Raw genomic sequence first — 53990 nt, forward strand, 5'->3', positions numbered from 1 at the left:
TAATAAACCAGAGCATCGGATGACTTTCGAAGGGATACTGTTTCGAATGAGAACTGGCGTGCCATGGAGAGATTTACCTTCTGAATTCGGTGAGTGGAGTACCGTTTATAGACGCTTCAACCTTTGGTCTAGAAAAGGCATTTTAAAACTACTTTTCAATCAGTTATCTAGCATGGCTGATTTTGAATGGGTCTTTCTAGACGGTTCAATTGTCCGTGCTCATCAGCATAGTACTGGTGCGGCAACACCAGATAGCGAGTGCATTGGAAAGAGTCGTGGCGGTAATTCAACTAAGATCCATCTAGCTGTAGACAGTGGTGGATTACCTATCTGCTTTGACCTTTCTGAGGGGCAACGACACGATATTGTCCATGCCGAAAGCCTTGTAGAGCAGTTAGATGAAGTGAATACCATTGTTTGTGACAAAGGCTATGATAGTGACCCCTTTCGACATTTTGTCCAATTAAAAGGTGGAACAACCGTCATAGCTAAACGCAACTATGGGCAAGATATAGACAAGGAAAGTATGGATTGGTGTCTATATAAGTATCGTCATTTAGTTGAAAATGCGTTTGCTAAAATCAAGCATTATCGAGCAATATCAACTAGATATGACAAGTTGAAAAGAAACTATGCCAGCATGGTATCGCTGGCATTTATGTTAATGTGGCTACCAATGCATTGCTGAGCATAAAACGTACAGCAAAGATCAACACGCACTAGAGATAAAGGTAACGTGTAATTGATTACCGGCTTGTAGTTGACCAGTTTTTAGCAATTCAATCGCTAAGTTTTCAATATTTTCCACTGTATTGGTTGAAGACTCTTCTAACAAAATATGGTTGCGATTCAATAAATTCGACAAACTACCACATTGATTTGAACATTCATCGACTTGGTTCACCAAATAGCGATACATCGCCGACGCTTCTGACACCGTTTGTCCTTTGGTTACTCCACCACAGAAGGCAAGCACGCCATTATCTATTTCATTACACCGTAACGCCATCACCAATCTATCGATACGACTTTGCCCCTCTAAAGTAAGTTGGTCCGCGGCAAGGCGCTTACCCAACACCACATAAATTTTCTTTGTATTGCTGCTACTCGTATCTTTTGGGTTCATTTTCTACCTAAAAAGTTAAATAACTAAAATGACCAAAACCATCGTATACCCTTCTTATTCAAAGCTGAAAGTTACCAATCATTTTAAGGATACATTGAAAACAGACTAATCAATAATTTTACTCATGTGTGACAACACTCAAGGGGGAACATTTACCTTGATTATACATTAGAAAAACATGATTTATACATTAGAAAAACTCGTGCATAAAGTGACATTTCTGAGATAAACGCGCCAAATTATAAACGCCTGTCAGTGATAAAATAATCAGGAATAAATTCTTAATATCACTATATATCGAGATAATTATGTGGAATAAACTCAACAAATCAATGATGTTTTGCCAAATGATGTTTGGCTTGTCATTTTATGGTGTAATGGTAATCCTCACGCGTTTTTTCCTAGAAGATCTAGGTTATAACGAAGCGGATACCATGATGGTTGTCGGTGCGTTTTCATCGATTGGCCCTCTGTTTGCTATTGCTGGTGGATTTATCGCAGATAAATTCCTTGGTGCATATCGCTCATTAACTATTGCCTATGGTGCATTTGCAACGGGTTATGTGCTATTGGTTCTAGGTGCTTCTGCGACCAATGTCCCAATGGCTTTAGCTGGTATTGCACTTGCGAGTTACGCTCGTGGTTTGATGTCTCCTTCGTACCCCAGCTTGTATAAACGCACTTTTAAATCGCAAGAAGACTTCGAAAACTGTTTCCCAATCAACTACTCAGTCAATAATGTGGGGGCACTACTTGGTCAATACCTATTTCCAATGTTTGTTTTGGCTATCGGTTTTAACGGTAGCTTTATGCTTTCTGCTGTTTTGGCCGCGTGCGCATTTGCAACACTAATTATTTTCAATAAACCATTAGTTGGTGTAGCCGCTGAAATTGACCAAAATAAGGTTAGCAAAAAGAACTGGTTGGCTTTCTTAGTGCTTTCTTGCGCGATGGTGGGACTGGTATTTTTCATGTTCTCTAATATGGATATCGGTCAAAACATCGTCTATGCGATCGGTGCAGCCGCTATTTTATATTTCATAACATTAATGCTAAAAGCACAAAAATCAGACGCGCTGAAGATGGGAGCCATCCTTATCATGACCTTGCTCACTACCTGTTTCTTTGTTTACTACGGTCAAATGATGACTTCAATGACCATGGTAACAATCAACACAATGCGTGGTGACTTGTTTGGCTTAATCCCAATAGCGCCGGAAGCATCAATGGCGATGAACCCACTATGGTGTATCGTGGCGGGCCCAGTGATTGCGATGACATTCTCATCACTTGAAAAACGTGGCGTTAACTTTTCTACCGCAACGAAAATCGGCTTCGCATTTATTTTTACTGCCATTGCCTTTGGTATTCTAACCATGGCTGTCATGAGTGTCGGCGCAGATGTCGTTATCCGTCCTGAAGTGTTCTTAGTGATCCACTTCTTCCAAGCGTTTGCGGAAGTGATTGTCGGTAGCCTGGTGGTTGCGTTTATCCTTTCGGTCGCGCCTAAACATATCGAAAACTTCTCTGTTAGCTTATTTTCAGTTGCGATTGCCTTAAGTGGCATTGTCGGGGCCGTCTTCTCGACCTCAATAGCATTAGAAAAAGGCCAAGTCATTACCCAGCAAATTGTACAAACCGTTTATGGCGACTACTTTAAATTGCTGACCATGCTTGCCATTTTGATGGTTGTCATAGCACTTGTTGCTTCGTTTATTATTAGAAAAATGCTTGAAGCGGCTCAGTCAAACCAGCCTAATGACCTAATGGAAGCGAAAAGCTAGACTCATTAACACGTAAAAAAATATCCTCCGGCATCGCCGGAGGTTTTTTAGTTGCGCCCTAGTAGGTGCATCGCGATCTGACATTTGCATATGACTATTACTTACGCCCCATAAACGGTCTATCTTAATATGGGAGCGATAAGGGCTAACAACTTCACGGTAACTTAAATAGTCAAATTCAAAAGGGACACGTCCTGATTTTAGGAACATTCTAAACATTCCACTTTTTCAAAAACAGGCTGAACCAAAAGCTTAGCTGCTAACAAATTGTTTAAGGCTATATTCGGCAACATCATTGAGGTCTGATAAAGCAGGACCTGTCCAGATTACTTCAGCCGTTGTGACATCTTATCTTTAGCTTCAGAATGGGAAACAACTTTACCATCGGCTATAGCACGTTCGCCTCTTGCAATACCTTCAATAATTGAAAGACGATTTTGCATAAACTCGTAGTCATCAACATCAGCCAAGTAAGCTGATGGTTTACCATGTTCAGTAAATCAATATAGGTTCTTTACTATCATGTAGATCTGCTAAGATCTTCGTAGCCTGACCTTTTAGATATGTGACTAATTCAACTTTTATGAGTTCCGCTCCAAAGGAATACTAAAGTGATACTATTTATTTTATCACTTAGAGTATAACAAGCTTCGTGCTGGCTAACGCCACGAGCGGTGAGCAATACCAATCACCTAGCCCTGTATACACTTAAATCAAACCGAAAATACCGAGCGTTGGCAATCCCTCTTTAACCGTTTGTTATGCTTATTTTTCGAGCCTCACAACTTCACCACTCAATGCAACTCCAGCCACCACGGCTCCAGCACCACATTGAAAAGTATCGTTGCTTGAAGTGAGGTTATTTTTGTAATTTGATTTGATATTGACCACCGCATTTCCACCCTCTTTTATCGCTCTGTTTTTAAGAGCAATCATGGCGGAAAGAAAAACCCAATTGCACGCTTCTTCATCTGTTTTATTGAAAGCGTTCGTTTTTTTATTGGTTTTAAATTCACCTAATTCTTTGAGAACTTTTCCGTAACTCTGCTCGCCAAAGTAAAATGAAACTTCAGAGCCTAATTTAGATTTAGCTACTTCAGAGCTCATTGCCTTTGTAATCGAATAATTACCCACATCATCTCTAGCAAAAGTGTTTGATGAGAAGAAAACCAGTGATGAAAGAGCTAAAATTGTTAATTTTTTCATTGTGATAAACTCCAAAATAATTTGATTGTGAATAGAGCATAACGCTGTATTAAAGGGTGAACAATGCCTTTGCTTCGCTTCTTTGTTGCTCATCATCAATATTGCTGAAATCAACAAAGTAACCGTTGGTGTTGACTGAGTACGTTATCACGAATTTCAACCAAGGTTGGTGGCTCGACATCGTTCTTCAACCAGTAGCTAGCATTTAAATAATTGATTTGGCTGTCATCCTGAAGCTCACTGAATATTTCAATAACCAAACCTTGAGGCTGATTGATCTCAGCCATTGCAGTGTTCCATACCAAACCTGACATCATGGCGATAACGCTTACTGCTTTATTTTTGTTTATTGGCATACATACCCTTCCTACTTGAAGTTGCAGCGGTGTTGGCTACGTTCCCTCACCCCAATCACATAGTTTATCTATGTTCATGTGGATACACTTACTTGCCGCCTACCTGCAACTTCAAGTGGTTTGGGTATAAACCTCTAAGCACTTTTAATTATTATCTGATGAAAACCAAAAGAGTTACTTAAGTATTCCATCGTTTATGATTTGTCTAAAATGCAGAAAATCCCTACACACCTATTGACACACAGATCAATAGTGCTTTTGATAAAAATTTAAAATCTTGAGTTAATTTATATGGCCTGGCATCACAAATAAAACGAATGTTTTTATACTATTTGACTGGATTTGTATTTATTGATACTTCTATTACATTGATGCCAAATAACATTAGAATATTTTAATGAAGTCAAGGCTTAATATTCAAACGCTAAATTAGTTCCCTATCAACAACACTTAAAATATATTTTATCTCTGAGCTATTAACATAATCATATTATTAACATTTCTTAGTGAATCTTTGATCTTCATTACAAATGTTTATTATCTAAGATAGTTATTCATTGACTAATTGCTATGTGAGAAGAGTATAGGTCAGACCAGTTATTAATCTTCTAACCTCGTTTATATTTTTTCGATATACGAACAAACATAAGAATCTGATGATGAAACTATTAACTTTATTAGTAACTTCTTTATTACCACTTTCGATAGCTAACGCTAATGACAGTGCCATTACACCAGAATCTCTTTCTGCTGATGAAATAATGAGCACACAAAGTAAGCAAACCTACACTTATGTACGCTGCTGGTATCGACTTGCTGCAAGTAATGATGCCCCAGCAACCGATTGGGAATGGGCACTGGATGACAACGGTGATTATTATACGATTGATGGCTATTGGTGGTCTTCGGTTAGATTTAAAAATATGTTCTACACCGACACACCCCAGCAAGAAATTAAACAGCGTTGTGAGAACACATTAGATGTCTCTCATGATACTGCCGATATAATTTATTTTGCGGCAGATAACCGCTTATCTTATAACCATTCCATTTGGACTAATGATCAGCAAAATTCATCACCATCAATTAATAGAGTCGTCGCTCTCGGTGACAGCTTATCTGATACAGGTAATATATTTAACGCTGCACAATGGACGTTTCCTAATCCTAATTCATGGTTTTTAGGGCATTTCTCTAACGGTTTGGTGTGGACTGAGTATTTGGCAAAAGATAAAAATTTACCGTTATATAATTGGGCTGTAGGTGGTGCTGCGGGGCGCAATCAATACATTGCTTTAACTGGGGTGTATAACCAAGTCACTTCGTATCTCACTTATATGAAGATGGCAAAAAATTATCATCCTGAAAACACGCTATTTACCTTAGAGTTCGGTTTAAATGACTTTATGAATTACAACCGCGAAGTCCCTGAAGTAAAGGCCGATTTTAGTAGCGCGATGATAAGACTTGTCGATTCAGGGGCGAAAAATATCATTTTATTTACATTACCCGATGCAACCAGAGCACCTCAATTCAAATACTCTACTGCGGAAGAAATGGCTAAAGTCAGCTCGAAAATTAAATCTTTCAACATGTTCATCAAAGAACAAGCACTTTATTATCAAATGCAAGGGATCAATATTGCGCTATTTGATGCGTACACCCTGTTTGAAAACCTAGCATCAAATCCTCAACATTATGGCTTTGAAAACTCATCCGATGCTTGTTTAGATATTAATCGTAGTTCTGCAAAAGATTATCTCTATAGCCATAGCCTGACCAATGACTGTGCGTATCATGGTTCGGATAAATATGTGTTCTGGGGAGTCACTCACCCAACCACAGCTACGCATAAGTTCATTGCTGATCAAATAATCAAGACATCACTTGAGCAATTTCATTTTTGACAATAATCACTGACTGAAAATACATCCACAGCCGCTCGCAGTATCAGCCTATACAATCCATATAGGCATAGCGCTAGCGGCTTTTACTTGTCGAATTGCCAAATGAGTGTGGATATCTTTGACGTTTTCCAGACGTTGTAATTTACGAGTAAAACTCTCGTAGCCTATTAAATCTCGACTTACCACTTCCAGAAGGTAATCATATGCACCCGACACCACATGACAACTAATCACTTCCTCCATATCAAGCACAGCAGATTCAAAATCCTCAATCGAGCTAGCTTGGTGGTTGCTAAGGCTGACTTCAACAAACACCGTCATACCGACCCCAATAGCCTGGCGATTTAAGCTCGCTTGATAACCATCAATCACCCCACTTTCTTCTAAACGTTTCAACCTCCTAGCACAAGGAGAAGGCGACAAACCTACCTTATCTGCCAATTCGGCCGTTGTTAGGCGGCCGTCTTGTTGTAACAAGTCCAACATTCGACGATCTATCTTATCCACTTTGTAATCCTTGATAAATTCCACCCCAAAACCTCTAATTTTTAACTGATTTTGGCAAAAATAATGATAATCAAGCGCTAATTTGCCAGATAAAAGCGTGCAGATCGATAGATAATTGTTAAACATCCTAACTGAATGTTAATACCATTATGATCTCTGGCTATCTGGCAATAATTACAACCCTTTTACTATGGTCTGGTTTTTTTTTCTCTCTGAAAGGCGGCGCAATCAGTAACCTGACGCCAGCAGATATAGCCCTTACACGTTTTCTTTTGCCTGCCATTGTTCTATTTCCATTGCTATGGAAAGCAAGAAAAAATGTGCAAGCTGTCTCTAATCGTTATTTACTGGGTATGTTTTTAGGTTGTGGCTTACCGTATTTGTTAGTGGCAAGTCACGCGATGCACTACGTGCCTGTTGCTGATGGAAGTGCACTCGTGCCGGGCGTGCTGCCTTTATTTGTCTCTGGCATTGCGGTTATGCTGTTTAAGCAACCATTAAGCACTCACAGAATCATTGGACTGGTTCTGATCATGATAGGTGTGGCCCTTTTTCTGTATTCAGGTATGACTGATTTTGCATCAAACCGTCTTACAGGCCATATGTTGTTTCTAATGGGCAGTTTGATGTGGGCTATTTTTACCATTTGCGCGCGAGTGGCAAATTTGCATGCTTTAGTCAGTGCTGGGTTTATTTCATTATTATCAGTAATTGCACTAGTACTGTTAGTATCAATTGGGGTGCTAGACAGCTATTTAGCCGTCACAGCTTTGATTGATTGGCCATGGAAGACAGTGATTGGGCATATGCTTTTGCAAGGTGTCGGAGCGGGTTTAATTGCAGCATTCACCTACTTATATGCAGTATCCACATTAGGTGCAGAACGCTCGGCCGCTATTGGGTCGGCAACGCCGGCCATAGCAGCACTGTTAGCAATTCCTATTTTCGGAGAAATACCTACCACTTTCACTTGGGGAGCTCTCAGCTTTATCTGCATTGGTAGCTTAGTGGCCAGTAATGTGCTGATGAAACACGATACGTCACTCAGCTATCAACCGCCAACGTATCAAAAACCAAGGGCACAACCCTATCAGCGATAACAGATTTCAGCCCAGCGAGCTAAGCCCGCAGTTACTGAGCCAAAATAGTTGCCGCTTACCACTGGCACATGTGGCAGTTGCTGTTCAACCGCTTGGCGCAATATAGGGGAACGCGCCGAGCCGCCCGTCATGAAAATGACATCGGGTTTTACCCCGCCTTGTTCGACAGCTTCTTTCACTAGATCGACCATTTTTGATTTTGGTGATTCAATCGCTTCGATCATCTGTTCACGTTTAATATCAACTGCAACCTGTTCAGACAAAAGGTTGAGCATCACCTGGCATTGAGGAAGGTCCGATAGCGCGATCTTCGCTTCTTCAGCTCGGCGCACAATGTGATAGCCCAACGTTTCGAAATAAACGTTAAGTAGTCTTGCCAATTTGTCTGGTTGCTGCGCCTCTTTATGCAATAACTTAAGTGCCGCTAGGTTTTGTTGAGAATAAAAATCACGTTGCGCTTCAACATTGTTGATCGCAATCGGGTTCCAAAACTGAGTCAACGGCATATCAATTCCTGATACGGCTTTGCTGCCCAAACCAAACGGTGTCATCAACTGTTTGAACGCAAGGTAGATATCCAGATCGTTCCCGCCCACCCGTTGCCCGCTGTGAGCCAACAAACTGGCGCTGCGGTCATCGCGACCTCGCCAACTTGGCCCCATTTCGATCAATGAGCAGTCTGTAGTACCACCACCAATATCCACCACTAACACGGTTTTGTCTTGTTTAAGAGTCGCTTCATACTCCAAACCCGCGGCAACCGGTTCAAACTGAAAACTGACTTGCTTAAAACCAGCACGTTTGGCGGCTCTTGCCAAAATAGCTTCAGCCTGACGGTTGGCATCTTCACCACCTCGGCCATGAAAGTTAATCGGGCGACCAATAACCGTGTCTTGAATGCTCTGCTTTAAGTTCAGTTCTGCTTGTTGTTTGATGTTAACCATCATGGCGCAGACTAAATCTTCAAAAAAGCTGATTTGAATATCGTGTAAACCCGATGCGCCTAAAAACGATTTCGGAGATTTCACATAGTAGATGTCTCTTGGATCTTGTAAATAGAGATCCAGTGCTGCTTGTCCAAACGCGATATCTTGTACAGCAAGGTCGATGCTCTCTTCACGGTTGAAGTTGATCGCTCTTCTTAATACCTGTTCGCCAATTTTGTCGCTCGGTTTGATATTATGGTGGCGAAATAAATGCTCAGAGACAGATTCACGCGTCGGAGCGCAAATAGTCGAAGGAATGTAGTAGCTCTCTCCCTCTATCGGCAGCAATGTGGGCTGCCCATCTTGCATCATCGCCACAGAACAGTTTGCCGTACCGTAATCAAAACCAATAAACATTATTGCTTCCTAGCATCGAAAAAAGGTCGGCAATCCTACCTTATACGTATTGTGAATACTAGGTCGTGTTAACCTTTCACAGGTAAACAATCCATACAAGATGATATACAATCCAAGCTTCTCAAAATAACTAGGCTTAAGTTGATGAAAACTCCTTGTATTGCAGCGTGTAAAAATGAAGGTGGAATATGCTCTGGTTGCCACCGCACCATGCAAGAAATTGTACAGTGGCGTAACTTTTCTGTGCAACAGCGCGATGAGATCATGACAAAACTGAAACGTGACCAAGGAACCCACCGCTGCCCAAGTTGTAAACAAAGCGCTCATTGTGACATCAGTGAAGGTAAAACTACCTGCTGGTGTTTTGAGCTAGAAGATAGAGATACCTCATCGCTTGATAATCATGCAAAATGCTTATGTCGACACTGCCTTACATCACTGCCAATTGTGTGATTTTTGGATTAGTTTAACTAATGATTCCTATAGATTTTTATCTTGCTTAAGATCACACTTTTCGATTGATAAACAGCCAAAACCCTACTAATATCTCGCACCGAAAGAGCTACTCTTTCTCATATTATCATTAGTTTCAGTATCCATTTAACTCTCATTCCGTTGTTGCATTTTTGTGCAGGAGATTCATCATGTCCGCATCGTTTCCATTAGTGAAGCTGACGTTTTTAATTGCGATTTTGACCGCTGTTGGTCAAATGACACAAACTATGTATGTCCCATCCATTGGTCATATGGCGGGTGAGTTTTTGGTTACGCCGGCATCATTGCAAGCCGTTATGGCGTGTTACTTAATTCCGTATGGTTTATCGCAATTTGTCTACGGACCATTGTCAGACCGACTTGGCCGCAAACCTATTATTATTGCTGGTTTGTTGATTTACATCGTAGGTTCAATATTGGCTTTGTTTGCCAATCAATATGAATGGTTTTTAGCGGGTAGTTTTGTGCAAGGACTTGGCATTGGATGTGGTGGCGCAATGTCTCGTACCCTAACGCGCGACTGCTTTTCTGGGGCAGAACTGCATAAAGCAAATAGTTTGATCAGCATGTGTGTGATCTTTTCACCACTTATTGCTCCTGTATTGGGCGGCTATTTAACTGAAAGCTTTGGTTGGCGTTCTAGTTATCTTTTTCTGTCACTGTTTGCCATTGCGGTCATCATTACCATGATGACCAGTATGGTGGAAACCTTACCGAAAAACCTGAGAAAACATGAGCGCGTCTCTAGCAGCTATCGTTATGTACTAAATGACAGACGTTTTCAAGGTTACTTAATTTGCCTTGTAGCAACCTTTTCTGGCGTTGCAGTGTTTGAAGCAGCGGCAGGTGTGCTGTTGGGCGGTGTATTACAATTACCAGCGACAACCGTAAGTTTGTTGTTTGTACTACCAATTCCTGGTTATTTAATTGGTGCCGGATTGTCGAGTGTTATTGCACAGCGCGTTAATGAAAAAAGTGCGCTGTACGTTGGGCTAGTTGCGATAGCCATCGGCTCGCTCGTGGTGTTTATTCCAGGCTTGTTTGAGAAAACAACGGCACTCACTTTAATTGGTGGGGCTACGGTCTATTTCCTAGGGGCGGGTATTTTATTCCCTGCAGCGACAACAGGGGCATTAACTCCACTGCCTTATCACGCAGGAACAGGTGGCGCAGTCTTAGGTGGCATGCAAAACCTAGGCGCAGGTTTAGCAACACTGTTGGCATCAGCCATTCCAGCTCATAGCCAAATGCCATTAGGTGGTTTAATGCTATTGATGTCGGTGTTTGCGACTCTAGGACTGATTCGAGTCTACAGCAAACAAGACCCATCCAATGAAATGCCATTGGCAATTTAAAGTGGTCAGGGAGGCGTATAGCCTCCCTCTTCTATTCCTACTTGATACTTAAGGCTTGATTAGAAAACTGGATACCATCCCAACCATATTCAATGAAGTTGCGAATGTTTTGGTGATCATCATTCTCTGGGTTTTGTAGAACGTCTTTGCGGTAATAGTCACCAAAACAAGCCAATGTTTGCGCCTTATCTAACTGCTGTAATTGCGCAAAAGCAAAAATTTTGCATGAGCCATTATTTTGATTCTCCGCATTGAGAATTTCACCATTTTTAAACTCCGTTGGTGTAAAGTGATAATTATCATCAATGGTTTCAATCACTTGGCTAAAGACTATGCTGTCAGGCTGCCGTGTTAACAAGGTGAGTAGTTCGTTCAATTCCATGTCGACTCTCTTTTTAACTGGTAAAAGCGTCAGTCTAAGTAAAAACAAGTGCAATGAAAAGAATCACTCTATCGCAGTCCAGCCTTTAGGTATCGATAACCCCCAACGTGCCATTTCGGCCGCATGATAAATTGCTTTTCCTTGTAGCCCTATTTGTACTGGTATTTGGCTTGCATCTTCATTGTGCTCCAAAATGCGGACCACTATATCAGCGGCCATCTGCCCTTGATCACTTCCTGCAAGTACAACGCCACCAGCTGCTTTGCCTTTACCAATCGAAAAATCCCAAAAACCGAATAGCGGTACTTGGGTATTTTGGTTGGTCCATGTCATGATTTTTTCAGCATCAACATGATTCCCAGCGTCATCCATTAGTGTTTGAAATAAACCGACAACAATCGCACCAAAGCCTCTTTTATTCGCTGTATTAATCTGTTCATACCATTCTCTATCAGTAGTGATCGAGGAAATCTCCGTTGTGATGCCTAAATTATTCTCAATCATACTGACTTGAGTTTTCATATATTCCAAAGCGATTTTCGCGGTATTACCAGAGTCAAACAGCACGAGTACTTTTCGCTTATCCTCTTCCAGCATACGGCCTATTTCGCCCATGGTTTTCACAAACAGAGGTCGTTCTAATATCCCCGTGACTTTGGCTTGTCCTTGGTATTGCATAATGAGTTTTCTCGGGTTGTCATTGATCCCCAGAAATACAATTGAAATCGGCTCGTTATACAGTTTCGGCAACATATAAACTAAAGCGTTATCATCACCCAGCACCACTACATCAGGTTTAGCCTGTTGATAGGCCGCGAATGCTTTTTCAGCCATTACCGAATATTGACTAGCAGGAATTCGCTTGGTGTTCATCTCAAAGTTTTCGAGTTCATAGCAAGGTGTTAACGTATGCTTAAGGGCCTTCAGATAACTTTGATCCCATTCGTTGTGTTGGTGATAACTTTCAATGACTAAAATTTTTTCTGCCAAAACCGAAGGACTGATCAGCAACCATAACAACATCCAACGCATGAGTTATCTCCAATAATTTGATTTATTTTGTTAAGTGTAGCCAATACCCCCTCATTCATACTTTAGATTCAGCATCTATACTGAAATACATCACGCCAAAACATGAGTAGAGAAATGAATAGAAGTCGTCAATTTGAAGAGAGTGACAGCAGCCCGATCTCTAGCCATATTGGCCGGCGAATCATTATTTTTCTAGTTATTCTTAGTGGGCTAGTAACGTTAATGACCACCCTAACACAAACCTATTTCGACTATAATCGTGAGTTTAATGACGTCGCTCAGCGTCATCACGAAATAGAATTTGTTCATGCCGATCTACTGGCCACTGCTTTGTGGAATTATGATCTCGTCACCCTTCAACAACGTCTGGATGGTCTGGTTAATTTACCCAAAATTGATTATTTGCTCATCTCTTCTGGGAATTATCACTTCAGTGCTGGTAATAAAGTAACTGAACGTGTCTTAAAAAACAGCTATCCGATGCTCTACCTAAACCCTGATACTGGCATTAAAGAGCAAGTAGGCACTATCTACATTGAGTCCAATGCTCAAGAAATCTATACCTATCTTATTCGGCAGTTTTTAGTTGTACTTGTTGTGAACGCGATGAAGACAGTTTTTGTATGTTATGTGATTCTAATTATTTTCCACGAAAGCGTGAATCGAAGGTTATTTGCCATTGCTAACTACTTACGTAAATACAACCCTCGACACCCACCTAAACCTCTTCAGCTAGTACATAAAAAGTGGATTATGGGACACCACGATGAATTGGTATGGTTAGCCGATGAGACCAATAAAATCACAACCAATCTGACAACGCTGTACAACAATATCAAGTTTGAACAAGAGCGACTTGCGGATTTCACCGAAGTTTCATCAGATTGGTTATGGGAGACAAATGCATCCAATCAGCTTATTTATGCTTCAGAACCAATGCGCCATGCATTAAACATTGCGGCAAATGAGAAGCCATTCCTCTCTGAACTAACGCAATTTAAAAATTTGAATCACTTTTTACATCTTCTTGAAAAAAAAGGAAATTTTTCCAAATGCGAAGAAAATATCGTTATTTCCGGTGTCACGCAATATCTCATGTTTCAGGCGATTGCACGCTATCGTAATGAGCAATTCATCGGTTTTAGAGGTACAGCAATTAACATCACTGAATTAAAACTAGCGCAAACCGAACTTGAAGATCTCAACCAAAACTTAGAGCGGCAAGTTGCGCGAAGAACGCTTGATCTTCAACAGCGAACTTCAGACCTAAAACAGAGCATGCAACAGCTACAGGAAACACAAAGTCAGTTGATTGAATCAGAAAAACTGGCTGCATTAGGTGGGCTAGTGGCCGGGGTCGCTCATGAAGTCAATACACCACTAGGTATTGCAGTAACCGCAACGTCGGTGATTAACGATATCAAAAACGAACTGAATAAAGCCTTTGCCGACCAAACACTGACCAGCAGTCAGTTTTCATCGTTAATGCTGCGCATAAATGACACGACTCAAATGTTGGAAAGCAACCTAAACCGGGCAGCAAAACTGGTACGAGACTTCAAACAAACAGCGGTTGATCAAGTATCTGAGAGTCGGAGTCAGTTCTCTATTCATCAAGTTCTGCATGCCTTAATTGCAAGTCTTCATCCAGAAACACGCAAGGTGCCCGTTGTGCCTAGTATAGAAGGCGATGAAACAATCACTATGAATAGTTTACCGGGTGTATTGACTCAAATTGTTTCCAATTTAGTGATGAATAGCATTAACCATGCTTTTGCACAACAGCCAAATCCGGAAATAACAATTCGTTTCTATCAGCAACAAGATAATATTATTTTAGAGTATCAAGATAACGGCTGCGGTGTGGAGCCTGCTTTGCACCACAAAATTTTTGAGCCCTTTTATACTACTAAGCGAGGCAAAGGTGGCTCGGGGCTAGGTTTGAATCTCGTCTTTAATTTGATGAAGCAAAAGCTGAGTGGCCAGTTGCTATTTGAATCCGATGTCGATGAAGGCGTACATTACACTTTCACCCTACCTAAGACACTAGAATGGGATATAAAGCCTTAAGCATGCATCACCGCCATTGGCGGTGATGCAATATTGATAAACAAAGTTTAACTCGAAACAAATGATTAATCGGGTAGTTGATTACGAATGGTGATAAAGTCACCCCAATGCTCTATCATTAAATCAACTAAGTCTGGGTCAAAATGTTTTCCTTTTTGGGCAACAATTTCTTGCATAATGGCATCATCTGTCCACGGTTCTTTGTAACTTCGCTTAGAACCCAACGCATCAAATACATCGGCTAATGCAGTTATACGACCGCTGATCGGTATCCGATTACCGATCAATTGGTGGGGATAACCCGTTCCATCCCACTTTTCATGATGAGTAGCAGCAATTTCTTTTGCGACGGCAATCAGGCGACGCTTGGAGCGACTTAAAATTTCCACTCCATATTCAACGTGCTTTTGCATAATCTCCCACTCTTGCGCGTCTAACTTGCCTGGTTTATGCAATATACTGTCTGGAATGGCAACTTTACCGATATCGTGTAGCGGTGAGGCACTCTTGAGCATATCTACCTCTTGCTCCGGTAAACCATACAATACAGCTAGTTTTTCACTGATCAGAGAAACTCGCTGTACATGTGCACCGGTTTCTCTACTCCGCGCTTCAACCGCATTGGCTAAGTTATACACTAGCTCTTTTGAGGTTTCCCGCAGGTCGACTAACAAGTTTAATTTTTCAAAGGTCAGTCCGATGTTGTGCATGTAGATCTTCAGTAACTGTTTATCAAGCTCACACAAATCATCTTCAATATTAATGTACAGTAAGTTATCTACGCCACGATCATCCGTTGTGAATAAAACGGAAGCATCACCAAAATCTTGTGATTGCTGGGAATTCAATACATACCGACAACGAGTCGCAACTTGGTCGGGTAAACGCCCGAGGTTGCACTCAGAATAAAAATCAATATAGTCGCCAGTAGCCGCTAATGTCAGCGCTCGGCACTCCTCCCCTTCAGGCCTAGGCTGAACAATGCAGTAAAAAGCTGACGAATGCAGTTTAAGAAGTGAAGTTAGTTGCCCGAGCACTGACTCAGCATAAGTTTTCAATGTAGTGGTATTTTGCACATTGGCAGAAGCTTGAATGACACGGCTCAAGCCTTCTTTTTGTTCTTTAATCAAACATAAATCACGATAAGCACGAAGCATGGAATACAGCAGCGTTCTAAGCTTCTGCGTCGTGAGTTCGGTCTTCTCTTTATAATCATCAATTTCGTACTCTTGGATAACAGTATCTTCAGGTGCTTGACCCGCCTGTCCTGTACGAAGCACTAAGCGAATCATCTTGTTATTACACTCTTCACGAATATATTTTACTAATTCCAGACCAGCATGTTCCGTTTCCATGACAACATCGACTAATGCTAAAGCTATATCGTCGTTTTCTCTCAGTTTCTCTTGAGCCTCAGTGCCTGACATTGCGGATATGAGATCAAGAGGTCGGCCTTGAAATGTAAAACCGTTTAGTGCCAAACGGGTAATTTGGTGCATCTGCTCATCATCATCCACAAGCAGTACATACCATGGCTTAATTTCAACTTTCGGCTCATACGAACCTTTATGCTCATGTCCATGTTCTTGTTGATAATCTGCAAAAAGATCCATTGCCTAATTCCCTTGAATGACGATTTGTCTACTCTTTAGGTTTAGCACATAACGGCTTTTTTAGTGGATGAATTCTGATCAATATGATGAAAAACAAAGCCCCTATTGAATTCAGCATAGATTGATTCAAATAAGGGCTTGTAGGCAGAACGTGACTAGCGTTCTTTAGGAGGAACAATGACGATTCGTTGCTATCGTCACTGCTTTGGGAATAATGTCGCAGTGCTCGTAATAATAAAAGAGTAAACCTTATGTTTTATCTTTCCTCTTTTATCGCTGAACTCCCCTTGGCGTTTCGTTGAAGTGTCTTTTATATTCTCGACTAAATTGTGATGCACTGGTGTAACCAACCATACGTGCGGCATCATTAACCCTTTTGCCTTCCACATGAATAAGCTCTTTGGCTTTATTGAGTCGTACTTTCTTCAAATATTGTAAGGGAGACTCTAAAGTGACGGATCTAAAAGCTTGATGGAATGCAGAAACGCTCATATTGGCCTCTTCAGCCAATCGCTGCACGGTAATTGATTGATCATACTCTTGATGGACTTTGCTCAGTGCTTTCGCTACACGTGCGTAATGACCTTCTTGATGAGCGAGATCAAACAACACATGCCCTTCACTGCTGGTTAGGGCACGAAATACGATCTCTTCAAGTATCGCCTCTCCCAATACTTTTGCTTCCAGATCATTCACCAGTGCGGACATTAAGCGAATAGTGCTCGCCAGCATTTCTTTGTTCATTTCTACCGATTTAAGACCACATTTCGATGTTTTATCGCTGCAGTTTCGATAAAAACCCGACTCTTCAAGTTTACTTACCTGTTTGAGTAACATCGAATGGTCAATATTGATGGTTAAACCCAGTAACGGTTCGTTTTCTGTGGCAAAAGCTTCACATTCTAGTGGCAATGGAACGCCTACAACCAAATAGTCATTCGGCCCATAGTGGACGGGGTTACCTCCAATATGGATCTGTTTATGCCCTTGGCCTAAAAGAATAATGCCGGACTGATAAACAAACGGCTGCCGTTGGTTACCCTGGCTGCTGCGATAAAACCACACATCAGCGATGACCGTCTGATGAATTCCCTCCAATTGATCTAAAGACTGTTTTTCTACGTATCGTTGCATCAGTTGCGCAAGTTCGCTCATGACACCTCCTAAAGAGACAATATGGCTAAAGGATACAAACCAAATAGAATTAGGCAATTTATTTCGAGAAATTGGCCTATATTCAATGTCAATCAAGTACTAATATGCACATTGTAAAACACTGCCTTGGAGGTTTTCCTCCATTTTTAGAAGCAAAAAGGTGAGAATAATGAAATTTACTTATGTTAACCCTACTCAAATTTATTTCGGCCAAGAACAAATTGCAGCGATCAGCAGTGCAATCCCTACAGACAAAAAAACCTTGGTTATTTATGGCGGTGGCTCAATCAAAAACAATGGTGTTTATGATCAAGTCGTCAGTGCACTAGCGCATCATAACTGGGTTGAGTTTGCCGGTGTAGAGCCAAACCCAACCAAGGAAACACTCGACAAAGCCGTTGCGGTAGTGAAACAGCAAGGCATTGATTTTATTCTTGCCGTTGGTGGTGGTTCCGTGATTGATGGCTCAAAATACGTTGCAGCGGCCGCCAAATACGATGGTGATGGTTGGGATATTATGCTCGGCAAACACCAAGTAGTTGAAGCAACACCTATTGGTGCAATCTTGACTTTGCCTGCGACAGGCTCTGAATCGAACATGGGCGCAGTAATCACTAAAGCTGAAACACAAGACAAACTAGCATTCATGGCACCAGCGGTTCAACCGAAGTTTGCCGTACTTGACCCAGATGTCATGAAGTCATTACCTGAACGCCAGTTGATCAATGGCTTGGTAGACGCTTGGGTACACGTTTGCGAGCAGTACCTTACTCTACCAACCAATGCGATGGTTCAAGACGGCTATGCTGAAACGCTCCTTAAAAACCTGTTGGTACTTGGCCAGCAATACGCAGAAAGAGACAATGACCAGTGGCGAGCGAACCTAATGTGGACAGCAAACCAAGCTCTGAATGGGTTGATTGGTAGTGGTGTTCCTCAAGATTGGGCTACGCATATGATTGGTCATGAATTTACTGCTTTGTGGCATGTAGACCACGCGCGTTCTTTGGCTATTGTGCAACCCTCTTTGTTGCGTAATCAGCTTGAAAACAAACGGGCTAAATTAGAGCAAATGGGCAAAAATGTATTTGCTCTACCAGCAGGCGAAGATCTAGCACTACGTACAATTGACGCTATCGAAGCCTTTTACCATAGCTTAAATGTTGCCACTCAATTTGCTGACCACAGCAGCAGCAAACAAGAAGCGGTCAACGCAGTCATTGCACAACTAGAAGCTCATGGTATGGTCGTATTAGGTGAGCAGCAATCAATTACCATTGAAAGATCTCGTGAAATATTAGAGCAGGCTATCATCTAATTCGATCCGTTTGGCTCATAAATAAGATTTCATAAAAAATATTCTGTTACAATCCGAGCAGCGCTGATAGGCGCTGCTTTTTTGTTTGTAGAAAACCTATGGAAAACCTATGTGGTCAAGCATCATCGTTATTTGTACTATTCATTTATTTTCTATCAGCCGTGGCCCTAAGTGGTTGTTTTATATTAGCAAACCACTACCAGTACTACTAATGGCCACGTCACTGTATCTTGCTGGTATCAGTGACGCTTCCTTTCATGCTATGAATAATTCATTCGGTTTATGGGTACTTGTGGGACTACTTCTTTCAGCGATGGGTGACGCTTTTCTGATGCACCCCAAAGATAAGTTTGTTGCTGGATTAAGCTGTTTTTTGTTTGCGCACATTGCCTATAGCATCGGCTTTTTTCAAACGATAGAGTCCATCACTTGGTGGATACCCGCAGGATTCCTAGCGGTTGGTGTATTGGTATTTTTGCTGCTACTACCCAGTTTAGGTGCGATGATCATTCCAGTCGCTCTCTACATTGTTGTAATTGTGGCTATGACTGCATCAGCGGCCGAGTTTTGGGTGGCTTATCGCTCATCGGCGGGGCTATTGGCTTTGGTTGGAGCATTAATGTTTATGATGTCTGACTTAGTACTTGCCATTGATAGGTTTCGCTCTGCTTCTCATTTCTCTCGACATGTAGTCATGGTAACGTATTACACCGCACAAGGGTTAATTACGCTATCCGTACTCGCTAGTTTAACCGCCTAGCGTTTAATTTAAAAAATCCCTAAGCGCTTGCACTGACAACGCCACTGCCTTTTCTAACTTTACTCGCTGCATTTGGTAAACTTTTTCTGGGGCACTATTTTTTTCTATCTCAAGGCACACATCAAACAAAGCATCTAAACCCAAGCTACCGGCAGAGCCCTTAAGTTTGTGTACGATCAACTTAATTTGCTCGCCATTGTCCGCGTGATGCTGTAACTCTAGCAACGCCTCACTGGCACTGCTGGCGAACAACTCCACGATCTGTTGCATCTTATCATGGCCAAGAACATCAATGTCAGCCAACACAATACGGTTATCAATCACAGTGCATTTAGCTTCAACATGGTTTGATGGATTTGAATCTTGAGTGAGTGGTAACGGTTTGCCTTCAAGACTACGTTGGATTATCTGCTCAAGATCTTCTTTTACGATCGGCTTAGGAAGATAGCCATCAAAACCTGCTGTCAAATATTGCTCGACCTCTTCGTTAAAAACATGAGCAGATACTGCGATCATCGGAGTTGATTTGTGCTCTGCTCGATTGACTTCGAAACATTTCAATTGCGCCAAAAGATCAACCCCATTGCAATCGGGTAAATTGATATCAAGTAATGCGATATCAAACTGTTGTTGTGCAAACAATACTTGCGCTTCAGCGCCATCTTTGGCAGTTAGCACCTCATGCCCCATATGTACCAAGAAACCTTCAGCAACCATGCTGTTTACCGGATTATCTTCTACTAATAACACTTTAGCGTGCACAGATGAGGTTAACTGAGTTGGCTGAATAGTTATCGCTTCTCCATGTTTTAGTGGTACAGAAAACCAAAATCGGCTGCCTTTACCCAGTTCGGATTCCATATGTAGCTCGCCGCCCATCGCATCTACGATCCGTTTGCTGATCGCTAGACCCAACCCAGTTCCCCCTTTATGGCCAACACCACCCGTAGCTTGAGTAAACGCTTCGAACAGGTTTTCTTGTTCATCTTCACGAATCCCTATCCCTGAATCAGCCACTTCGAATATCACCTTTTCAGAGTTATCAGCATCAATACTAACGTAAATATCGACATAACCTTGATCGGTGAATTTGATGGCATTACCGACTAAATTGGTCAAAACTTGACTTAAACGAGTCACGTCACCAAACCAGAAAGACGTAACCTCGCTTTCAATCTGCTTGGTAAATTCAAGTATTTTTTGTTGCGCGCGCCCTTCCATCAGTTGATAAATATCTTCGACCATACGATGCAAATTAAAATTAGTGGGGCGAATTTCCAAGTACCCTGCCTCAATTTTTGAGTAGTCTAATACATCGTTCAAAATAGCCAGTAATGTGCTACCACTACGGTTGATGACATCTACATAATGACTTTGCTGGCTGGTCAATGGAGTATCTTGGAGTAAACGAGCTGTCCCTAATACACCGTTCATCGGCGTGCGAATTTCATGACTCATCGTAGCAAGAAAAGCCGATTTCGCACGGTTGGCCTGCTCTGCTTGGTTACGAGCTTTAGCGTGGTTCAACACTTCTGCATTCAACTTAACATTCGCTTGCTGTAATTGTTGGGTGCGCTCAGTCACTACCTCTTCTAGGTGTTCTTTGTGCTCTTGTAACTCTCGTTTGGCTTTCACTTCCGCTTGTGCAACTTCTTTTAGCGCATTGGCTGTGTTTCTTGCGGTGATAATAGCCTTACCCATTTGCGCAAGCTCATCACTACCTTCCACAGTCAACTCAACTTGTAACTGACCTTGAGCAATAGAAAGCAACGCTGAAGAGTATTGCGCTAAGCGCTTAACTACCGAAAGATAAACGACTTTCCACATGATCAAGACCGCCACTAAAAAACCGATCAACGTCAAAATAGTTAGGCTTAATTGAGCCAAATTTAAGGTACTCGACAGAGCCTCAACAGCATTGGTGGTCGTTTGGTTGGAGTCATCCACTAAGCGGTTAACGGTGGTATTTAATTCAGATAACTGCCGCAAAGTGTTTTGCATCAGAGTTAAAGCCGCTTGCTCATTCTGGTAACGCTGCTGTAAAACATCAAAGACTACAGTGCGCTTTTGTAGATCGTTAACCAGAGCGAGCATTTGTTTTGAGCGGGTTGGATCTTCCACTACTTGAACACGCCTTTGCATAATAGAAAGGTTGTGTAAGAACTCGCTCTGGATTTGCTCAATACGTTCCACGTTAGTGGCGGTACGTATTTCTTCGATATGATTCAACATCTTAAAGGCAAGTAGATGCAACTCGTGCAACCGTTCAGAAAGATCTAAATCAACCTCAACCAATGCATCAAGCGCTTGATAAACTTGCTGTGTTTTATTTGCCTGCAATAGGTCATAAATATGTGTGATATTGGCTACCGCAATGGTACTCGTGTTCAACACTTGTGTGCGCGTTAGTTCTTCGAGTTGCTGCGTTAACTGACGCATCTCTTCAACTCGAATATCTAAGTCATCCGCAATATACAATTTGCGCTCAACGGTAATGCCGAGTTGCGCCAGCGCATCAATAACATTTTGCACATGGCTTTCTAAACGAGTCAGGAGTTCTGAATCAAAAGAATCCGCTCCTAATTGTTTGATATGACCGAGTAAAGAGTCTAACTGGTCGAATAACTTCTTACCTGATTGCTTGCGTTCTTGTTCCGTTTTTGCATTGGTCAATGTCTGTACAGATGCGATAATTCGACTGCTTAGTTCTGAAACTTGACGAGCTTCTAACATTGATGGAATGGCGCTATTTACTACATCACGCTCTGTCTTTGCGACCAAAGAAAAACCAAATACGCCAATCAACGCTGACATCAAAACCAGTAATGCCATCGCTGAAAAGGACAACATTAATTTTCTACCAATACTGGCCTTAGCTAATTGCATGACACTCAACCTTAAACATAACTTCTTAAGCAAGACGGAATAGGCTATATTTTGCAGTGTTTATTCTTGTTATGCCAATGAATCCCTAATGCGATTGATATACAAATGTCTTTTACGTTCGCTAGCAGCCGTGCTTCTTACCCTATTTACCGGTTCTGCTATTGCCGATACACCAAACAAAGTATGCGCCTTGTACCCGCATCTTAAAGATTCTTACTGGTTGTCAGTCAACTATGGCATGGTTGATGAAGCTAAAAAGCAGAAACTGAATTTACGCGTCTTAGAATCTGGCGGTTATCCAAACCATGAACGCCAAAAAGAGCAACTGTCATTATGTGTCCGCTGGGGAGCCGATGCGATTATTTTAGGTACCGTATCACCCGATCTATACTTTTCTGAACTAAACCAATATGTAGGTTCAACGCCTGTCTTTTCTGTAGTCAATCACCTTTTTTTGGATAAAACACAATCTCAATTACTGCAGGGGCAAGTCGGTGTCGATTGGTATTGGATGGGCTACTACGCAGGGAAATACCTTGCCGATAAACACCCTAAAGGTAGTGGAACAACCAAAATAGCACTTCTGCTTGGTCCTAAAGTCAGCGGGGGCACAAAACCAGTAACGCGAGGGTTTTATAGTGCCATTAAAGACAGTGATATTGAGGTAATCGAAAGTTTATGGGCAGACAACGATAAAGAGCTACAACGCAACTTAGTCCAGCAAGCGATTGATATTCCTGACATCAATTACATCGTAGGCAGTGCAGTGGCTATTGAAGCAGCTATTAGCGAATTAAGAACAACCGGCAAAACAGAGAATATTGGCTTAGTTTCCACCTACTTGAGTCACGGCGTTTATCGTGGGTTATTACGTGGGCGAGTACAGTTTTCCCCTACAGATAAAATGGTTCAACAAGGGCGTTTATCGATTCAGCAAGCGGCTGCTTTTTTGAATAATGAAACTTATCAAAAAAACTCAGCCCCCATCATTGAGCCGCTAACACCACATTCACTTAATAAGCAGATAATTGCAGATTCGTTATCCCCATCCGAATACAGGCCAACTTTTAGCGTAAAAGAGATTGAATAAAAGCGGCGATTTAGTTATTTAAAGTGCTTATTTAAAATATTAGGAACACTTCAATGCAAAACACGACTCGTACTATGCCTGCGCATAAACATGTCGCTCTCGTTGCTCATGATAACTGCAAGCCAGAATTACTTCGCTGGGTTAAAGAAAATAAAGAAAAATTGCAACGCCATTTTTTATACGCTACAGGCACAACCGGCAGTATGCTCAGTAAAGAAACTGGCTTGGCTATCAAAAGCATGATCAGCGGCCCTATGGGCGGCGATCAACAGATCGGTGCGCTTATCTCGGAAGGTAAAATTGATATATTGATCTTTTTCTGGGATCCACTGAACGCCGTTCCGCATGACCCAGATGTCAAAGCGCTATTACGAATTGCTAGCGTGTGGAATATTCCTGTCGCTACCAACCGCGCTAGCGCAAAATTTCTCTTTTCATCACAGCTAATTGAACAAGAAGTCGATATTGAAATTCCTGACTATCAGGCCTATCTCGCTGAGCGTATGTAACTGAATATTAAGTTAGCAACGTTGAGTTGAATGGTAAACACTGCCCCCTAAATATAGGGGGCAGATCATTTCTGCTTCACAACAGGATAGTCACCCGATAACAATTCTCGCACGAACATCGAACCACTGCCGCTGTGTGTAATCCATACTTTCTCTTTGGCACGCGTTAAAGCCACATAAAATAAACGTCGTTCCTCTGCATATGGGAAATCATCCGATGACTGAGTTAAAGCTCCATCAATGTGCAGCGCTTTGACGCGAGCTGGAAACTGGCCTTCATCAACCCCGACAATAATAACAAAATCGGCTTCTTTCCCTTTACTTGCATGACAAGTCATAAACTCAATATCAAGTGAGCGATAATGGTTTTGCCAGTCCTTAAGCAATTCAGGTTTGTGGTAGTGGTTACGTCCTAACAGCAACACCGATTTCGTCTGGCTGGCCTGACGATTTAATTGCTCCAATATTTTTTCAAGATTACTGCTTGGCGCAATAAATACCGACTTTTGTTTTTGCTGCTTAAAACTATTGAGCGTTTTGCGAATTTGGTTCGGATTCATTTGGATAAATTGATTCGCCACCGCTCCCAACTGATCATTAAAACGATACGTCGTATCGAGATTATGAACAGTCGAGTGTGGGAACCGTTCGGTAAAGCCCATGGTTAAGTCGACATCAGATCCTGCAAATTGATAGATGGATTGCCAGTCATCGCCAACCGCGAACAAATTGCATGTTTGAGGGTTTTGGTCACACAAAGCTTGGATCAACGCCATGCGTTGCGGCGAAATATCTTGATATTCATCAACCATGATAAATTTCCACGCCGACTTAAATTTGCCTTTTACAACATATTCAGTCGCACGGCTGATCATAATATTGAAATCAATCTGCTTCTGTTCTTTCAACATTTGTTGCCATGCTTGGTAGCAAGGCCAGCACAATGAAAACTCGCTGTTAAGTCGCGTATAGTCATGGTGATCAATCAAACGTTGTTGTAGCTCTTTTTTCCCAAGGCCAAGCATCGCAAGTTGATCAAGTTGCTTTTCAAGCCACGTAATCAGCTTCGGATTTTCAACATGGCTGCCTAGTTCATCATCACCGGCCAAATAAGCAATCGGCCAATTAGATAAATGCTTTTGCCAACGCTTAAAATTGGTGGGTGTCATCCAATGTTTTTTCAACCAGTCAACGCACCACGCTTGTTTTAAGTTACTATCTAAAGCAATCGGTGAAATAACAACATCACCATCTTCAACGTCATTTAGAATTTTCAAACCCAGTTGATGGAAGGTGTTAACACGCACCTGTTCAGCCGCCATACCAATACGAGCATCAATCCTCTGCTCCATTTCCTTTGCAGCATCACGACCAAATGCCACTAAAAGTAGCTCTTCAGCTTGAGCAAGGTGACTTTGCAGCAAATACGCAACACGTGCCGTCAATACACTGGTTTTACCTGAACCTGCGCCTGCTAAAATAAGGTTGTGATCATCATTAAGCAGCACTGCATATTGTTGGGAAAGATTGAGCGGTGAACGCTCTACTTGAGAAAATAACACTTCCCAATTTTTGCGCTCTGTTTCTAACCAACGTTGGTTACGCTCGGCGATAGACGTTGACGGTTCCGTTAACCACGGCAATAACTTTTCAATTGCATCGGGTAAGCGCTGGTGAGCTTCTGTAAGATTCATACCCATCGTCTGGAAATCACCTTCAACTTGAGCAATCCATGCATTTAATAAAGAGTGGGGCAAAAATGAAGGTAAACGCTTAAGGCGTTCAAGTTCGAGCTCCCAACGAGGCAAATACTGGCTCAACTGTAAACACTGATGATGATGCCACTCTTGATAAGCGGCCACAGCAGTATGAGCAAACTGACGACATTGCGGCCAAGGCAACCCTTGTACTAGCCAAGACTGCTGAATATCTTCTTCTTCATGAGCAAAAAACTGTAATGTTCCCCACACTAAGCCACGTTTAATTCGAACCTTACCGTTCCAAACATTAAATGGAATGCGCTCTTCACTAACTTTGGAAGCAATGATCAAAAGTTCATGCTCTAGTTCAACTTGGTGGTATTCATTTTGAATTAGGTATTGTGCAGTCTTATTTGCGCTTAGCTGCATTGTTTTATGCTCTTTAATGACGGTGTAAGTATGATATACCAATCACTGTGGCCATTGAAAAATTAATGTCAATACTGCAATGCTTCTTTTCTCGACAAGTAGTCACTTTTCTTTATTTTGATCAGGGTCTTAGTTTAAGCTTCTGCTACACTAGTTTTTTATTTTTATATGTTGAATAACCGTGCAGCTCTCAAGCAAATTGCGTCTACATTGGGCGAACAAAACTGTCAATTACAGCATTCTTATACTCCTCACCCTATTAGGGGTGGTGATACCAGCTTGGCATTTCGACTTAAATACTTGGATAACACCGCTTATGCTTGGTGTTATTGCAGCGGCATTGGCGGAAAGTGACGACAGTTTCACTGGTAGGATAAAGTCACTAACACTGATTTTTATCTGTTTTGCGATTGCGGCGTTTTCGGTCGAATTTTTGTTTCATACACCAATCTTGTTCGCTATTGGGCTTTTTATCTCAACCTTTGGCTTTATCATTCTCGGAGCTATTGGTCCTCGTTATGCCAGTATTGCATTTGGTTCGCTACTCATTGCTATTTACACCATGCTGGGCGCGCATCAAAGCGTTAACCTCTGGTTCCAACCCGTGCTGCTATTAACTGGAGCGGCTTGGTACTATTTTATGTCGATGATTTGGCACATCATTTGGCCAATGCAACCGGTACAACAAAGCTTAGCCAACGTATTTTTGCAACTAGCGAACTACCTTGAGTCGAAAAGTCATCTATTTCATCCAGTATCAGACTTAGTTCCACAGCCGCATCGTATTGCCGAAGCGAATCTAAATGCTGCGACTGTCACCGCTTTAAACCAATGTAAAGCAACGCTATTAAGTCGTTCAAAACGTGGGCATATTGATGGCGCTAGCGACCGTTTTCTAAATATCTATTTCTTAGCGCAAGATATCCATGAGCGTGTCAGCTCGACCCACTACCGCTATCAAGAATTAGCTGAGCATTTCGGGCGAACAGACGTTCTGTTTCGTTTTAAATATTTATTGGAAACCCAAGCTACTGCATGTCGCGACATTGCCCAATCTATCCAACTGGGTCGCAGCTATCAGCACCGTTCAGAATCCGTTATCGCGTTGGACGAATTACAAAGTTCACTCAATCACCTGCAAGAGCAAAAACGTTCAGACTGGCGCATGCTGCTTGCTCAGTTAGGTTACCTATTCAATAACTTAGCAACAGTAGAAAAACAGCTGAGCAACGTCAGTAATCCAGATATAAACAAGCCAGAAGAGGGCGTGCTAGATGATACTGAAGCGCATACATTGAAAGCGATGTGGTTGCGGGTAAAAGCTAATTTCAATAAAGATTCGATGTTATTTCGCCATGCCTTGCGTATGTCTATCGCACTGACTATTGGCTATGCCATTATCCAAGGTTTTAATATTGAGCGAGGCTATTGGATCTTACTGACCACTCTATTTGTCTGCCAACCAAACTATTCGGCAACACGTCAAAAACTCGCTGCTCGTATTATCGGGACGCTGGCTGGCCTATTTATCGGCGTGTTACTACTCACCTTGTTTCCCTCACAAGAAAGTCAATTGGTCTTTATCGTTTTATCTGGCGTGATGTTCTTTGCTTTCCGGCTTAATAATTACGGATACGCTACCGGTTTCATTACCCTGTTGGTTTTGTTTTGTTTCAATCAATTGGGTGAAGGTTACGCGGTAGTACTGCCAAGGCTGGCTGATACGTTAATCGGCTGTGCATTAGCCGTTGCCGCAGTCGTCATAATTTTGCCAGACTGGCAATCCAAACGGTTACACAAAGTGATGGCTGAAGCGATAGATGCCAACAAAACGTATTTAGGGCAAATCATTGGGCAGTACCGCATCGGTAAAAAAGACAGCTTGAGCTATCGAATTTCCCGCCGAAATGCTCATAACCAAGATGCAAACTTAACAGCAGCCATCAGTAATATGCTGGCAGAACCGGGAAAATATAGAGCCGCTGTCGATGAAAGTTTCCGTTTTCTTACCTTAAACCACGCACTGTTGAGCTACATTTCAGCACTCGGTGCTCACCGAACGTGCATTGAAGATAAAATAACCCATCAATTAGTTTTAGAAACGCACCGCGTTATTCACCGTCATTTAGAAATATTGCATAAGCAACTGTACGAGCATTGTGATGCATGTGATACCAGTGATATTGAAGATTCAGGATTAGAAAAAAGATTATCTGAATGGCGCGAAGAAGACGAAAATTCAGCCAGAATGGTACTCCAACAATTGCACCTTATTTACCGTATGCTTCCGGAGCTTCACTCGTTAGCCAGTAAATTCGCCGTAAGAGTCAACTAACACTCTGTCACAAAAAGTAAGAGCGCCTCTAGTTAAGTGCGCTCTTACTTTTTCCTTGTTGTAAACTGACATTGTTCGGACAAAAAGACACCTATCCACCAATAACCTAGATTAAGAAATTTCTTACAGACGCAGTGCAATGAAAGGAAATCAAGCTTATAGCAACCATAAGGACAATCATTTTTTCCCGGGGAAAGCCCCTATGACACATGTACAGTTTGAATCTTTAAAATCACAGTTGCATCACTTGAACCCTCAACAACTGAGATCATTACAAAATGAAATCCAAAATTCATTTGAGAAAAGTTATGACATCTTACTAACTGATGAAGAGATAAATGTCATTTCGAGCTTATTTCGCAACTAATAGCACAGCTTGCTAAAATAGCAAACCAGACTTATGCTTGTAAGAGCAACGAGGGTGAGTCTATGGCAATATCAGCAGTTCATTCGGGTTATCAAATACTCAATCAGTCAGAAAAAATGGCTGATGAAGCGGCGCGTGAAATTAATATAGAGAAAGAGATCTCTCCCGTTGGTAAAGCCGATCAAGCCCTTTCTTTCAACAAAATCGAATATACAAGACCACCAGAAAAACCGCCTCAAGTAGATAGCTTAGTCAAATTAAATCAAGCAACCCAATACAACCGCATTGGTACTAATGTCATTCAGCGAGATCAAGATATGATTGGTTCTCTGCTAGACATCCAAGTATAGCTTTCACCTCTCTCAAAAAATTAACATCCCGAGCAATAAACTGTAAGAGAAATTGAGTAGCCGTTGTGTTTACGCGCTTGATTAGTACAATGCTTGAAAATTCTTTACGACGATTCGCAATGCCTAAGTTAAATCTGCATCGACGAGACTATGTATCTGTTTTGGGTAATGACGTTTCTGCTCAACAATTAGAGCAAAAACTTCAGCAAAATATAGCCCGTCCGGCACTGAAATTAACCCCAAGTCCTTATCTTACCGAGAAAAATGTACATCGCCGTTGGCAAGTACTTGATGAGCGAACGAACAAATCAGCGTTATTTGACCCTTCAACAGCACAAGATATGTTGTGCTATAGCAAAAATATCGAACATTTTATTGGTACAGTCAAAGTTCCGGTGGGTATTGCAGGCCCATTACGAGTAAATGGCTTGTTTGCCACAGATGATTATCTAGTCCCATTAGCCACAACAGAAGCCGCTTTGGTTGCTTCCTACAACCGTGGAGCCAACCTCATCACCGCAGCTGGTGGCGCTAGTGCTATGTTACTCAATGAAGGAGTAACTCGAACTCCCGGTTTCGCTTTCTATAACCTGGTTGAAGCTGGTCAATTTGTCGCATGGCTAGTGACACAATATGATTATTTTAAGCAAATAGCAGAATCGACTACTTCACACGGCAAACTCACTGATATCAACGTCAATATTGAGGGCAATCATGTCTACCTTGTGTTTGAATTTTTAACAGGCGATGCGTCTGGTCAAAATATGGTAACCATTGCTACCAATGCCGTATTTCAAACCATTTTAGCCACAACACCTATCGCGCCAGAATATGCGTTTCTTGATGGCAATTTATCGGGTGACAAAAAAGCAAATAGCCAAACTTTGCGCAGTGTACGAGGTAAAAAAGTAACGGCTGAAATTCACCTATCAGCATCTTTAATCAACAAGTATCTACATACTACCCCACAAGCCATGATGCAGTTTGGTCAAATGACAACTGTTGGTGGTGCACTCAGCGGAACCATTGGCATTAACGCTCATTATGCCAACGCCCTTGCCGCTCTTTATATTGCATGTGGGCAAGATGCCGCATGTGTTGCTGAATCAGCGGTGGGCATGACTCGTATGGAAGTCGATAAAAATGGCGATTTATATGCTAGCGTAACGCTGCCAAATTTGATGATAGGAACCGTTGGGGGCGGAACTGGCCTACCAAGCCAAAAAGCGTGTTTAGATATTCTCGGTCTGCATGGCACAGGGCAATCACAAGCGCTAGCAGAAGTTGCAGCAGCACTTTGCTTAGCTGGTGAACTTTCTATTGTCGGCGCATTTTGCGCCGGGCATTTCTCACGCGCGCACCACAAACTCGCTCGCTAACAAACTAGCGCCCTCACGCTTTCAGTACTTATTTTTATCAGGCCCTGCCATTACGCAGGGCCTTTTTTATATTTCGGATTTAATTCAAACAATGATCAAGATCAAAATAAAAACACAAAAAACTAACCAAAACACTCACTTTATGTTTTCATACGAACATTAAAGAATAAAAACGAAAACAAAGGCATGCTCAATGAACAACATTTCTGTTTCAAACCCTAATGATAATGAATATGATGTGCTTGATCTTATTGTTGTGGGGGGGGGTATCAACGGTGCTGGTATTGCGACTGATGCAGCCGGTCGTGGACTGAAAGTTGGCTTATATGAAGCACAAGACTTTGCCAGCGCAACATCGTCAGCCAGTTCAAAACTCATTCATGGTGGCTTGAGATACCTTGAGCACTATGAATTTCGCCTTGTAGGAGAAGCCTTAGCAGAACGAGAGGTTTTACTCAGTAAAGCACCGCATATTGCCAGACCAATGCGTTTTCGTCTGCCACACCGTCCTTTTTTAAGGCCAGCATGGATGATTCGCGCTGGCTTGTTTCTCTACGATCATTTGGGCAAACGAACATCACTTCCTGCGAGTAAAAAAATAACCTTGGAAGCTGGCAGTGTGACAAAACCTGACATGAAAGTGGGTTTTGAGTACTCAGACTGCTGGGTAGATGATGCACGTTTAGTTGTGCTAAATGCGATGCAAGCTCGTGAACTCGGTTCTGAGGTAAGAAATTATTGCCGAGTTGAATCAGCCAAACGTGTCGGTGACTTGTGGCAGGTCAGCTTGTTTGATGAAAGAACGCAGACCCATTTTGTGCGTCAAAGTCACGCTTTAGTCAATGCGACTGGGCCATGGGTAAAGCAGTTTATTGATGATAAAATTGATATTAAATCACCTTATGGCATTCGATTGATTAAAGGTTCACATATCATCGTGCCGAAAATACACGATGAAGAGCAAGCTTACATTTTACAAAATGAAGACAAGCGGATCGTCTTTGTCGTTCCATATCTTGATCAATACTCAATGATTGGTACAACAGATGTCGAATACCAAGGCGACCCCCGTCAGGTGGCTATTAATGGCGAAGAAAAGCGCTACTTATTGGAAGTCGTCAACAAGCACTTTGTGCACCAAATTGAGTTAGAAGATATAGTTGCTGACTTTAGTGGCGTTCGACCACTTTGTGATGATGAATCTGACTCACCACAAGCGATCACTCGTGACTATACTTTGTCTCTTGATCAATCTGCTGATAACGCGCCTCTGCTATCCATTTTTGGTGGCAAACTAACCACTTATCGTAAGCTAGCCGAATCGGCAATGGGCCATTTAAAACCATTTTTCAATCAAATGTCCGGCAGTTGGACCGCTGATAAAGCACTCCCCGGCGGGGAAGATTTTTATCCAGCCCAACTGAGACAACATCTTGAACAACAGTTTCCACAACTAGAAAGCAGCACAATCAAACGCTGGGTCACCAATTATGGTAGCCATGTTAAAGTGATGCTTGATGGCGTTAATAGTGCAACAGAACTCGGTATAGATTTCGGTGAAGGTCTCTATCAACAAGAGGTCGATTATTTGGTCCACTACGAATTTGCGGCTACCGCCGAAGATATCGTCTGGCGTCGCAGTAAGTTAGGATTAACGTTAACCAAACCACAACTTCAACAGCTCGAAGATTATCTTGTTTATTTGCAGCAAGATAATGATAAACGCATCAGTGCCTGAAAAGGCAGATGATTTGACGCAAGCTCTTAGAAACCTCACATTCTAAGAGCTTTTTCCTTGATCTTAGTAGTTCAGAAATACATCACGAGTTATAGTTAACATATGTCAATGTAGAAGCGTGACGTCAATGCCGATACCAGATACAAACCTAATTGAGTTACTCCGACTTCTCAAACCCGGTATGAAAATGATGGCTAATATAGAATTCGGACCTAAAGATTCTTATAGCTTTTCAACCTCGGTTGTTGGATATAAGCGAGATCGCTATGCGTTGCTCGATATGCCAACCAAAGTGCAAGAAGACTTAATAATGCGCAAAATAGTCAATGTTCAAGTCACCCTTCGTGGCATTTGTGACACTGAGTTTGGTCATATTCTTGCGTTTAAATCGACAATCATTCGCTCGATGTCCAAACCTATTGGGTTATTTTTCATTCGCTTCCCCAACCACTTTGTGACCAAAGCAATTCGAGAGCATGAACGTTATAAATTGTCGCTTCCTGCTACGATTACTGACAATGAACGAAAAATAAAGGCAAAATTGGTCGACTTTTCCATTTCGGGGTGTGCTCTGTTTACCGCAACAACTCATGACTTAGAAAAAGAAATGATCATCAATGTGAAGTCAGCTTTAACGCCATTATTACCTAGTGATTTAACCAGTCAAATCATCAACATTCACTCTCACGAGAATGGATTTTTGGTTGGTGTAAAGTTCACACAACCAATTGAGATGACACCAGAGCTAAAACAAAAAGTGCTCGAACACTCTTTTATGGCAGGCTTAACTTCTCAGGTTACGATTTAAATTAACCCGTTGTTGCTGAAAGTGACTAAATGCAGCATGTAGTGCTTTTTCTTTGATCGGTTTGACGATCACATACTCTGCGCCAGCCTTAAGAAACGCTTCATTAGTTGACGGCATGCCATCGGCAGTACAAGCATAAACTGGCGTATCTAACCCCAATTCATACTTAATCAATTGTGTAGTCTCCACACCGCCTAAGTATGGTAGTTGGTTATCCATGAGAATAAGGTCTACCCTATGCTCCTTCAAATAATCAATTGCTTGTAGACCATCTTCAACCCAAATCACTTCCATCTTATATTTCTTGCAAAAAGCTTGGGCAATAAAAGCGTTGGTATGGTTATCTTCAACAAGTAAAACTTTGATCGTACTTTCAAACATGTTGCTTGGCAGTACGCTTTCAGCAGTAAACGCATCATGGGAGGCATGACCTAAGGTAAGTGGCAACTCAATATAAAACCGCGTCCCCACACCAAATTGACTTTCAACGCTGATGCAACCACCTAACATCTCAACCAAGCTCTTCACTATCGCAAGCCCTAAACCGCTTCCTCCATATTCACGAGTTGTATTCGATTCTGCTTGCATAAAGGGCTCAAAAATTGATTCAAGATCTTGTTCTTTAATGCCAATGCCAGTATCAGACAAAGCAATGTGCAGACAATCTAAATCGTCGACTTGCTTTTGAAGAAACTCGATGTAAATAGAGCCTTTATGGGTAAACTTGGTTGCATTATTTAATAAGTTAAAAAGAATTTGGTTTAAACGCACCTGATCACTATGGATAACCATATCTGCTGCAATATTTCCTTCGATCTTGAAGTCGATATTTTTCGCTACGCAAAGTGGACGGTAGATACTCTCAACCGCAGAAATCACTTCAACCAATTTAAAATCAGCCTCTTGAATCCTAAATTGACCTTGTTCAATTTTAGAAAAATCGAGGATATCATTGAGTACCGCCAGTAAATGTTCGCCACTATTGCATAGCACATCCACTTGCTCACGCTGCTCTTGGCTATGAACGGTTCGTTTGAGTAATTGTGATACCCCTAAAATACCATTTAATGGCGTTCGCAGTTCATGACTCATTTTTGCTAAGAATTCGGCACGAATTCTGGCCGTTTCTTCAGCCTCTTGCCTTGCAAGGCGACTCTGTTTGGCTGCTTCAGCAATGGTCGTAATATCCTGTCCTTGGGTAATGATCGATTCAATTTTTTGTTCAAACACTATTGGCGACAAATTCCAGCGGAAAACTTTATTCCCCACCTCTACATTCACTTCACGAAAAGTTTCTTCTTTCGCCGCTTGGCGTATTTTAGGTTGTAATTCCAATTGTAAAGCGTCAAATAGACACTCCTGACTCTCATTCAGGTGCATAAAATGCTTTTGTGCAGACGGATTCATTTTGATCGGTTGAGCGTCGATGTCCCATACAATAATGGGGGAAAGTGAGAAATTGAACAGATCTTCAAACTGCTTTTCTTGCTCAGACAGGAGCTTAAAAGTGTGCTCTAGCGTTCGTCCAAAATGATCAAATTCATAAATTTTAGAACCTGAAAATAGCTCATAACTACCGATTTCTGCCGCCTTATGGGTGTAAATCATCAAACTACTGATTTCGTTCTTAACTCGTCGGTGTAGCCACCAGCGAGTTAACACCGATATACACGCCATTGCAATTAAGGCGAAAACCATCCAAAAATAGAAATTATCGCGTAATTTAAGTACATTTTCATTACTTTGAACACTGAGCACATCAATATAAATAGGCACACCTTCAATCGTCAAATTAGTGCGACTAACGATAAGCTCTTCAAAATCATCTTGGTTGATGCTATCAGCGAACACATCATTTTCAGTGTAAATTTCATTGCCGTTGAGCGTTGAAGCTAAGATATTTTCACCAGCCGTAATGAGTAAGTTTTCTGAGTTACTGCCATCTCGTAATGTTTCAGCTAATATGAAATTATTATTCAACACAGTAGCAATATGCAGTAAACCAACCACTTCACCAGACACCAAATCAATAATTGGTGAACGCCTAGCCATCAAATAAATCGACCCGGACTTAATCATATGCCAGTTGCTACTGAGCGCAATCTTACGGGCCATTTTCGTTAAATCTAGTCGTGCTATACCATAAAATTGAGCGTTACCATCTTCCCATATCAACTCATCAACATTCGAAATAAAGCGAATATCTGGAGTATTGATAGGTTCAAGCTGATCTACTCCCAGAAAGTAGAGATCCAATAATTGATTACTGTCTTGGCGGATGGCTTTCACTAAATTAGCATTCTTTGCACTGCTATCTTGATTAATTTGTAACAATGAAAGTCGAAAATTAAACAGATTTTGAATCAAACTAGAAGTTTGTATTGCTGTTCGCTGTACTTCTTGAGCAATGATATTGCTGCTGATCTGATAGCTTTGAAATAACACACTCAACGTCAATATACCGATCACAGCAATAACCGACTTGGTAATCAGAGTGGCTATTTTCTGCTTTTTTTTAACGCTGCTAGATCTTAAACTCATCGTCAAATCAACCGTTAACGGTCTGAGTAACGAAATGCACGTTGTTTGAGCATTTCAATGTGCTGAGGTGGAACATCTTGGGTGACCATTTCAAAACCTCCCGAATATACTGTCGGAACGGACTTACCTTCTAGATCCCACTTGATGGCTTCAGCCATCGCAACACCTGTATCATCATTGATACGCATCACAGTGACATCAAGCGTTCCATTTTGTATCGCTTCTAGTTCAGCCGATCCCCCACCCCAACCGTTTAATTTAATATCTTCTCTATGGTGAAGTTTCAAAGCATCCATAGCTCCTAATGCTACATCAGTAGCACAAGCGTATATAAAGTCTATGCTTGGTGTTTTTTCAAGAAGAGCCATGGTGGCATCAAACGCACTCTCGCGAGTTGCCTTGGTATAAAAGGAAGAGACTAACTGATAGTTATCATCGTGGGTCATTTCTTGAATAAACGTATCACCGCGAGCATCACTTACATATCCTTCAGAAAAATAAAGCACAGCATAAGATCCTTGAGCCGGTATTGCTTGCTTATAATAATCCGCTAGCTGCATTGCGCCCGTTTTATGATCAAACCCCACATACATAAAAGGTTGTCTATCAGCCCAGCTTTTCAACGGTGTGGTGATGTTTTGTAATATGATTTTAGTTTTTTTAGCACTTTGAATTTGCTCAATAAACTTACGGTGGCGAGTGGTGTCGAGGGTGAAAATCAAATAATCGGACTTATTTTTAATCGCCTCCATCAAAGAAAGACTTTGTTGCCGAACATCTACATTAGGGCGCGTAAATACCTGATTAAGTTGATAATTAATGCCTAATTCATCTAATCGCATTTCAAATGCTTTGATATTACGGATCCAATAATCAGAAACTTGCTGTCCAGGGTACACGACCGAAATATTAACTGGCTTGGTTTGCTTTTTAGAAAGTGGGATCGGAGCATGACTGACCGTTTCAGTCATCTTGTTAGTTAAAATTTTTTGCTCTGGATTCAGATCCAAAAACTCTTGATACTGCCAGTAACCATTTAAAGGTTGAGCAGAAGCCTGAGCCGTCATCAGTAATGCAAAACTTAAGACTAAAAAATTGAGCAAAATTTTTTTCATGGAATTCTCTATACCAGATTCAGAATTTAAACAAATAATGATCGACTTAACCCTGATAAAATATACAAACGCTGCTGTTTTATATTTCACAAAACAAAATACAGCATATCATATTGATTATCAAACATGTGTTATACAAATGATAGTGCAAGCCTTCAAAAAAACTGGCTTACACTGATAACTGCTCAATTACCAAGCACCATTTATCCTATCAATTTAAAAGGTAAAAGCTAAATTACCTGAAATACCAAATTGGTTGTCTCCCGCGTAGTTACCTGCAAGATCAAAGCTCACTAAATCCCCCGGACTGATGCCAATACCAAAAGTAAACGCATCATCTAATGTATCTTCAAGATCCACTTTATAACCGGCTCGTAATTGCACCCAAGCCCAAGCATTCCCTTCTACCCCAAAACGTAGATATTGTGTGTCATCTTTTAGATTTTTGAATCGCTCTTGTTTAGTCGCATCGATGTCGATAGCAGCCGAAAATAATTCTGTGACGTATCCACCAGAAAAGGCAACCTGCGTATCAAGTTGATAGGTGCTGATACCATCAATAGTTTTCAACTCCTGAGCAAAAAGGTCCTTAACAGCGACACCAATACGGAAGTTACCTATGAGCCAAATAGCACCAAAATCGAGATTAAAAGCGTTATCGTTGGTTTCACTCTTATCATAATCTGACAAGTCAAAATCTTTGACCGAAACCGTTTGCTTGTAGGTTCTAAGCTGTTGAATTTTAGGGGTGATACCAAATGACAATTGCTGACCAGCCAGGCTATACATTTTAGCCATGGCCAAACCAAATTCAGAATAACCAAACGCAATTAAGTCAACTGTTGAGTTTTGGTAGCGGTTTTCAACTGCAGCGATACTGTCGCCACCATTGGCAGCAATGTCTGACCGAGAAATAACTTCAGCGTAGCCGTGTGCAAAAATATTCAGCGACAAAACATCGAGTGGAACAGCGACCGCCATGCCAGCACCGGCAGAAACCGCCAAAGGTTTATCATCAGCTAATTGATCTAGGTAACTGTTCAGTTGTGTGACATTACTCTGATTAGGGTTACTTGTGTTTTCGAAAGTCTTGATGCTGTCTTGTAAGTCGTCAATTGTTTCAAGGCTTTTGTCAGGATCTCTTGTAGTTGCACCAATTGCAGGGAAAAGTACACCAAAAGTATGGCGGTCACGGTAGACTGCAACCAGTGCTGGGTTATAAAACGGAGCAATTAAGTAATCCGCGGTTGTGACGCCAGTATTCCCCATGCCATTACCGCGCGCATCGGCCACTGTATTCACCGATTGTACAGATGCCGAAAACAATATAAGCGATGCTACCAAATACCATTTTTTGTATGTATCCATCATTATTAACCTTGTTTTAGTCGTCCTATGAACAAGGTTAATACAGTTTTACAATTCAGACACAAAATTAGAGGATGCTGCTCTCATTTTTACTTAGGAAGGGAGATCAATCGGGAAATAAAACGGTTCTTGGGTTATGACCAACTGTTCTTTTTGTCGTTTGTTGAGCTTTTTTATCGCTAGCTCAATTTTGAGAGCGTGGCTTTTACTGCCCCCTAAACTCTGTGACCACACCAATTGCAACGGCCCCTTGCCACGTAATGCCTTAGCACCTTTACCCGCTTGGTGCTGGGCGAAACGTCTTTTAATATCAGTCGTAATACCACAGTACAACGACTGATGACGAGTCCTAATCAAATACACCCACCAATTAGAACTCATATCGTGCGATTCAGGCATTGCTTAGATTAAACTTTCAACTAGCGTTCTTAGATCTTCCAATTCAGTTTTTAATGCATTAACTTCTTGCTCCAATTCATCAATGCGAGACGTATCAGTGTCAGTCGATACAACGCTATTAGCTTGTGAAAAAGCGTCTAAGTCAACTTCACCCGAAAACAAATGTTGGTAGCGTGACTCACGCTTACCAGCTTCACGAGGTAATTTTACGACCAAAGCTCCAGACTCACGGCTGGCTAGGCTATCCAGCACCGCTTCGACTTCTTTTACATCCGTAAAATGGCATAAACGAGCAGTACGAGTGCGTAATTCCCCTGGTGTTTGTGCCCCACGCAACAACATACAACAGACTAATCCAAGTTCTTGCTCCGTCAGTTTTAGATCACCAAATTCGGTGTTACAAAAACGGTGCTGAAATTTACTTACCCGGCTATTGAATGCACTTTCATCACTAACTAAACGACGAGCAACCAAGCCTTCAACGGCATCTTGTACCTCTGCATCGCTTAAAGATAATACTGGTTCACGGTTACTTTTTTGGTTACAAGCAGTGGTTAAACTATTGAGGGTTAATGGGTAATAATCCGGAGTTGTGACTTCTTTTTCGATCAAACAACCAATGATCCTTGCTTCAAGGGGAGAAAGCTCAATATTCATTATCATTTCCTTCTTCTAAGGGTGATTCCCTTATTATTACCACGCTCAATGCTCTAGCAACAGTGAAATACGGGTCACATTCCCATTTTCATCAATCATCACTATTTTAGCGCGGCTTAGCTCTAATTCAGTCATTTCTAGTTTTTCACGCTCACTAACATAAGCTTCGCGCAATTTGACATTATGATGTGACTCTTCTGGTGCGTACTCAATTTGTGGTACTACAATTTCTGAAAGTTGCATCTTTATATAATTACATTGTCATCTGAAGCGCACATCATATAGTGCAAAACCTTATCAGTACAATCACTAGTCGTTAGTGTGGCTATTTATTGGTCAAGTTAACGCTAGGATTGATCTAAAGACTGTTATGAGACCGCCCAATATGATTTAATCATTGGCAGTCTACATTTAAGCTAGGAAGAGAACTTATGAGTATTGTATTTGAAATCGTTAGCCAAGCTCGCCGTAAAAACAAGCTAAAGCGTGAACTGCTAGACAACGAAAAAAAAGTTCGTGACAACCGTAAAAGAGTAGAACTTTTAGAGAACCTACTTGATTACATCAAACCTAACATGACTTATCAGGAAATCATGGAAATCGTCACTAACATGAAAGCCGATTATGAAGATCGCGTTGATGATCACATCATTAAAAGTGCCGAGATTTCAAAAGAACGCCGTGACATCAGTCGTCGTATTAGCGAGCTGACCAATCAAGATAAACAGATGACACAAGGTAAGAAATAAAGCGAACACTTTTCTATCTTTTAAAGCCCGCTTTAATGCGGGTTTTTCTTTTTTTGAATAATTCACAAAATCAATCAATAATTATATCAACAAAACCTGTGATTATTTTTATGTGAAAGGCATTAAACGTTTGCGTAATCGCTAACCTTCACCGAACCTGATTTTGAGCCTTTCATCACAGATTAGCTATTGCTATATTTATACACAGTTAAACAATTATGACCATTCGAGGCAGGGAGCTTCCTCAATTATCTCACGACGAGAAGATTGGTACCGACACTGACACTGTTCGGCATATTAAAAAGGGTCAAATTATGGAAATGAACGTGATTGAAATTTTAGGTTATGCTGCTTCGATCATGGTAGCCATATCTCTCACTATGAAAGATATCGTTAAGCTACGTATTCTTAACTTCGTGGGTTGTGCGCTGTTTACCGCTTACGGCTTGATGATTGATGCATGGCCAGTCGTCTTAACCAATAGCTTTATCGCTTGTGTTAATGTCTACTTCCTGGTCAAAATGCAACAGGAAAAAAAAACAACTGAAGCGAAAAATGCCGCGTAAATAAGCAATAGAACGCATTTAAAATCAACGTGTAAAAAATGCTCTGCCTTAACAGGCAGAGCATTTTTATTTTAGTACCATTTAAAAAAGCCTCTAGAGGGGGACACATAAAGGCAATTAGGGGGTTATTCTTCGTCGTGTTCAGTTGCCCAGGCTTGTGCACAGTTCACAGCACGCTTCCAACCTCTATAACGACGTGCTCTTTTCTCTTCATCTTGATGAGGTATGAATGTCTGATCAATCACCGCTTTATTAGCTAACTCATCGAGACTTCCCCAGAAGCCAACCGCCAAACCAGCAAGATATGCAGCACCCAACGCTGTAACTTCGGTCACTTTAGGACGATGAACCTCTGTATCAAGCACATCCGCTTGGAACTGCATCAAGAAGTTATTAGCTACAGCACCACCATCAACACGCAGAGCAGACAGTTTAATACCCGAGTCGGCTTGCATTGCATCAAGTACATCACGAGTTTGATAAGCTACACTCTCTAGCGTGGCTCGGATGATATGATTCGAGTTAACACCACGCGTTAAACCAACAATCGTACCGCGGGCATAAGCATCCCAATATGGTGCACCAAGACCAGTAAAGGCTGGCACCACGTATACACCGTTAGAAGTGTCAACTTTGGTTGCGAAATATTCAGAATCATGGGCATCAGAAATCAGCTTCAGTTCATCACGTAGCCATTGAATCGAAGCGCCCCCCATGAACACCGCGCCTTCAAGCGCATATGCAGGCTCACCGGATGGCCCACAGGCTAACGTGGTTAACAAACCATTATGAGAAGTCACCTTCTCTTTACCAGTGTTCATCAATAAGAAACAGCCCGTTCCATAAGTATTCTTCGCCTGACCTGCTTCAACACACATTTGGCCATAAAGCGCTGCTTGTTGGTCACCAGCAATACCTGCAATTGGAATACGCGTACCACCAATACCACCAATGTTCGTTTGACCATAAACTTCAGAAGATTTTTTCACTTCAGGCATCATTGCGAGTGGGATATTAAACTCTTTTAAAATTTTCTCATCCCAATGCAACTTATTGATATTGAAAAGCATGGTACGTGATGCGTTGGTGTAGTCTGTGACATGGACACGCCCTTGAGTCATCTTCCATACTAGCCAGGTATCAATCGTACCGAACAACAGTTTGCCAGCTTCAGCATCTTCTCTTGCTCCTTCGACGTTATCCAAAATCCACTTCACTTTCGTGCCTGAGAAATATGGGTCTAACACAAGGCCTGTATTGTCACGAATGTACGCTTCCAAACCATCACGTTTTTTCAATTCTTCACAGATCGAAGCCGTGCGACGGCATTGCCAAACAATCGCGTTATAAACGGGTTTACCCGTTTCTTTGTTCCATACTACGGTAGTTTCACGTTGGTTGGTGATGCCAATACCTGCGATTTCATCGCTGCGAATACCAGCCTTACCAAGAGCTTCAACAAGCGTAGAACTTTGAGTTGCATAAATTTCTAGAGGATCGTGCTCAACCCACCCAGCTTGAGGGTAGATCTGAGTGAATTCACGCTGAGAAACACTCACAATGTTGGCATCGTGGTCCAACACAACAGCGCGTGAGCTGGTTGTACCTTGGTCTAAGGCAACAATGTATTTCTGCTCAGTCATGGTCGTTTCCTTATTTATTTCACGTTAATCGTTATATCGATTGTTATAGTCATTTTAATGTTAGATGTGTGCTTGCTCGCTTTCTTCTACATAATCACATTGATTTGGAATGGTGCAACCCACACCAACAACGGGTAGATAAGCACCAATGAATTTAGGGTATACCCAAGCGCCAAAACAGGCACCAGCGATTGGCGCTACAATAGGAACAATAAAGTATGGAATATCTTTAGCACCTGTCAGGGCGTAATCCCAACCGGCTAAGTAAGCAAATAATTTAGGGCCAAAGTCACGAGCAGGGTTCATCGCGAAACCAGTGAGTGGGCCTAATGAACCGCCGATGACCGCAATCAAAATACCAATAAGCAGTGGGTTCATCGCATTACGATGCGCACCGTTGTTTTCATCACCCAATGCCAAAATTGCAAACATTAATACAGCGGTTATGACAAATTCAACAGCGAGCGCACCAGTAAAGGAAAGAGAGGCATTTGGATAAGTAGAGAAAATTCCCGCAGTGGCTAGCGCTTCCTGGCTGCTACGTACAAAATTGTGTGCGATTTCGTAATCGGTAAAAAGGTTACTGTACAAGCCGTAAAGTAGCGCGGCAGAACAAAATGCACCAAACATTTGTGCGATAATGTAAGGGATAACTTTTGCTTTATCAAAGCCATGAAATGCAGCTAATGCGATAGTAACAGCCGGGTTAATGTGTGCGCCAGAAACCCCTGCAGTACAGTAGATAGCAATGGCGACGCCCAAGCCCCACATGATACTGATTTCCCATTGACCAAATTGCGCACCAGTTAGTACCAGCGCGGCAACACAGCCAACACCGAAAAAGATCAGCAATCCGGTACCGATAAACTCCGCGATACACTCTCCTAGAAGAGTATGTTGTTTTGTTCGAGTCATAGTAAGTGTCCTTGTTTATTTTTATGTACACGATTTCTGTGTGAGACATATTTTGCACACTTTTCGTATCGCGAAAATAAAAAATCAATATTTATGAGCGTTCGAGCACAATTTGTTACTTCAAATATCCAATTTTGTTAATTAACTCATTATTTTGATCTTATCACCCATATGGATGAACAGTACAAACCTCCATAAATTTAAGCAAATACTAATTAACATCATGGATAATACGTAGAATAAAGCATGAAGTAGATAATTTATCATTCTCAATAGCAAGTTAACCGTCAGTAATTTGAACTGCTCATAAGCGCATATCATGTTCAAAACAGACCAAGTTGTTAAATCATTAACAGTAAAAATGTTAATTAATTTTCCATTTTGACATCTTTCACCAAACCTTCATTAACCCCATCGATTAAACATACAACTAATAGTTCGTTCGAGCTTTTGTGAGCAACATATCGAACATTTATGAAAAAAAATGTCACACTGAATGTAAGTTTTTCATCGAATAAGGTTTCACCATGACCACAGCAACCCGATTTGAAACCGATGTCGTCATCATTGGTGGCGGAGCAACCGGTACTGGAATTATGCGCGACTGTGCGCTGCGTGGTATTAATTGTATTTTGCTAGAAAAAGATGATATTGCATCGGGCACGACTGGACGCAATCATGGTTTGCTGCATTCTGGAGCACGCTACGCAGTAACAGACCCAGAGTCAGCCAAAGAATGTATCCAAGAAAATCAAATTTTAAAAAATATCGCCAAGCATTGTGTTGAAAATACCGATGGCTTGTTCATTACGTTGCCTGAAGACGACCTGAATTTTCAAAATACTTTTATTCAAAAATGCAGTGACGCGGGTATCGCCACGGAGCAACTTTCAGTCAAAGAGGCGCTGAAACTCGAGCCGCACGTAAACCCCAACCTGATTAGTGCGGTAAAAGTGCCCGATGGTACGCTTGACCCTTTTCGTTTGTGTGCTTCCAACGTTTTAGACGCCAAAGAGCATGGCGCGCGAATTTTCAACAAAACAGTAGTTACTTCGCTCATTCGCCAAGGTGATACAATTTTGGGTGTGCGTTGCTTACAGCTTAACACTCACCAACAATACGAGATCTTCGCTAAAGAAGTCATTAACGCCGCGGGAATATGGGGTCAAAACATCTGCGAATATGCCGATCTCAACATTAAGATGTTTCCCGCCAAAGGGTCGTTACTCATTTTAGATTACCGCATCAATAACTTAGTGATTAACCGTTGCCGCAAGCCGTCAGATGCCGACATTCTTGTTCCTGGTGATACTATTTCACTTATCGGTACCACGTCTGAACATATTGATTATGACCAAATCGACAATTTACATGTCACAGAGAAAGAGGTTGATATCCTCCTTGCTGAAGGCGCAAAACTTGCACCAATCATGGCGAACACCCGGGTATTGCGTGCTTATGCTGGCGTACGTCCACTCGTATCAGTAGATGATGATGGCAGCGGTCGTAATATCAGCCGTGGCATCGTGCTACTTGATCACCAACAACGCGATGGTCTAAAAGGACTGACCACAATTACTGGCGGTAAATTAATGACTTACCGTTTAATGGCTGAATGGGCAACCGATTTAGTTGCCAAAAAACTGGGCAATACGACGGCTTGTGAAACCCACACTCGCCCACTGCCTGGTTCAAATGAAACGCCAAAACAAGTGAAAAAAACCGCCAGCATTGCCAAACCTATCTATGAGTCAGCCATCTACCGACACGGTGAGCGTGCTAAAAACTTCCTGACAAATGATGTAAAAAGCCAAGCCATCATTTGTGAATGTGAAATGGTGACCGCTGGTGAAATTGAATACGCCATTAAACAGCTCGACGTGAACAATTTGGTCGACTTGCGTCGTCGTACACGTTTAGGAATGGGCCCTTGCCAAGGTGAATTATGCAGCTATCGAGCAGCCAGCTTATTTAATGAATATGGCAATGTATCTGGTCAGCAATCTAGTCAGTTGTTGGTTGAATTTTTAGAAGAGCGTTGGAAAGGTATTAAACCCATTTTTTGGGGAGATGCTCTGCGTGAGGCAGAATTCAGCTATTGGATTTACGAAGGTTTGTTCGGGGCTAATGATATCCCAGAGCAACAATACAAGAATGAAAATGAGGAGACGTTATGATTAAGTACGACGTCACAGTTATTGGTGGAGGCATCGCAGGCTATAGTGCTGGAATTCGTTGCCTTCAAGCAGGCCTTAAGACAGCGTTAATTAGCCAAGGCCAGAGTGCGTTGCATTTTTCTTCAGGCTCGATTGATGTTCTGGGTAAATTACCTTCAGGCCAGCCGGTAGACGCACCTTTTTTAGCCATGGAAGAGCTAGCAAAACAAGCACCTAGTCATCCTTACAGTAAAATTGGCGCTGAGATAACACAAAATAGCTTATTGTGGTTCCAAAAAACGCTGCAACAACGAGGAATGCCATTAACTCATCAAGCCGACAGCAGTAACCATTACCGCATCACGCCAATGGGCACGCTGAAAGCCACTTGGCTATCGCAACCTTATGTATATCAACACAAAACCATAGCACCGTTTAAGCGTATTATTTTGCTTGCAATTGAAGGTTACCGGGACTTTCAACCACAGATGTTGCAAGGCAACTTAGGTCATTTACCTGAATTTAAAAAGATACCAAGCGAAATCATTCAAGTAACCATTCCTGGTTTTGAAACTCTTCGCCATAACCCGAACGAATTACGTTCAATCGATATTGCGCGTCTATTAAAACAGCCTCAAGCATGGACCAGTTTCTGTGACCAGCTAATGCGCTACGCCAACACGCAAGATCTTGTCATTTTACCCGCCATTATGGGTAACGGTGACGGGCTAACCTTATTAAACGAACTCAAATTAGCAACCAATCTACAACTGCATGAAGTACCCACTATGCCACCATCATTAATGGGGATTCGCATTGAAGAATCGCTAAGTCGGGCCTTTTTGACAATGGGAGGTATTCATCTTAAAGGTGACAAAGTCGTGAATGGGGAGTTTGAAGGTGACAAGCTCACCGCGATTCATACACAAAACCTCATCGATATGCCTATTCAAGCGGATCACTTTGTAATGGCGACAGGCAGTTATTTCAGCCAAGGTTTATCCGCTTCACATAATGGCGTTTCTGAACCTATCTTCCAGTTGCAAGTAAACAGCGTCAGTGATCGTGCTCAATGGCGAAATAACGCATTCTTTGCCCAGCAATCACATCCATTTATGACCTTTGGTGTAGAAACTAACCACCATTTAAATCCGATACATCAAGGGACTGTGATCAAAAACTTATACTGCTGTGGCTCAATGCTTAATGGCTATGACCCAGTTTTTGAAGGCAGTGGTGGTGGTGTTGCCATTGCGAGTGCTTATCACGCTACATCGCAGATTATTGCCCAATCACAGGCAAAAAATGTCATTGAGGAGGCTTTAGCATGACAACCTCTTTTATTGAAGCTGCACCTAAAAACACCTCATTTGATCAGTGCATCAAATGCACCGTATGTACCGTGTATTGCCCCGTTGCGAAAGCGAATCCTCTCTATCCAGGGCCAAAACAATGCGGACCGGACGGTGAACGATTACGGATAAAGAGTGCAGAATATTACGATGACTTACTGAAACTGTGTACTAACTGCAAACGTTGTGAAACCGCTTGCCCATCAGGTGTTAAAATTGGCGATATCATTGCCGTTGCTCGTGGTAAGCACGGCAAGAAATCATTCAGTCCGAAATTGGTGCGTGATTACGTGCTCAGCCACACCGATTTATTCGGGACATTGGCTACACCATTTGCGCCAATTGTTAACGTCGCTACCTCTATGCCACTGGTTAAAAAAGCGATGCATAAAACCATTGGCGTTCACGACCATAAATCACTACCTAAATATTCGCATGGTACATTTCGTCGTTGGTTCAAACAAAACTGTACTCGTCAGCCTCTTTATGCACGCCAAGTTAGCTATTTCCACGGCTGCTATGTGAATTACAACCATCCTCAACTAGGCAAAGATTTCGTTGCCGTAATGAATGCGATGAATATTGGTGTACGTTTGTTGGATAACGAGAAGTGTTGCGGCGTGCCACTAATTGCCAACGGTTTTCACGATAAGGCTCGCAAAAACGCATTATTGAATGTGAAGAATATTGAAACCGCAGTGTTAGATCGTCAAACCTCGGTACTGTCGACCTCTTCGACTTGCTCATTCACTTTACAACAAGAATACCCACATGTTTTAGGTGTTGATAATAGTAAAGTGGTCAATAAAATTGAGTATGTCACCCGCTTTTTACTCAAAGAATTCATGAGTGGCAATGCGCCAAGAATGAAACCGGTAAACTTAAAGGTGGTCTATCACACACCTTGCCACTTAGAGCGTAGCGGCAATGTTATGTTTACTATTGAACTGTTAAAGATGATCCCTGGGTTAGAACTGATCGTGCTTGACAGTGAGTGCTGTGGCTTAGCCGGAACCTACGGTTTTAAAGAAGAAAACTATGATGTATCAATGAAAATTGGATCGCATTTATTTGATTCGATCAAAGCCTCTCAAGCAGACTATGCCATTACTGATTGCGAAACGTGCAAATGGCAAATCGAGGAGAATACCGCTCTAGAGACTATCCACCCCATCAGCTTATTAGCGATGGCGATTGCTTAAACGCAGTAACAAAAAAGCCAGACTGCAATCGCGTCTGGCCTTTTCAATGACTTTTTAGTTTTATTTACTTGCTAAAGGGCGTAATTGGCAATGCTCTATGGCATTGGCTAACAGCTCTAACGCCGTTGACTCACACTCAGCTAAAACAGCATTACTTTGAGCAATTGGTGTCACGCGTTGCCCCCATTTGATATACCCAGCCCCCCACGTCAACCCTGCGCCAAAAGCAGCAACAAGCAAGTTATCATTCGCTTTGATCTTGCCTTGCTCAACCGCTTCGCATAGTGCAATCGGCACCGTCGCGGCAGAGGTGTTACCATAGTTTTGAATATTAACGAAAGCTTTATCTTGGTTGATGCCCGACAAATCACAAAGCGTTTGAATAATACGCACATTAGCTTGGTGAGGGATCACAACATCAATATCATCGGTTGAAAGATCAGAACGTGACAATACTGTTTGCGCTGCCGCCCCCATTCCTCTCACCGCTCGTTTGAAGATTTCCTTACCTACAAAGTCAAAATCCCAGTAACCGTTGTCAGCAGCAAAACGGTCCATTGATGAACCAAATTTAGGCACAGCGAGAATGTCTCGTCCTTCCGCATCACAACCAATTTGAGCCTCTTGCAAACCTAGTTTTTGCTCTGTTTTGCTCAGCACAACCGCCCCAGCACCATCACCAAACAACACAGCGGTATCACGCTTGGTCCAATCGATATAAAAAGATAAACGCTCTGCACCCACCACTAAAGCATGGCGGTAGTGACTCGATTGAATTAAGCGGGTGGCGGTTTCTAAACCATACACAAACCCAGTGCACGCGGCGTTCAAATCAAAAGCAGCCGCGCTTTTAATACCAAGATTTTGCTGCACTTTCGAGGCGATATTGGGAATGAGCGAATCAGGTGAACACGTCGCGATGATGATAAGATCAATCTCCGAAGCATCAATGCCCGCACAGGCAATAGCGTGTTGAGCGGCAACGGTGGCCATATCAGAAGTATTGACATGACTAATGCGGCGATTTTCAATACCAGTACGTGTTTGGATCCACTCATCTGAAGTTTCTAGAAACGTACTAAGATCTTGGTTGGAGAGCTCTGCAGGCGGAAGACATTTTCCCCAACCTGTAATTTCGGCATAAAATTTTGTCATTATTAACCTGTTTTTGTTGTATTTTCTAAGGCGATCAAAAGACTTTCAATTAAATAAGCACTCGCCCTATGAAAGGTAGCTGAGCGAAAAAAGGCCTTTGCAATATTAATTAGTATACGTGCTTTTGCTCAAGCGTTAAATTTATGGTCAACAATATACAATTAGAAAAAGGAAAAAGAGGTCATCATGTCTACATTTAATACTCGTTGCCCTGCGTGTCACGGTGTTAATCGCGTCCCGTTAGAACGTGTATCTGACAGCCCTAACTGCGGCAAATGCCAAGCGTCATTGCTTGACGGTGCGCCCATCGAAGGCACTGAAGCAAATTTTGCGGCCCTATTGAAAAGCAACCAACCTGTGGTAGTCGATTTTTGGGCTCCGTGGTGTAATCCATGCGTTGGATTTGCTCCTGTATTTTCCGATGTTGCTACAGAGCATAAAGGTAATGTGCGTTTTGTAAAAGTTGACACAGAAAGTCAACAAAATCTCGCGGAAAAACATCAAATCCGCAGCATTCCAACTGTTATGCTCTTCAAAAATGGTCAAAAAGTAGAGGTTATTAATGGCGCCCTACCAAAAAGTCAATTTAATCAATGGCTAAACCAAGCTTTGACTAAGTAAAAAGCTTCTAAAAACACAAATAAAGTTGGCATTATTTGATCATTTATGCCAACTTTATGCTCGTTTTCTTCCCTTACGACAACGATTAATAAAATTAATCGTTAAGAACACAATTTTTCGTTTTACCTTTTTCACTATCAACTCCATATTCGCCCGAAATCACCTCCTTTTATTTTTTGATTTTGAGGCAAAGTCATTGGACAACATCACTGTTAACGTGTCTTCTCCACGTATCTCTGTACCTGTTATTGCGCTGTCGCTCTATGCGATAGCATCAGGTTATCTAATGAGTATGATCCCGCTGATGTTGCCTCATTACGGGCTAGAAAGCTCGCTTGCCAGTTGGTTGGCTAGCGCCTTTTATGCGGGACTACTGCTTGGCGCATTAGTGGTTGAACCTTTCGTTAACCGCGTTGGACATCGCATCGCATTTGTTTGGTGTCTTGTTGCCCTGATGCTCACCATCATCGCTTTACCTGCTATGCACATCGCAGAAGTGTGGTTAGTAGCACGCTTTATTGCTGGCGCTGCAGTTGCTGGCGTTTTTGTTGTGGTTGAATCTTGGCTAATGCACGGTGATGAAAAAGGCCGAGCTAAACGCTTAGGTATTTATATGGCGGCACTTTATGGTGGCACAGCACTTGGTCAACTAGGCATTGGCTACCTTGGAGTATCCGGCGGCGTACCGTTCATTGCCATCATTACTTTATTGCTTATTGCGAGCACAGTATTAATCTACGGTGATTCTGATCAACCTTCGACTCAACACTCATCAAGTTTGTCACTAAAACAGGTTTTCAAACTTAACCATGCCGCCTTGCTTGGCTGTGCTGTTTCTGGTTTAACGCTTGGTGCAATATATGGCTTAATGCCAATCGAACTTGAATTACGTGGCATCAATCATACTGACTTAGGCAGCCTCATGGCTTTGGTGGTATTAGGTGGCATGGCCGTTCAACCTATGGTTCCTTGGCTATCTAAATTTATGGGCCGCACACTCCTGATGGCAATGTTTTGCTTGCTTGGGTCGGCAGCAATTGCCATGACTCTATTGCAATCGGGCATCATGATGTTGGCAGCCAGTCTGTTTGTGTTGGGAATGGCGACTTTTGCTCTTTACCCTATCGCCATTAATTTAGGCTGCGACAAACTGGATGAAAATTACATTGTATCAGCCACACAAGTCATGCTTTTTAGCTACAGTATTGGGTCTGTTTCTGGGCCACTGATTGCTGATTGGTTTATGCAACGTTCACAAGGTCTGATGGGCTATCTATTGGTTGCTTTACTGACAACCTGTCTTTATATGTTAATGGCAAGTATGAAAACCAAACGTCAATGGGTTGCAGGCGAATAATCCCACTCTTATTCAACTGATGGCTTACTGGACGGTGCATTTTTCAATCGTTGATGACGATTTGAAAGGTGCGCTTTTGGTTTTGCAGGGATGGCCTTTTTTTCATGTAACAGATGCCGAATAGCTAATATAGGGTGTGGTAATAGCATTCTTGGTCCTGAGTAGCGCATCACCAATCTCATCTGTTCTTTTGGCTCAGGTTTATAGCAATGAATTGGGCATTGGTTACAAGTGGGTTTGTGTTGACCGTATGGACAGCGATCCAATCGAATTTCAGCGTAATCAAGCAGCGCTTTGCAAGCATCACACAAACCTTGTTGCACATCGTGATGACGCTGGCAGTATATCTCTAACATTGATTTCACCGTGCGAAACTCTGTAAGTAGCTTGCCCGTTAAAAGATCACTTATCGGCTTTTTCATTCCCTATCCCTCCATTGAGTTCACACCAAAAAACAAGTATCCTGCGCCACCTTGTTCCTTGTGAACCGATGATTCACCGTTAAAGAGCACACATTATGAACCGTAAAAAGAAAATCAACCAAGCGCTGAAGAAGCACCTAAAAAAGAAAAATGCTAAGCTGCACCCTAGCAACAAGCCACGTTACATTTCTAAAGCTGAACGAGCAAAATTAGAAGCAGAGCAAACTACAGCATCAGAAGTAACGCACACCGAACAGCACACCAATTCCGTCACTGCTGAAAGCGAATCACAGCAGTAAGTCTTGCTCTATTGGAACAAATCGGCTGGCGACATCAATCAAACTTTGAGCCGTCAGCCTTGGCACACCATATACTTCCACTCGTTTGTTAAATCGCTGTTTAATGCGTTCAACCAATAGCTCAAAATCTCCATCACCCGACACCAAGACAATCACGTCAGCTTGCTCTGCTAATTCAACCGCATCAAGTGTAATGCCAACATCCCAATCCCCTTTTGCACTGCCATCACGACGCTGAATAAATGGTTTGAGTTGCACATCAAAACCAATCCCACGCAAAATATGATGAAACTGACGTTGCTTTGGATCTTGGCTAGCAATCGCATAGGCGTTAGCTTTGATCACTTCACGACCATGAGTAGCTACGTACCAAAACTGGTTGTAATCAAAGTTCTGGCGGTACTTTTCTTTGCAGGTGTAGTAGACGTTTTGTACGTCGACCAAAATAGCGACTTTTTCCATCTGTTTTCTCTCAAGCAGAAACGAAAACAGCGGCCTATCATCGCCGCTGTTTTGCAAATTGAGTACATTATACGCCAAACCATTTCAATTTGTCGTGCAAACTGTAGAGACTTTCTTCACCAACCTCGTTGTAACGATGTCTTTTTTTCGGATACTTAACTGATATTTCAGAAGTGGACCCCAATGGTTGGACACATAAGCTAATCCTTTAAGTGGTTGATCCAGCTCATGCCGCGTATTTCTGTCTTCCAAAGTAGACTTCATCAGGGGCAACTTCTGTGTGAACTCAGTACTAGTAAACTGGCTACCCTGATCGGAGTTAAAGATATCGGGCGCTCCGTAGTGTTGGAGCGCTTCTTCGAGTGCCTCAATACAGAAGCTTGTATCCATAGTGTTCGATAAGCGCCAGGACAACACCTTACGGCTATACCAGTCGATAATGGCAACCAAATACAGGAACCCTTTAGTCATTGAGATGTATGTGATATCAATAGCCCACGCTTGGTTTGGATAAGTGACTTCGATATCACGCAACAGGTACGGATAAACCTTGTGTGCTTTGTTTGCCAGTGTCGTTTTTGGCTTGGGGTAAATCGCCCCAATGCCCATTTCTCGCATGATCTGAACAATACGCTTGCGATTAACGTTATGACCCTTTTTCATCAGTTCAGTTCGAATACGTCTACTGCCCATGAATGGATACTGAAGGTGAATTTCGTCAATCATACGGCGCAACTCAACCTCCTCAACAGAGAGTCCGATAGGCTGATAGTAAACCGTAGAGCAAGCAATATTGAGAAGCTCACACTGACGCTTTATCGGTAGTTGGGTGGATTTAACCAGCGAGCACTTTGGCCAAAAAATCATTTTCCATGGTCAATTGACCGATTTTGGCGTGAAGTTTGTCTACCTCTTCGGAATTGTCTTTGCCTAACATTTCTTCTTTATATTGGCGCTTCCAGCGCACTACAGCTGATGAACAAGCACCACTGATATCTTGTATCTGTTGATTGGTGTAACCATCTTCAACCATCATCTTGGCATATTCAAGCTTCTGTTGAGGGGTGATTTGCACTCGTAGTTTTGGTGACATATCAGATTCCTTATAAGTAGTGATAATTATAAGGCTTAAATAACATCCAAGTTAACCGTACCATTACACATTGATCATCAGATCTATTAGTCGAGTATTTTGTCTCCTTTTTTAATATTGCACAACCAACATGACAAAATGACATTATCTATACTATTACTCCCACCTTTTACCATTGGGATTACATGATCAACAACCAATTGAGCTCTGTTATGAAGCTGCTGTTTGCAATAATTGCAAGTGCCTATTGAAAGCAAATACAAATGGAGTAACTGGTTATAATCTAGATCATTTTTCACACCATATAATTCAGCACGCTTTCGACACCCGTTCCACTTTAGCTTTACAATTTCACCTAATGCATCATCATCGAAACTCGCTCTTTGTAACAAGATATCTTGTTTTATTGTTTTTTTTGAGCACTCAAACTTCTCTGCTAACTCATTGATACCTGCTTCATCAACGATACTATGGCCTGCAGAAATCAAGCTTAAGATATACTCTCGTCTATATGCGATTTTTTCCGAAGCACTTGCCATGGTATGTTCTCTCATAGATAAATACTAAAGTATTCTAATAGTCTTTATTAACTTCATATAAGACCTTCAATAAGCAGCTAACGCCAAATTAAGGTGATGAGATGGTCTCCCCCTACCGCTTCACATGGCCTTGAGCCATGCTTGGAGTGTTAAGGTCCCGAAGCAAAAGGAGAAGACCATGACTCAGCATAAAATCATCGGCATCGACTTAGCAAAAAATATTTTCTTTCTTCTTCAAATTAATCATAAAGGAAAGAACATAAGCCGTAAAAAACTTCA

At 41.9% G+C, this 53990-nt stretch carries 47 protein-coding genes and 3 pseudogenes; 24 read left to right on the forward strand and 26 right to left on the reverse strand.

Features of this window, described 5'->3' with window-relative positions; translation table 11 throughout:
- On the forward strand, nt 1-688 hold a 688-nt coding region (locus AACW06_RS12690; RefSeq protein ID WP_192075332.1), incomplete at its 5' end, for an IS5 family transposase.
- Nucleotides 689-709: 21 nt separating this feature from the next.
- Here AACW06_RS12690 and AACW06_RS12695 read toward each other — a convergent pair.
- Nucleotides 710-1126, reverse strand: coding sequence for a YdcF family protein (locus AACW06_RS12695; RefSeq protein WP_192075333.1), 417 nt, complete (start codon nt 1124-1126; stop codon nt 710-712).
- A gap of 308 nt (nt 1127-1434) precedes the next feature.
- On the opposite strand from AACW06_RS12695, the gene AACW06_RS12700 reads away from it, so the two are divergent.
- Nucleotides 1435-2910: a peptide MFS transporter gene (locus AACW06_RS12700; protein ID WP_192075334.1), complete on the forward strand. Its 1476-nt coding sequence runs from the start codon at nt 1435-1437 to the stop codon at nt 2908-2910.
- Nucleotides 2911-3027: 117 nt separating this feature from the next.
- Here AACW06_RS12700 and AACW06_RS12705 read toward each other — a convergent pair.
- The 4 genes and pseudogenes from AACW06_RS12705 to AACW06_RS12720 all read right to left on the reverse strand — a co-directional run.
- Nucleotides 3028-3237, reverse strand: a pseudogene (locus AACW06_RS12705) (type II toxin-antitoxin system RelE/ParE family toxin); the annotation flags it as partial.
- A pseudogene (locus tag AACW06_RS12710) lies at nt 3237-3495 on the reverse strand (type II toxin-antitoxin system Phd/YefM family antitoxin). The pseudogenes AACW06_RS12705 and AACW06_RS12710, both read right to left, overlap by 1 nt.
- 180 nt (nt 3496-3675) lie before the next feature.
- Complete coding sequence (locus AACW06_RS12715; protein WP_192075335.1) at nt 3676-4116, reverse strand: excinuclease; 441 nt, start codon at nt 4114-4116, stop codon at nt 3676-3678.
- A gap of 110 nt (nt 4117-4226) precedes the next feature.
- Nucleotides 4227-4472, reverse strand: a complete 246-nt coding sequence (locus tag AACW06_RS12720) for a hemolysin N-terminal domain-containing protein (protein WP_238336702.1) — start codon at nt 4470-4472, stop codon at nt 4227-4229.
- 659 nt (nt 4473-5131) lie between these two features.
- Between AACW06_RS12720 and AACW06_RS12725 the strand changes: the two genes are divergently transcribed.
- A complete protein-coding gene (locus tag AACW06_RS12725) occupies nt 5132-6379 on the forward strand; it encodes an SGNH/GDSL hydrolase family protein (protein ID WP_272956761.1) in 1248 nt (415 codons plus the stop codon).
- A 48-nt stretch (nt 6380-6427) separates the two neighbouring features.
- On the opposite strand, the gene AACW06_RS12730 is transcribed toward AACW06_RS12725, so the two are convergent.
- Nucleotides 6428-6886, reverse strand: a complete 459-nt coding sequence (locus AACW06_RS12730) for an Lrp/AsnC family transcriptional regulator (RefSeq protein WP_141652849.1) — start codon at nt 6884-6886, stop codon at nt 6428-6430.
- A 149-nt stretch (nt 6887-7035) separates the two neighbouring features.
- Between AACW06_RS12730 and AACW06_RS12735 the strand changes: the two genes are divergently transcribed.
- Nucleotides 7036-7986, forward strand: coding sequence for a DMT family transporter (locus AACW06_RS12735; RefSeq protein WP_192075337.1), 951 nt, complete (start codon nt 7036-7038; stop codon nt 7984-7986).
- On the opposite strand, the gene yegD is transcribed toward AACW06_RS12735, so the two are convergent.
- Nucleotides 7977-9329, reverse strand: coding sequence for a molecular chaperone (gene yegD, locus AACW06_RS12740; RefSeq protein WP_192075338.1), 1353 nt, complete (start codon nt 9327-9329; stop codon nt 7977-7979). The two genes, AACW06_RS12735 and yegD, sit on opposite strands and share 10 nt — an antisense overlap.
- Nucleotides 9330-9473: 144 nt before the next feature.
- On the opposite strand from yegD, the gene AACW06_RS12745 reads away from it, so the two are divergent.
- Both AACW06_RS12745 and emrD read left to right on the forward strand, forming a co-directional pair.
- Nucleotides 9474-9782, forward strand: coding sequence for a cysteine-rich CWC family protein (locus AACW06_RS12745; protein ID WP_053310573.1), 309 nt, complete (start codon nt 9474-9476; stop codon nt 9780-9782).
- A 191-nt stretch (nt 9783-9973) separates the two neighbouring features.
- Nucleotides 9974-11179: a multidrug efflux MFS transporter EmrD gene (gene emrD, locus AACW06_RS12750; protein WP_192075339.1), complete on the forward strand. Its 1206-nt coding sequence runs from the start codon at nt 9974-9976 to the stop codon at nt 11177-11179.
- Nucleotides 11180-11216: 37 nt separating this feature from the next.
- On the opposite strand, the gene AACW06_RS12755 is transcribed toward emrD, so the two are convergent.
- Together AACW06_RS12755 and AACW06_RS12760 are read right to left on the reverse strand one after the other, a co-directional pair.
- Complete coding sequence (locus tag AACW06_RS12755; RefSeq protein ID WP_192075340.1) at nt 11217-11561, reverse strand: HopJ type III effector protein; 345 nt, start codon at nt 11559-11561, stop codon at nt 11217-11219.
- Between the two features lie 63 nt (nt 11562-11624).
- Entirely contained in the window at nt 11625-12593 is a 969-nt protein-coding gene (locus AACW06_RS12760) for an ABC transporter substrate-binding protein (protein ID WP_192075341.1), read from the reverse strand.
- Nucleotides 12594-12707: 114 nt separating this feature from the next.
- Here AACW06_RS12760 and AACW06_RS12765 point away from each other — a divergent pair, with 114 nt between their 5' ends.
- Nucleotides 12708-14663: a PAS domain-containing sensor histidine kinase gene (locus tag AACW06_RS12765; protein ID WP_192075342.1), complete on the forward strand. Its 1956-nt coding sequence runs from the start codon at nt 12708-12710 to the stop codon at nt 14661-14663.
- Between the two features lie 65 nt (nt 14664-14728).
- Here AACW06_RS12765 and AACW06_RS12770 read toward each other — a convergent pair whose 3' ends face one another.
- Together AACW06_RS12770 and AACW06_RS12775 are read right to left on the reverse strand one after the other, a co-directional pair.
- Nucleotides 14729-16276: a DUF3369 domain-containing protein gene (locus tag AACW06_RS12770; protein WP_192075343.1), complete on the reverse strand. Its 1548-nt coding sequence runs from the start codon at nt 16274-16276 to the stop codon at nt 14729-14731.
- Nucleotides 16277-16546: 270 nt separating this feature from the next.
- Nucleotides 16547-17431, reverse strand: a complete 885-nt coding sequence (locus AACW06_RS12775; RefSeq protein WP_192075344.1) for an AraC family transcriptional regulator — start codon at nt 17429-17431, stop codon at nt 16547-16549.
- Between the two features lie 169 nt (nt 17432-17600).
- On the opposite strand from AACW06_RS12775, the gene AACW06_RS12780 reads away from it, so the two are divergent.
- Both AACW06_RS12780 and AACW06_RS12785 read left to right on the forward strand, forming a co-directional pair.
- Nucleotides 17601-18749 (forward strand): iron-containing alcohol dehydrogenase, encoded by a 1149-nt coding sequence (locus AACW06_RS12780; RefSeq protein WP_192075345.1) that lies wholly within the window; start codon nt 17601-17603, stop codon nt 18747-18749.
- A 109-nt stretch (nt 18750-18858) separates the two neighbouring features.
- Nucleotides 18859-19509 carry a lysoplasmalogenase gene (locus AACW06_RS12785; protein ID WP_192075346.1) on the forward strand — a complete coding sequence of 217 codons (651 nt, stop codon included), beginning with the start codon at nt 18859-18861 and terminating at the stop codon, nt 19507-19509.
- Nucleotides 19510-19512: 3 nt separating this feature from the next.
- Here the strand turns inward: AACW06_RS12785 and torS are convergent, their stop codons facing one another.
- Entirely contained in the window at nt 19513-22395 is a 2883-nt protein-coding gene (torS, locus tag AACW06_RS12790) for a TMAO reductase system sensor histidine kinase/response regulator TorS (protein ID WP_192075347.1), read from the reverse strand.
- 88 nt (nt 22396-22483) lie between these two features.
- Here torS and torT point away from each other — a divergent pair, with 88 nt between their 5' ends.
- Nucleotides 22484-23485 (forward strand): TMAO reductase system periplasmic protein TorT, encoded by a 1002-nt coding sequence (gene torT / locus AACW06_RS12795; protein ID WP_192075348.1) that lies wholly within the window; start codon nt 22484-22486, stop codon nt 23483-23485.
- Nucleotides 23486-23538: 53 nt separating this feature from the next.
- Nucleotides 23539-23994, forward strand: a complete 456-nt coding sequence (locus AACW06_RS12800) for a methylglyoxal synthase (RefSeq protein WP_053310561.1) — start codon at nt 23539-23541, stop codon at nt 23992-23994.
- Between the two features lie 65 nt (nt 23995-24059).
- Here AACW06_RS12800 and helD read toward each other — a convergent pair whose 3' ends face one another.
- The gene (helD, locus tag AACW06_RS12805; protein ID WP_192075349.1) at nt 24060-26123 is read right to left on the reverse strand and encodes a DNA helicase IV; all 2064 of its coding nucleotides are present in this window, start codon (nt 26121-26123) and stop codon (nt 24060-24062) included.
- A 181-nt stretch (nt 26124-26304) separates the two neighbouring features.
- Here helD and yccS point away from each other — a divergent pair, with 181 nt between their 5' ends.
- The 5 genes from yccS (at nt 26305) to AACW06_RS12830 (ending at nt 33100) form a co-directional block, all read left to right on the forward strand.
- A complete protein-coding gene (gene yccS / locus AACW06_RS12810; RefSeq protein WP_192075350.1) occupies nt 26305-28458 on the forward strand; it encodes a YccS family putative transporter in 2154 nt (717 codons plus the stop codon).
- Between the two features lie 429 nt (nt 28459-28887).
- A complete protein-coding gene (locus tag AACW06_RS12815) occupies nt 28888-29175 on the forward strand; it encodes a hypothetical protein (protein WP_192075351.1) in 288 nt (95 codons plus the stop codon).
- Between the two features lie 119 nt (nt 29176-29294).
- Complete coding sequence (locus tag AACW06_RS12820; RefSeq protein WP_192075352.1) at nt 29295-30554, forward strand: hydroxymethylglutaryl-CoA reductase; 1260 nt, start codon at nt 29295-29297, stop codon at nt 30552-30554.
- A 202-nt stretch (nt 30555-30756) separates the two neighbouring features.
- A complete protein-coding gene (gene glpD, locus AACW06_RS12825) occupies nt 30757-32292 on the forward strand; it encodes a glycerol-3-phosphate dehydrogenase (protein ID WP_443263424.1) in 1536 nt (511 codons plus the stop codon).
- A gap of 127 nt (nt 32293-32419) precedes the next feature.
- The gene (locus AACW06_RS12830) at nt 32420-33100 is read left to right on the forward strand and encodes a PilZ domain-containing protein (RefSeq protein WP_192075354.1); all 681 of its coding nucleotides are present in this window, start codon (nt 32420-32422) and stop codon (nt 33098-33100) included.
- Here the strand turns inward: AACW06_RS12830 and luxQ are convergent.
- The 6 genes from luxQ to AACW06_RS12860 all read right to left on the reverse strand — a co-directional run bounded on the left by luxQ (nt 33077) and on the right by AACW06_RS12860 (nt 39423).
- The gene (gene luxQ, locus AACW06_RS12835) at nt 33077-35641 is read right to left on the reverse strand and encodes a quorum-sensing autoinducer 2 sensor kinase/phosphatase LuxQ (RefSeq protein ID WP_192075355.1); all 2565 of its coding nucleotides are present in this window, start codon (nt 35639-35641) and stop codon (nt 33077-33079) included. The two genes, AACW06_RS12830 and luxQ, sit on opposite strands and share 24 nt — an antisense overlap.
- 14 nt (nt 35642-35655) lie before the next feature.
- Nucleotides 35656-36756: an autoinducer 2-binding periplasmic protein LuxP gene (locus AACW06_RS12840; protein ID WP_192075356.1), complete on the reverse strand. Its 1101-nt coding sequence runs from the start codon at nt 36754-36756 to the stop codon at nt 35656-35658.
- 216 nt (nt 36757-36972) lie between these two features.
- Entirely contained in the window at nt 36973-38124 is a 1152-nt protein-coding gene (traF, locus tag AACW06_RS12845) for a conjugal transfer protein TraF (protein ID WP_192075368.1), read from the reverse strand.
- A gap of 93 nt (nt 38125-38217) precedes the next feature.
- Entirely contained in the window at nt 38218-38523 is a 306-nt protein-coding gene (locus AACW06_RS12850) for a GIY-YIG nuclease family protein (RefSeq protein ID WP_192075357.1), read from the reverse strand.
- Between the two features lie 3 nt (nt 38524-38526).
- On the reverse strand, nt 38527-39180 hold the full coding sequence (locus AACW06_RS12855; RefSeq protein ID WP_192075358.1) for a YceH family protein: 654 nt from the start codon (nt 39178-39180) through the stop codon (nt 38527-38529).
- 45 nt (nt 39181-39225) lie between these two features.
- Complete coding sequence (locus AACW06_RS12860) at nt 39226-39423, reverse strand: hypothetical protein (RefSeq protein WP_053310547.1); 198 nt, start codon at nt 39421-39423, stop codon at nt 39226-39228.
- 188 nt (nt 39424-39611) lie between these two features.
- Between AACW06_RS12860 and AACW06_RS12865 the strand changes: the two genes are divergently transcribed.
- Together AACW06_RS12865 and AACW06_RS12870 are read left to right on the forward strand one after the other, a co-directional pair.
- Nucleotides 39612-39929 carry a DUF496 family protein gene (locus tag AACW06_RS12865; RefSeq protein ID WP_053310546.1) on the forward strand — a complete coding sequence of 106 codons (318 nt, stop codon included), beginning with the start codon at nt 39612-39614 and terminating at the stop codon, nt 39927-39929.
- 314 nt (nt 39930-40243) lie between these two features.
- A complete protein-coding gene (locus AACW06_RS12870; protein ID WP_192075369.1) occupies nt 40244-40495 on the forward strand; it encodes a YgjV family protein in 252 nt (83 codons plus the stop codon).
- A 125-nt stretch (nt 40496-40620) separates the two neighbouring features.
- On the opposite strand, the gene glpK is transcribed toward AACW06_RS12870, so the two are convergent.
- On the reverse strand, nt 40621-42138 hold the full coding sequence (gene glpK / locus AACW06_RS12875; protein WP_192075359.1) for a glycerol kinase GlpK: 1518 nt from the start codon (nt 42136-42138) through the stop codon (nt 40621-40623).
- 60 nt (nt 42139-42198) lie between these two features.
- Complete coding sequence (locus tag AACW06_RS12880; RefSeq protein ID WP_192075360.1) at nt 42199-43053, reverse strand: MIP/aquaporin family protein; 855 nt, start codon at nt 43051-43053, stop codon at nt 42199-42201.
- Between the two features lie 527 nt (nt 43054-43580).
- On the opposite strand from AACW06_RS12880, the gene glpA reads away from it, so the two are divergent.
- The 3 genes from glpA to glpC are packed head-to-tail and all read left to right on the forward strand — an operon-like array spanning nt 43581 to nt 47763.
- On the forward strand, nt 43581-45230 hold the full coding sequence (glpA, locus tag AACW06_RS12885) for an anaerobic glycerol-3-phosphate dehydrogenase subunit A (RefSeq protein WP_192075361.1): 1650 nt from the start codon (nt 43581-43583) through the stop codon (nt 45228-45230).
- Nucleotides 45227-46540: a glycerol-3-phosphate dehydrogenase subunit GlpB gene (gene glpB, locus AACW06_RS12890; RefSeq protein ID WP_192075362.1), complete on the forward strand. Its 1314-nt coding sequence runs from the start codon at nt 45227-45229 to the stop codon at nt 46538-46540. Before glpA ends, glpB begins: the two co-directional genes overlap by 4 nt.
- Complete coding sequence (gene glpC, locus AACW06_RS12895) at nt 46537-47763, forward strand: anaerobic glycerol-3-phosphate dehydrogenase subunit GlpC (RefSeq protein WP_192075363.1); 1227 nt, start codon at nt 46537-46539, stop codon at nt 47761-47763. Before glpB ends, glpC begins: the two co-directional genes overlap by 4 nt.
- A gap of 60 nt (nt 47764-47823) precedes the next feature.
- Here the strand turns inward: glpC and AACW06_RS12900 are convergent, their stop codons facing one another.
- Nucleotides 47824-48918 carry a ketoacyl-ACP synthase III gene (locus AACW06_RS12900; protein WP_192075364.1) on the reverse strand — a complete coding sequence of 365 codons (1095 nt, stop codon included), beginning with the start codon at nt 48916-48918 and terminating at the stop codon, nt 47824-47826.
- Nucleotides 48919-49104: 186 nt separating this feature from the next.
- Here AACW06_RS12900 and trxC point away from each other — a divergent pair, with 186 nt between their 5' ends.
- The gene (trxC, locus tag AACW06_RS12905; protein WP_192075365.1) at nt 49105-49539 is read left to right on the forward strand and encodes a thioredoxin TrxC; all 435 of its coding nucleotides are present in this window, start codon (nt 49105-49107) and stop codon (nt 49537-49539) included.
- Between the two features lie 88 nt (nt 49540-49627).
- On the forward strand, nt 49628-50896 hold the full coding sequence (locus AACW06_RS12910) for an MFS transporter (protein WP_420895719.1): 1269 nt from the start codon (nt 49628-49630) through the stop codon (nt 50894-50896).
- Nucleotides 50897-50904: 8 nt separating this feature from the next.
- Here the strand turns inward: AACW06_RS12910 and AACW06_RS12915 are convergent, their stop codons facing one another.
- Nucleotides 50905-51306, reverse strand: a complete 402-nt coding sequence (locus tag AACW06_RS12915) for a nitrous oxide-stimulated promoter family protein (RefSeq protein WP_192075371.1) — start codon at nt 51304-51306, stop codon at nt 50905-50907.
- A gap of 107 nt (nt 51307-51413) precedes the next feature.
- On the opposite strand from AACW06_RS12915, the gene AACW06_RS12920 reads away from it, so the two are divergent.
- The gene (locus AACW06_RS12920; RefSeq protein ID WP_192075366.1) at nt 51414-51617 is read left to right on the forward strand and encodes a DUF2986 domain-containing protein; all 204 of its coding nucleotides are present in this window, start codon (nt 51414-51416) and stop codon (nt 51615-51617) included.
- On the opposite strand, the gene AACW06_RS12925 is transcribed toward AACW06_RS12920, so the two are convergent.
- The 3 genes and pseudogenes from AACW06_RS12925 to AACW06_RS12935 all read right to left on the reverse strand — a co-directional run bounded on the left by AACW06_RS12925 (nt 51606) and on the right by AACW06_RS12935 (nt 53711).
- The gene (locus AACW06_RS12925) at nt 51606-52079 is read right to left on the reverse strand and encodes a LabA-like NYN domain-containing protein (protein ID WP_053310515.1); all 474 of its coding nucleotides are present in this window, start codon (nt 52077-52079) and stop codon (nt 51606-51608) included. The two genes, AACW06_RS12920 and AACW06_RS12925, sit on opposite strands and share 12 nt — an antisense overlap.
- A gap of 270 nt (nt 52080-52349) precedes the next feature.
- Nucleotides 52350-53172: pseudogene (locus tag AACW06_RS12930) on the reverse strand (IS3 family transposase); the annotation flags it as partial.
- Between the two features lie 86 nt (nt 53173-53258).
- Complete coding sequence (locus tag AACW06_RS12935; protein ID WP_192075367.1) at nt 53259-53711, reverse strand: HNH endonuclease; 453 nt, start codon at nt 53709-53711, stop codon at nt 53259-53261.
- Nucleotides 53712-53990 lie beyond the last annotated feature (279 nt).

Source organism: Vibrio sp. S12_S33 (assembly GCF_963889785.1).
Lineage (GTDB): Bacteria > Pseudomonadota > Gammaproteobacteria > Enterobacterales > Vibrionaceae > Vibrio > Vibrio aestuarianus.

What these genes read in the sequence shown, in the direction of transcription:
- AACW06_RS12695 (WP_192075333.1), bottom strand. Translation starts at nt 1,126, where the DNA reads ATGAACCCAAAAGATACGAGTAGCAGCAATACAAAGAAAATTTATGTG.
- AACW06_RS12700 (WP_192075334.1), top strand. Translation starts at nt 1,435, where the DNA reads ATGTGGAATAAACTCAACAAATCAATGATGTTTTGCCAAATGATGTTT.
- AACW06_RS12715 (WP_192075335.1), bottom strand. Translation starts at nt 4,116, where the DNA reads ATGAAAAAATTAACAATTTTAGCTCTTTCATCACTGGTTTTCTTCTCA.
- AACW06_RS12720 (WP_238336702.1), bottom strand. Translation starts at nt 4,472, where the DNA reads ATGCCAATAAACAAAAATAAAGCAGTAAGCGTTATCGCCATGATGTCA.
- AACW06_RS12725 (WP_272956761.1), top strand. Translation starts at nt 5,132, where the DNA reads ATGAAACTATTAACTTTATTAGTAACTTCTTTATTACCACTTTCGATA.
- AACW06_RS12735 (WP_192075337.1), top strand. Translation starts at nt 7,036, where the DNA reads ATGATCTCTGGCTATCTGGCAATAATTACAACCCTTTTACTATGGTCT.
- yegD (WP_192075338.1), bottom strand. Translation starts at nt 9,329, where the DNA reads ATGTTTATTGGTTTTGATTACGGTACGGCAAACTGTTCTGTGGCGATG.
- AACW06_RS12745 (WP_053310573.1), top strand. Translation starts at nt 9,474, where the DNA reads ATGAAAACTCCTTGTATTGCAGCGTGTAAAAATGAAGGTGGAATATGC.
- emrD (WP_192075339.1), top strand. Translation starts at nt 9,974, where the DNA reads ATGTCCGCATCGTTTCCATTAGTGAAGCTGACGTTTTTAATTGCGATT.
- AACW06_RS12755 (WP_192075340.1), bottom strand. Translation starts at nt 11,561, where the DNA reads ATGGAATTGAACGAACTACTCACCTTGTTAACACGGCAGCCTGACAGC.
- AACW06_RS12760 (WP_192075341.1), bottom strand. Translation starts at nt 12,593, where the DNA reads ATGCGTTGGATGTTGTTATGGTTGCTGATCAGTCCTTCGGTTTTGGCA.
- AACW06_RS12765 (WP_192075342.1), top strand. Translation starts at nt 12,708, where the DNA reads ATGAATAGAAGTCGTCAATTTGAAGAGAGTGACAGCAGCCCGATCTCT.
- AACW06_RS12770 (WP_192075343.1), bottom strand. Translation starts at nt 16,276, where the DNA reads ATGGATCTTTTTGCAGATTATCAACAAGAACATGGACATGAGCATAAA.
- AACW06_RS12775 (WP_192075344.1), bottom strand. Translation starts at nt 17,431, where the DNA reads ATGAGCGAACTTGCGCAACTGATGCAACGATACGTAGAAAAACAGTCT.
- AACW06_RS12780 (WP_192075345.1), top strand. Translation starts at nt 17,601, where the DNA reads ATGAAATTTACTTATGTTAACCCTACTCAAATTTATTTCGGCCAAGAA.
- AACW06_RS12785 (WP_192075346.1), top strand. Translation starts at nt 18,859, where the DNA reads ATGTGGTCAAGCATCATCGTTATTTGTACTATTCATTTATTTTCTATC.
- torS (WP_192075347.1), bottom strand. Translation starts at nt 22,395, where the DNA reads ATGCAATTAGCTAAGGCCAGTATTGGTAGAAAATTAATGTTGTCCTTT.
- torT (WP_192075348.1), top strand. Translation starts at nt 22,484, where the DNA reads ATGCGATTGATATACAAATGTCTTTTACGTTCGCTAGCAGCCGTGCTT.
- AACW06_RS12800 (WP_053310561.1), top strand. Translation starts at nt 23,539, where the DNA reads ATGCAAAACACGACTCGTACTATGCCTGCGCATAAACATGTCGCTCTC.
- helD (WP_192075349.1), bottom strand. Translation starts at nt 26,123, where the DNA reads ATGCAGCTAAGCGCAAATAAGACTGCACAATACCTAATTCAAAATGAA.
- AACW06_RS12815 (WP_192075351.1), top strand. Translation starts at nt 28,888, where the DNA reads ATGGCAATATCAGCAGTTCATTCGGGTTATCAAATACTCAATCAGTCA.
- AACW06_RS12820 (WP_192075352.1), top strand. Translation starts at nt 29,295, where the DNA reads ATGCCTAAGTTAAATCTGCATCGACGAGACTATGTATCTGTTTTGGGT.
- AACW06_RS12830 (WP_192075354.1), top strand. Translation starts at nt 32,420, where the DNA reads ATGCCGATACCAGATACAAACCTAATTGAGTTACTCCGACTTCTCAAA.
- luxQ (WP_192075355.1), bottom strand. Translation starts at nt 35,641, where the DNA reads ATGAGTTTAAGATCTAGCAGCGTTAAAAAAAAGCAGAAAATAGCCACT.
- AACW06_RS12840 (WP_192075356.1), bottom strand. Translation starts at nt 36,756, where the DNA reads ATGAAAAAAATTTTGCTCAATTTTTTAGTCTTAAGTTTTGCATTACTG.
- traF (WP_192075368.1), bottom strand. Translation starts at nt 38,124, where the DNA reads ATGGATACATACAAAAAATGGTATTTGGTAGCATCGCTTATATTGTTT.
- AACW06_RS12850 (WP_192075357.1), bottom strand. Translation starts at nt 38,523, where the DNA reads ATGCCTGAATCGCACGATATGAGTTCTAATTGGTGGGTGTATTTGATT.
- AACW06_RS12855 (WP_192075358.1), bottom strand. Translation starts at nt 39,180, where the DNA reads ATGAATATTGAGCTTTCTCCCCTTGAAGCAAGGATCATTGGTTGTTTG.
- AACW06_RS12860 (WP_053310547.1), bottom strand. Translation starts at nt 39,423, where the DNA reads ATGCAACTTTCAGAAATTGTAGTACCACAAATTGAGTACGCACCAGAA.
- AACW06_RS12865 (WP_053310546.1), top strand. Translation starts at nt 39,612, where the DNA reads ATGAGTATTGTATTTGAAATCGTTAGCCAAGCTCGCCGTAAAAACAAG.
- AACW06_RS12870 (WP_192075369.1), top strand. Translation starts at nt 40,244, where the DNA reads ATGGAAATGAACGTGATTGAAATTTTAGGTTATGCTGCTTCGATCATG.
- glpK (WP_192075359.1), bottom strand. Translation starts at nt 42,138, where the DNA reads ATGACTGAGCAGAAATACATTGTTGCCTTAGACCAAGGTACAACCAGC.
- AACW06_RS12880 (WP_192075360.1), bottom strand. Translation starts at nt 43,053, where the DNA reads ATGACTCGAACAAAACAACATACTCTTCTAGGAGAGTGTATCGCGGAG.
- glpA (WP_192075361.1), top strand. Translation starts at nt 43,581, where the DNA reads ATGACCACAGCAACCCGATTTGAAACCGATGTCGTCATCATTGGTGGC.
- glpB (WP_192075362.1), top strand. Translation starts at nt 45,227, where the DNA reads ATGATTAAGTACGACGTCACAGTTATTGGTGGAGGCATCGCAGGCTAT.
- glpC (WP_192075363.1), top strand. Translation starts at nt 46,537, where the DNA reads ATGACAACCTCTTTTATTGAAGCTGCACCTAAAAACACCTCATTTGAT.
- AACW06_RS12900 (WP_192075364.1), bottom strand. Translation starts at nt 48,918, where the DNA reads ATGACAAAATTTTATGCCGAAATTACAGGTTGGGGAAAATGTCTTCCG.
- trxC (WP_192075365.1), top strand. Translation starts at nt 49,105, where the DNA reads ATGTCTACATTTAATACTCGTTGCCCTGCGTGTCACGGTGTTAATCGC.
- AACW06_RS12920 (WP_192075366.1), top strand. Translation starts at nt 51,414, where the DNA reads ATGAACCGTAAAAAGAAAATCAACCAAGCGCTGAAGAAGCACCTAAAA.
- AACW06_RS12925 (WP_053310515.1), bottom strand. Translation starts at nt 52,079, where the DNA reads ATGGAAAAAGTCGCTATTTTGGTCGACGTACAAAACGTCTACTACACC.
- AACW06_RS12935 (WP_192075367.1), bottom strand. Translation starts at nt 53,711, where the DNA reads ATGGCAAGTGCTTCGGAAAAAATCGCATATAGACGAGAGTATATCTTA.